This is a genomic window from Phocaeicola intestinalis (assembly GCF_014837065.1).
Classification (GTDB): Bacteria; Bacteroidota; Bacteroidia; order Bacteroidales; family Bacteroidaceae; genus Phocaeicola; species Phocaeicola intestinalis.
The window spans coordinates 1-57,671 of sequence record NZ_JACSPP010000008.1 but is presented as its reverse complement, the minus strand read 5'-3'; the positions used below and the strand labels follow the sequence as shown (position 1 = coordinate 57,671).

The 57,671-nt window shown below is 47.8% G+C and carries 44 protein-coding genes and 2 pseudogenes (1 of these 46 running past the window's edge); 16 read left to right on the top strand and 30 right to left on the bottom strand.

Annotation, left to right across the window (positions count from 1 at the left end):
* The 5 genes from H9625_RS04345 to H9625_RS04330 form a co-directional block, all read right to left on the bottom strand.
* Positions 1-50, bottom strand: the start of a protein-coding gene (locus tag H9625_RS04345) for a porin family protein (RefSeq protein ID WP_022041109.1). It extends 733 nt beyond the left edge of the window; the window shows 50 of its 783 coding nt (coding positions 1-50); the start codon lies at positions 48-50; the stop codon falls past the left edge of the window.
* 19 nt (positions 51-69) lie between these two features.
* Positions 70-1,194, bottom strand: a complete 1,125-nt coding sequence (locus H9625_RS04340; protein ID WP_087210754.1) for a PCMD domain-containing protein — start codon at positions 1,192-1,194, stop codon at positions 70-72.
* Positions 1,195-1,355: 161 nt separating this feature from the next.
* On the bottom strand, positions 1,356-2,690 hold the full coding sequence (locus tag H9625_RS04335) for an NADP-specific glutamate dehydrogenase (RefSeq protein ID WP_013617649.1): 1,335 nt from the start codon (positions 2,688-2,690) through the stop codon (positions 1,356-1,358).
* 152 nt (positions 2,691-2,842) lie between these two features.
* Positions 2,843-3,025, bottom strand: a complete 183-nt coding sequence (locus H9625_RS17590; protein ID WP_087210759.1) for a hypothetical protein — start codon at positions 3,023-3,025, stop codon at positions 2,843-2,845.
* Between the two features lie 118 nt (positions 3,026-3,143).
* Positions 3,144-5,432: an NADP-dependent malic enzyme gene (locus tag H9625_RS04330; protein WP_022041106.1), complete on the bottom strand. Its 2,289-nt coding sequence runs from the start codon at positions 5,430-5,432 to the stop codon at positions 3,144-3,146.
* A 301-nt stretch (positions 5,433-5,733) separates the two neighbouring features.
* Between H9625_RS04330 and H9625_RS04325 the strand changes: the two genes are divergently transcribed.
* From H9625_RS04325 to H9625_RS04295, 7 genes are all read left to right on the top strand, one after another.
* Positions 5,734-6,939: an efflux RND transporter periplasmic adaptor subunit gene (locus H9625_RS04325; RefSeq protein WP_022041105.1), complete on the top strand. Its 1,206-nt coding sequence runs from the start codon at positions 5,734-5,736 to the stop codon at positions 6,937-6,939.
* Between the two features lie 41 nt (positions 6,940-6,980).
* Positions 6,981-10,409, top strand: coding sequence for an efflux RND transporter permease subunit (locus H9625_RS04320; protein WP_087210748.1), 3,429 nt, complete (start codon positions 6,981-6,983; stop codon positions 10,407-10,409).
* A gap of 1 nt (position 10,410) precedes the next feature.
* Positions 10,411-11,802 carry a TolC family protein gene (locus H9625_RS04315; protein WP_174490715.1) on the top strand — a complete coding sequence of 464 codons (1,392 nt, stop codon included), beginning with the start codon at positions 10,411-10,413 and terminating at the stop codon, positions 11,800-11,802.
* A 28-nt stretch (positions 11,803-11,830) separates the two neighbouring features.
* A complete protein-coding gene (gene lpxA / locus H9625_RS04310) occupies positions 11,831-12,598 on the top strand; it encodes an acyl-ACP--UDP-N-acetylglucosamine O-acyltransferase (RefSeq protein WP_013617643.1) in 768 nt (255 codons plus the stop codon).
* Between the two features lie 134 nt (positions 12,599-12,732).
* Complete coding sequence (locus H9625_RS04305) at positions 12,733-14,112, top strand: SGNH/GDSL hydrolase family protein (protein WP_191763144.1); 1,380 nt, start codon at positions 12,733-12,735, stop codon at positions 14,110-14,112.
* Positions 14,099-15,049 (top strand): GDSL-type esterase/lipase family protein, encoded by a 951-nt coding sequence (locus H9625_RS04300; protein ID WP_191763143.1) that lies wholly within the window; start codon positions 14,099-14,101, stop codon positions 15,047-15,049. The genes H9625_RS04305 and H9625_RS04300 overlap by 14 nt, the downstream gene beginning before the upstream one ends.
* Entirely contained in the window at positions 15,027-16,508 is a 1,482-nt protein-coding gene (locus H9625_RS04295; protein WP_191763142.1) for an MBOAT family O-acyltransferase, read from the top strand. The genes H9625_RS04300 and H9625_RS04295 overlap by 23 nt, the downstream gene beginning before the upstream one ends.
* A gap of 409 nt (positions 16,509-16,917) precedes the next feature.
* Here the strand turns inward: H9625_RS04295 and H9625_RS04290 are convergent, their stop codons facing one another.
* The 5 genes from H9625_RS04290 to H9625_RS04270 form a co-directional block, all read right to left on the bottom strand.
* Positions 16,918-17,400 carry a radical SAM-associated putative lipoprotein gene (locus tag H9625_RS04290; protein WP_191763141.1) on the bottom strand — a complete coding sequence of 161 codons (483 nt, stop codon included), beginning with the start codon at positions 17,398-17,400 and terminating at the stop codon, positions 16,918-16,920.
* Between the two features lie 12 nt (positions 17,401-17,412).
* Positions 17,413-18,492: a TIGR04133 family radical SAM/SPASM protein gene (locus H9625_RS04285; RefSeq protein WP_087406962.1), complete on the bottom strand. Its 1,080-nt coding sequence runs from the start codon at positions 18,490-18,492 to the stop codon at positions 17,413-17,415.
* Positions 18,493-18,571: 79 nt separating this feature from the next.
* Complete coding sequence (locus H9625_RS04280) at positions 18,572-19,072, bottom strand: NUDIX hydrolase (RefSeq protein ID WP_191763140.1); 501 nt, start codon at positions 19,070-19,072, stop codon at positions 18,572-18,574.
* Positions 19,073-19,241: 169 nt separating this feature from the next.
* Positions 19,242-19,934, bottom strand: a complete 693-nt coding sequence (locus tag H9625_RS04275; protein ID WP_191763138.1) for a response regulator transcription factor — start codon at positions 19,932-19,934, stop codon at positions 19,242-19,244.
* A complete protein-coding gene (locus H9625_RS04270; RefSeq protein ID WP_191763135.1) occupies positions 19,931-21,319 on the bottom strand; it encodes a sensor histidine kinase in 1,389 nt (462 codons plus the stop codon). The genes H9625_RS04275 and H9625_RS04270 overlap by 4 nt, the downstream gene beginning before the upstream one ends.
* Positions 21,320-21,570: 251 nt before the next feature.
* Here H9625_RS04270 and H9625_RS04265 point away from each other — a divergent pair, with 251 nt between their 5' ends.
* Complete coding sequence (locus H9625_RS04265; protein WP_191763133.1) at positions 21,571-23,877, top strand: TonB-dependent receptor domain-containing protein; 2,307 nt, start codon at positions 21,571-21,573, stop codon at positions 23,875-23,877.
* 107 nt (positions 23,878-23,984) lie between these two features.
* Here the strand turns inward: H9625_RS04265 and H9625_RS04260 are convergent, their stop codons facing one another.
* On the bottom strand, positions 23,985-25,505 hold the full coding sequence (locus H9625_RS04260; RefSeq protein ID WP_022041093.1) for a Gfo/Idh/MocA family protein: 1,521 nt from the start codon (positions 25,503-25,505) through the stop codon (positions 23,985-23,987).
* Between the two features lie 170 nt (positions 25,506-25,675).
* Here H9625_RS04260 and H9625_RS04255 point away from each other — a divergent pair, with 170 nt between their 5' ends.
* Entirely contained in the window at positions 25,676-25,846 is a 171-nt protein-coding gene (locus H9625_RS04255) for a hypothetical protein (protein ID WP_191763131.1), read from the top strand.
* Positions 25,847-25,868: 22 nt separating this feature from the next.
* Here H9625_RS04255 and H9625_RS04250 read toward each other — a convergent pair whose 3' ends face one another.
* The 6 genes and pseudogenes from H9625_RS04250 to H9625_RS04225 all read right to left on the bottom strand — a co-directional run bounded on the left by H9625_RS04250 (position 25,869) and on the right by H9625_RS04225 (position 31,690).
* Positions 25,869-26,972, bottom strand: a complete 1,104-nt coding sequence (locus tag H9625_RS04250) for a phosphotransferase enzyme family protein (protein ID WP_087251361.1) — start codon at positions 26,970-26,972, stop codon at positions 25,869-25,871.
* Positions 26,973-27,067: 95 nt separating this feature from the next.
* Positions 27,068-27,466, bottom strand: coding sequence for a DUF4870 domain-containing protein (locus H9625_RS04245; protein WP_191763130.1), 399 nt, complete (start codon positions 27,464-27,466; stop codon positions 27,068-27,070).
* A gap of 224 nt (positions 27,467-27,690) precedes the next feature.
* Positions 27,691-27,885 carry a hypothetical protein gene (locus tag H9625_RS04240; protein WP_191763128.1) on the bottom strand — a complete coding sequence of 65 codons (195 nt, stop codon included), beginning with the start codon at positions 27,883-27,885 and terminating at the stop codon, positions 27,691-27,693.
* A gap of 153 nt (positions 27,886-28,038) precedes the next feature.
* Positions 28,039-28,665 (bottom strand): annotated as a pseudogene (locus tag H9625_RS04235) (cysteine peptidase family C39 domain-containing protein); the annotation flags it as partial.
* 8 nt (positions 28,666-28,673) lie between these two features.
* Positions 28,674-30,956 (bottom strand): outer membrane beta-barrel protein, encoded by a 2,283-nt coding sequence (locus H9625_RS04230; RefSeq protein WP_191763126.1) that lies wholly within the window; start codon positions 30,954-30,956, stop codon positions 28,674-28,676.
* Between the two features lie 164 nt (positions 30,957-31,120).
* Entirely contained in the window at positions 31,121-31,690 is a 570-nt protein-coding gene (locus H9625_RS04225) for an SPASM domain-containing protein (protein ID WP_191763124.1), read from the bottom strand.
* A 233-nt stretch (positions 31,691-31,923) separates the two neighbouring features.
* Here H9625_RS04225 and H9625_RS04220 point away from each other — a divergent pair, with 233 nt between their 5' ends.
* On the top strand, positions 31,924-33,297 hold the full coding sequence (locus H9625_RS04220; protein ID WP_191763121.1) for a sensor histidine kinase: 1,374 nt from the start codon (positions 31,924-31,926) through the stop codon (positions 33,295-33,297).
* Between the two features lie 47 nt (positions 33,298-33,344).
* Entirely contained in the window at positions 33,345-34,007 is a 663-nt protein-coding gene (locus H9625_RS04215) for a response regulator transcription factor (protein WP_191763119.1), read from the top strand.
* Between the two features lie 17 nt (positions 34,008-34,024).
* On the opposite strand, the gene H9625_RS04210 is transcribed toward H9625_RS04215, so the two are convergent.
* Positions 34,025-34,699, bottom strand: a complete 675-nt coding sequence (locus H9625_RS04210) for a nucleotidyl transferase AbiEii/AbiGii toxin family protein (protein WP_191763117.1) — start codon at positions 34,697-34,699, stop codon at positions 34,025-34,027.
* Complete coding sequence (locus H9625_RS04205) at positions 34,696-35,211, bottom strand: helix-turn-helix transcriptional regulator (RefSeq protein WP_225226264.1); 516 nt, start codon at positions 35,209-35,211, stop codon at positions 34,696-34,698. Before H9625_RS04205 ends, H9625_RS04210 begins: the two co-directional genes overlap by 4 nt.
* A 648-nt stretch (positions 35,212-35,859) precedes the next feature.
* Here H9625_RS04205 and H9625_RS04200 point away from each other — a divergent pair.
* Both H9625_RS04200 and H9625_RS04195 read left to right on the top strand, forming a co-directional pair.
* Positions 35,860-36,969, top strand: coding sequence for an SGNH/GDSL hydrolase family protein (locus H9625_RS04200; protein ID WP_191763115.1), 1,110 nt, complete (start codon positions 35,860-35,862; stop codon positions 36,967-36,969).
* Positions 36,970-36,974: 5 nt separating this feature from the next.
* Entirely contained in the window at positions 36,975-38,396 is a 1,422-nt protein-coding gene (locus H9625_RS04195; protein ID WP_191763113.1) for a sialate O-acetylesterase, read from the top strand.
* Between the two features lie 82 nt (positions 38,397-38,478).
* Here the strand turns inward: H9625_RS04195 and H9625_RS04190 are convergent, their stop codons facing one another.
* The 3 genes from H9625_RS04190 to rsmA form a co-directional block, all read right to left on the bottom strand.
* Positions 38,479-40,290 carry a DUF349 domain-containing protein gene (locus H9625_RS04190; protein WP_022041084.1) on the bottom strand — a complete coding sequence of 604 codons (1,812 nt, stop codon included), beginning with the start codon at positions 40,288-40,290 and terminating at the stop codon, positions 38,479-38,481.
* A gap of 126 nt (positions 40,291-40,416) precedes the next feature.
* Positions 40,417-41,757: a magnesium transporter gene (mgtE, locus tag H9625_RS04185; RefSeq protein ID WP_022041083.1), complete on the bottom strand. Its 1,341-nt coding sequence runs from the start codon at positions 41,755-41,757 to the stop codon at positions 40,417-40,419.
* 101 nt (positions 41,758-41,858) lie between these two features.
* On the bottom strand, positions 41,859-42,674 hold the full coding sequence (rsmA, locus tag H9625_RS04180) for a 16S rRNA (adenine(1518)-N(6)/adenine(1519)-N(6))-dimethyltransferase RsmA (protein ID WP_191763111.1): 816 nt from the start codon (positions 42,672-42,674) through the stop codon (positions 41,859-41,861).
* 89 nt (positions 42,675-42,763) lie between these two features.
* Between rsmA and H9625_RS04175 the strand changes: the two genes are divergently transcribed.
* Both H9625_RS04175 and H9625_RS04170 read left to right on the top strand, forming a co-directional pair.
* A complete protein-coding gene (locus tag H9625_RS04175) occupies positions 42,764-43,774 on the top strand; it encodes a lysylphosphatidylglycerol synthase transmembrane domain-containing protein (protein WP_225226262.1) in 1,011 nt (336 codons plus the stop codon).
* Positions 43,775-43,779: 5 nt separating this feature from the next.
* On the top strand, positions 43,780-45,237 hold the full coding sequence (locus tag H9625_RS04170) for an aminoacyl-histidine dipeptidase (protein WP_087207744.1): 1,458 nt from the start codon (positions 43,780-43,782) through the stop codon (positions 45,235-45,237).
* Between the two features lie 401 nt (positions 45,238-45,638).
* Here H9625_RS04170 and H9625_RS04165 read toward each other — a convergent pair whose 3' ends face one another.
* Together H9625_RS04165 and H9625_RS04160 are read right to left on the bottom strand one after the other, a co-directional pair.
* Positions 45,639-46,640 (bottom strand): DUF4435 domain-containing protein, encoded by a 1,002-nt coding sequence (locus tag H9625_RS04165; RefSeq protein WP_022041078.1) that lies wholly within the window; start codon positions 46,638-46,640, stop codon positions 45,639-45,641.
* Between the two features lie 12 nt (positions 46,641-46,652).
* A complete protein-coding gene (locus tag H9625_RS04160) occupies positions 46,653-47,477 on the bottom strand; it encodes an AAA family ATPase (protein WP_022041077.1) in 825 nt (274 codons plus the stop codon).
* Positions 47,478-47,594: 117 nt separating this feature from the next.
* Between H9625_RS04160 and H9625_RS04155 the strand changes: the two genes are divergently transcribed.
* Positions 47,595-49,487, top strand: coding sequence for an AAA domain-containing protein (locus H9625_RS04155; RefSeq protein ID WP_191763109.1), 1,893 nt, complete (start codon positions 47,595-47,597; stop codon positions 49,485-49,487).
* Positions 49,488-49,494: 7 nt separating this feature from the next.
* Here H9625_RS04155 and H9625_RS04150 read toward each other — a convergent pair.
* The 6 genes and pseudogenes from H9625_RS04150 to H9625_RS04125 form a co-directional block, all read right to left on the bottom strand.
* A pseudogene (locus H9625_RS04150) lies at positions 49,495-50,110 on the bottom strand (ORF6N domain-containing protein).
* Positions 50,111-50,131: 21 nt separating this feature from the next.
* Complete coding sequence (gene recQ, locus H9625_RS04145) at positions 50,132-51,979, bottom strand: DNA helicase RecQ (RefSeq protein WP_225226260.1); 1,848 nt, start codon at positions 51,977-51,979, stop codon at positions 50,132-50,134.
* Positions 51,980-52,286: 307 nt separating this feature from the next.
* Positions 52,287-53,537 (bottom strand): ABC transporter permease, encoded by a 1,251-nt coding sequence (locus H9625_RS04140; RefSeq protein ID WP_191763107.1) that lies wholly within the window; start codon positions 53,535-53,537, stop codon positions 52,287-52,289.
* Positions 53,538-53,549: 12 nt separating this feature from the next.
* Positions 53,550-54,725, bottom strand: a complete 1,176-nt coding sequence (locus tag H9625_RS04135) for an ABC transporter permease (protein WP_087207738.1) — start codon at positions 54,723-54,725, stop codon at positions 53,550-53,552.
* Between the two features lie 116 nt (positions 54,726-54,841).
* Positions 54,842-55,828 (bottom strand): HlyD family secretion protein, encoded by a 987-nt coding sequence (locus H9625_RS04130; protein WP_191763105.1) that lies wholly within the window; start codon positions 55,826-55,828, stop codon positions 54,842-54,844.
* A gap of 10 nt (positions 55,829-55,838) precedes the next feature.
* A complete protein-coding gene (locus H9625_RS04125; protein WP_087396218.1) occupies positions 55,839-57,311 on the bottom strand; it encodes a TolC family protein in 1,473 nt (490 codons plus the stop codon).
* Positions 57,312-57,671 lie beyond the last annotated feature (360 nt).

Genomic DNA, 57,671 nt, shown 5'->3' with positions numbered 1-57,671 from the left:
CCTGTGCCGAATGCCAGGGCTACTGCTAAAGTTAATATGTATTTTTTCATGTTGTTTACGTGTTAAGGGTTATTCGCAGATTATTTCCACTTCGTCTATGTACAGTTCGCTTCCTACCGCTCCTCGGAAATAACCTCCTCCTCTGCTGGAGGCGAAAGCGATTGCAAGTTTGTATTTGCCGTTTGCCAGTCCTTCAGGGTCGACGGTCTTGCCGTTTTGTGCCTCGAATGATAAGTCGAAGTAAGTCCATTCATCGGTTTCTTTCATTTCTTGTTGGCCTTGTTCACCAATACGTGCCATCAGTACAATATTCGGGTTGATGCCTCCGGTCAGTGGGAAGAGGTCGCCATCCAGTGTATAGTCGCTGGTCTCAGCTTCGTAAAGCACTGCATAGATGTCGCCTATATCGGTTTGTCCGCTTAGTACTTCATTGTTTTCATCGGTGAATGTCTCACCTTTTTGGTATTTATACCATCCGGTTATGCGTTGGGGTATTTTGGTAAATGGGAAACCGAAGTGGGTAGCCTGTCGTGGAGCTGTGACGGCATTTTGTACGTCGAACGAGCCAACAAACAAGTTGCCACAAGCTATGGGCATTCCTAACGGGAGTCCGAAAGAGCCGGTGCTACGTGTAGTAAGACGTACGCATTTGCCGCTGTGGCCTATTGGATCCTGTACGGTAGGGTATTGCGTCTCGTCGAGTGCCATGCCGCTCAGTTCGTAGCCTGGGTTTCCGCTTGCCCACTGCATGATGCCCGACTCATTGGTGAGATAGAAAATATGATAGGGCGTAGTGGCGCGCAGGTTTTCGAACGAATAATGAGTGGGAAGTTCCATTTTGTTGATGCGGACTACATACGTGGCGGTTGTGTTTCCGTCTTCCGATGTCACGGTGAACCGGCGCAATGTGCGTTGGCTGAAATCGTAATACGGAGGCTGGTCGCCTGCTTCTGTTTCGTCGGCTTGAATGGTTGCGCCGTCGGCAAGCGTAAAGTTCAGTTCCTGCTGTGATACATCTGTACCGTCGAGCACATAAATTTCTATTTCTTTGTGGGTGGCATCTATGCTTGCCAGTTGGATGTTTTCGCCTGTGCAGTCATCGATGGCTGCTTCCACGTTCAGGGCTTCGTCTTGAATGCACGAAGACACCGCCAGGGTAAGAAGTAACCCTGCAAAGATTTTTCGGATATTCATAACATTATCGGCTTTAGCGTAATAACTCGGCAAAGATAATGAAATAAGTGTAACTATTGATAAAGTGAGTGTTAAAATAGGAATGGCGGGGAAGGGTAAGCGTAAAAAAATCCGGCTTCCTGTGACGGAAGCCGGATTGAAATTTGTCGCACCTGTATAAATTATACGATGCCTTGAGCCATCATGGCATTTGCCACTTTCATGAATCCGGCTACGTTGGCACCCTTTACGTAGTTGATGTAACCGTCGGGTTCTGTTCCGTATTTCACGCAAGCTTCGTGGATGTTCTTCATGATGCTCTTCAGCTTTTCGTCCACTTCTTCCTGGCTCCAGCTCAGCTTGATGGAGTTCTGAGTCATTTCCAGACCTGATACAGATACACCACCGGCATTGGCAGCCTTACCCGGTGCATAGAGAATCTTCGCTTCCTGGAATACACGGATTGCTTCGGGGGTAGAAGGCATGTTGGCACCTTCGGATACAGCGAATACCCCGTTGGCAACCAAAGCTTTGGCATCGTCGCCGTTGATTTCATTCTGTGTGGCAGAAGGCAGGGCAATGTCGCCTTTCTCGTTCCAAGGACGTGCTCCGGCTACGTATTTGCAGCCGTATTTCTCTGCATATTCGCGGATACGTCCACGGTACAGGTTCTTCAGTTCCATGATGTAATCCAGTTTTTCGCGGTCGATTCCGTCCGGATCGTAGATATAACCGTCTGAGTCGGACATCGTAACTACTTTCGCACCCAACTGAATCAGTTTTTCTACTGTATATTGTGCTACGTTTCCTGCACCTGATACCAGACAGGTCTTGCCTTTGATATCAATGTTGCGGGTCTTCAGCATTTCGAGCAGGAAGTAGATATTTCCGTAACCTGTTGCTTCGGGGCGAATCAATGAACCGCCGAATTCGCGTCCTTTACCGGTAAGCACACCGCTGAATTCACGGGTCAGTTTCTTGTACATGCCGAACATGTAGCCTACTTCACGTCCGCCTACACCGATGTCACCGGCAGGTACATCGGTTTCAGGACCAATGTGACGCCACAATTCCAGCATGAAAGCCTGGCAGAAACGCATTACCTCAGCGTTTGATTTGCCACGTGGAGAGAAGTCTGAACCACCTTTGCCTCCACCCATCGGAAGCGTAGTCAATGAGTTCTTGAATGTTTGTTCGAAAGCCAAGAACTTCAGGATACCGAGGTTTACAGAACTGTGGAAACGGATACCGCCTTTATACGGCCCAATGGCGTTGTTATGCTGTACACGGTATCCCATGTTGGTCTGGATGTTGCCTTTATCGTCCATCCAAGTTACGCGGAACTGGTAAACACGGTCTGGAATACACAAGCGTTCAATCAGATTCACTTTGTCGAATTCAGGATGCTTGTTGTATTCTTCTTCGATTGTACCTAATACTTCTTCTACTGCCTGATGGTACTCAGGTTCATTGGGAAATCTTCTTTTCAGATCTTCTAGGACTTTTGCTGCATTCATTCTTCTAATCTTGTTATTGGTTATTAAATATTCTTCTCATTGTTTGATGTGGCAAAAGTATAGATTATTTTTTATTTATGCAACAATTTAGTAAGAAAATCAGAGTAAAAACATCAAAAAGTTGTTTTTGTTTCGTTTTTGTGTGGAAATGACTACTTCTGCTGTTTCTTTTTTAACGCTTTGACAATCGGAATGAACACCAGGGCACCTGAAATGAGTATTGTCAGGATAAGCATGCCGTCAATTTGTGGGCTGGAAGTAAGAACAATGAAACAAAGTGCTGCCCAAGCCAAGGCTAACACGACACATTGTGAAGAGGTGAGTGGTTTTCGCATAAGGTCAGGGTATGAAAAGGTGTATGGTGACAGAAGAAACGCAGATTCACGAAGATTCTCGCAGTTTTTTAATTTGCGAAAATCTGTGTAAATCTGCGTTTCAAACAGAGACATAAATTTATTTTTGGTTATGCAACTTCTTGGCTACGATCGCATCGATGCAGGCGATAGCGGTGATGTTGACGATATCGCGCACCGAGCTTTCAATGTCGGTAAAGTGAATCGGTTTGTTCAGTCCCATCTGAATCGGGCCGATTACTTCTGTTTCGCTCATGCTTTGGATAAGCTGGTAAGTAGCGTTGGCAGAGTTCAGGTTCGGGAATACCAGTGTATTGACTTCTTTACCTTTCAGGCGGGTGAACGGATATTTCTCGTCACGCAACTCGTTGTTGAGGGCAAATCTTGCCTGCATTTCTCCATCGATAGCCAGATCGGGGAATTCTTGCTGCATGTAGGCTAAGGCTTCGTGCACTTTAGCCGGGCTTCCTTCCTGGTCGGAACCGAAGTTGGAGTAAGCAAGCATTGCCATTACCGGTTCTTGGTTGAAGAAACGTACTGCTTTGGCAGACAATTTGGCGATGTCAATCAGGGTTTCCGTGTCGGGATGGTGGTTGATCAGTGTATCGGCAATGAAATAAGTGCCTTTCTTGGAGTTCAGGATATGCATGGTGCCGAAGTGTTTGTATCCCGGCTGGATGCCGATAACTTCTTTTGCCACCTTAATGGTGTTGGTATATTTGGTATACAGACCTGTAACGAAAGCGTCTGCTTCACCGGTTTCTACCATCATCATACCGAAGTAGTTACGTTCGAACATCTTGTCGTTTGCCTCTTGATAGTTTGCTCCTTCACGGGCACGTTTCTCGCTCAAGATGCGTGCATAGCGTTCACGGCGCTCTGCTTCACGGTCATGACGCAAGTTGACGATTTCGATACCTTCCAGGCTTAAATCCAGTTCTTTGGCAAGTTTTTCGATGCGTTCTTCGTTGCCCAATAGAATCGGGTGGCAGATGCCTTCGGCTTTTGCTTCTACCGCAGCTCTCAGCATATTGGGGTGGATACCTTCAGCAAATACGACACGTTGCGGGTCCTGGCGTGCGGTTTCGTATAACTGGCGGGTAAGCTTGTTTTCTTGTCCCATCAGTTCGCGCAAGTGATTCTTGTATCCGTCCCAGTCGGTGATATGCTTGCGTGCTACTCCCGAATCCATAGCAGCCTTGGCTACAGCCATAGACACTTCGGTTATCAGGCGCGGGTCAACCGGTTTCGGAATGAAATAATCAGGTCCGAAGGTCAGGTTGTTGACATGGTAAGCGTTGTTTACTACATCGGGTACCGGTTTCTTTGCCAGTCCGGCAATGGCGCGTACGGCTGCCAGTTTCATTTCTTCGTTGATGGCTGTGGCACGGGTGTCGAGTGCGCCGCGGAAGATGTAGGGGAATCCGATAACGTTGTTGATTTGGTTCGGGTAATCAGAACGTCCGGTCGACATTAATACATCCGGGCGTGATGCCATGGCGTCTTCGTACGAAATTTCGGGTGTCGGGTTTGCCAATGCGAAAACAATCGGGTGAGAAGCCATGCTGCGTACCATGTCTTGTGTCAGGACATTCCCTTTGGAAAGTCCCAGGAATACATCGGCGCCTTTGATGGCTTCGGCTAATGTATGTACATCGGTGCGGTCTGTCGCAAAGAATTTCTTCTGTTCGTTCAGGTCGGTACGCTCTTTGGTTATGACCCCTTTGCTGTCCAGCATCAGGATGTTTTCCAGTCGCGCTCCCAGTGAGATGTAAAGTTTGGTGCATGATACGGCAGAAGCTCCGGCTCCATTTACCACAATCTTTACTTCTTCTATCTTCTTGCCTGCTACCTCCAGCGCATTCAGCAGTCCTGCACTTGAAATAATGGCAGTTCCGTGCTGGTCATCGTGCATGACCGGGATGTCCAGTTCTTCTTTCAGCCGTTGTTCGATTTTGAAGCACTCAGGTGCTTTGATGTCTTCCAGGTTGATGCCTCCGAATGTCGGGGCAATCGCCTTTACAGCTTCGATGAATTTGTCGGGATCTTTTTCGTTGACTTCAATGTCGAATACATCAATGCCTGCGTAAATCTTGAACAGTAATCCTTTTCCTTCCATAACCGGTTTGCCGCTCATGGCACCGATGTCTCCCAATCCCAATACGGCGGTTCCGTTCGAAATAACCGCTACCAAGTTTCCTTTGTCTGTGTAGTCGTATGCAGTGTCGGGGTTCTTTTGGATTTCCAGACACGGTTCCGCTACACCGGGAGAATAAGCTAAAGACAAATCACGTTGGGTTTGATAAGGCTTGGTCGGTACGACCTCAATTTTTCCTGGCTTGCCTTGCGAGTGATAAAGCAGGGCAGCTTCTTTTGTTATTTTCACCATCTTCTTTTAGATTTATCGTTAATGTGTTGTGCAAAAGTAAGAATAAAATAACAAATGGACGATATTTAGGCTTTAAAAACTCTAAATTGCAGGAATCGTCACATTTTTTGTCGATAAGATTTGTCATTTGGTCGGATTATTAGGACTATATGTAATAACTTCTTTGTTTTATGGTTATTCTTAGTTAAACACCTATTTTATATAGACACTTTTTTCCTATCTTTGCAAAGCTCAAGCGAATGCATTTGGGCAAGTTTTCATAGGCAATTAACAAATCAAGGAAACACTAACAGTTATATTTATGAATATGAGCATGAAAAAAAACAGAAGTTTTTCTTCTAGCCGGATAGCCCTTTTGGCATTGGGCATATCGGCGTTGACTGCATGTAGCAGCCAAGGCGGTAAAATGGGTGATGACGAGTTCACAGTACAGGAAGTGACTTCTACTTCCAGTAATCAGGTGACAAAGTATCCGGCAACAATCAAAGGTTTGCAGGATATTGAAATCCGTCCGCAAGTGTCGGGATTTATCGTGAAATTGTGTGTAGACGAAGGTGCTACCGTTCATAAGGGACAAGCGTTGTTCCAAATTGACCCCACACAATATCAGGCGGCGTTTGACCAGGCTAAGGCAGGAGTTGAGTCTGCGAAAGCAAATCTGAAGACTGTTTCGGAAACGGAAGTGAACAAAAAGATGCTTCACGAACAGAAAATCATCAGTGATTTTGAATATCAGACTGCCGTCAACAACCTGTTGACAGCTAAGGCAAGCCTGGCACAGGCTGAAGCTTCGTACACTGCTGCCAAGCAGAATCTGGGATTCTGTACGGTGACCAGCCCTTCGGACGGCGTTATCGGTACGTTCCCCTACCGTATAGGTGCACTGGTAAGCCCGTCGGTAGCTGATCCTTTGACAACGGTTTCTCAAATCGGGGACATGTATGTGTATTTCTCATTGACCGAAAAGGAACTGTTGAACCTGACCAAGGCAGGTGGTACACTGAAAGAGCAATTGGAGAAGATGCCGGAAGTGCAGCTGGAACTTTCTGATGGAAGCGTTTATGCGGAAAAAGGAAAGATTGATGCCGTGAGCGGTGTTATCGACCAGGAAACCGGTTCGGTAAGCATGCGTGCCATTTTCCCCAATAAGCAGAATGTACTGCGGAGCGGAGGTATGGCGAACATTATCTTCCCTTATACAATGGAAAATGTATTGTTGGTTCCGCAGTCGGCTACGGTAGACATCCAGGACAAGAAGTTCGTTTACGTATTGCAACCGGACAGCACAGTGAAGTATACGGAAATCCAAATCTCGAACTTGAACGACGGCAAGAACTACATTGTGCTTGACGGTTTGAAGTCGGGCGACAAGATTGCCGTAGAAGGTGTAACCCGTTTGAGCGACGGTATGAAGATAACTCCGATTACCCCTGCCCAAAGAGAAGCCAAGTATCAGCAGGCTTTGAAAGACCAGAGAGAAGGCAATCTGGCTACAGCTTTTAATTGATTCAATACGTAAATATCGTTATATAATATATAAGGTATAGAATGAAACTAGATAAATTTATTAACCGTCCGGTATTATCAACCGTTATCTCAATTTTGTTGGTAATCTTGGGTTTTATCGGTTTGGCAACTTTGCCAATTACCCAATATCCGGACATCGCGCCGCCTACCGTTTCGGTTAGTGCGACCTATACAGGTGCCAATGCGCAGGCTGTATTGAACTCTGTGATTTCTCCGTTGGAGGACCAGATCAATGGTGTGGAAAACATGATGTACATGCAGTCTACCGCTACCAATAACGGCTCGGCACGTATCACAGTGTATTTTAATCAAGGAACTGACCCCGATATGGCGCAGGTCAATGTGCAGAACCGTGTGACTCAGGCTCAAGGTCTGTTGCCTGCTGAAGTAACACAGGTCGGTGTGACCACCATGAAGCGTCAGACCTCTATGTTGATGATTTTCTCTATCTATGATAAGGAAGACAAATACAACATCGAGTTCCTCGAAAACTACGCAAGTATCAACTTGATTCCGGAAATCAAGCGTGTAAGCGGTGTGGGTGATGCCAATGTGATGGGTACCGACTACTCCATGCGTATCTGGTTGAAACCGGATGTGATGGCGCAGTATAAGTTGGTGCCGAGTGACATTACGGGAGTATTGGCAGAACAGAACGTGGAAGCTGCTCCGGGACAGTTTGGTGAACGCGGTAACCAGTCGTTCCAATATACCATCCGTTATAAAGGACGTTTGTCGAGCGAAACAGAATTCGGCGATATTGTCATCAAGTCTTTGCCGAACGGTGAATTGCTTCGCTTGAAAGATGTAGCCGAAATGGAATTGGGCCGTTTGACTTACAACTTCAACAATACGGTAAACGGTCACAAGGCTGTATCTTGTATCATCTATCAGATGGCAGGAACCAATGCGACGGAAACCATTGCTAACTTGGAAAAAGTGCTTGCCGAATATGAAAAGAATCTTCCCGAAGGCTTGGGTATCAACATTGCACAGAGTGCCAACGACTTCTTGTTCGCTTCTATTCATGAGGTTGTCAAGACGTTGATTGAAGCATTTATCCTGGTGTTTATCGTAGTATATATCTTCTTGCAGGATATGCGTTCTACGTTGATTCCGGCGATTGCCATTCCGGTAGCTTTGATTGCCACCTTCTTTGCCTTGAAGATTATCGGCTTCAGTATCAACTTGCTGACCTTGTCGGCTATGGTGCTTGCGATTGCGATAGTCGTCGATGATGCCATAGTCGTCGTCGAGGGTGTCCACGCCAAGTTGGACCAGGGATATAAGTCAACGCGTGAGGCATCTATCGATGCCATGAGCGAATTGGGCAGCGCCATCGTTTCCATTACGTTGGTGATGATGTCTGTGTTCATTCCGGTAAGTTTCATGAGTGGTACGGCAGGTACCTTCTATCAGCAGTTCGGTCTGACCATGGCGATTTCTATCGGTTTCTCGGCTCTGAACGCCTTGACGCTTTCTCCGGCATTGTGTGCCTTGTTCTTGAAACCGCATAATTCGGAAGCTACGTTGAAAGAACGTATGGGTACGGCTTATAAGGAGTCTCGTAAGATTCTCGTGGCACGGTATACAGACGCTCTCGGTAAGTGGATGAACCCGAAGATTGTCATTCTCTTTACGGTTGTTGCCATTCTGGGTATGATTTTCGGCTTGTTCAGTTTCGAAGAACATCCGGTGCTCTGTATCGTGATGATTATTATCAGTGTCTTGGCTTTTGCCGGTATGACTACCGACAAGTTCAAGAACTCGTTCAACAAGTCGTATAATTCGTTGCTGGCAAAATACAAGAAACGTGTCGTATTTTTTATCCACAAACGTTGGCTGTCAATGGGTATGGTTGCCGGAGCGATTGTGCTTTTGGTCGTATTCATGAGCATTACACCTACCGGTATGGTGCCGAATGAAGATACGGGTACCATTATGGGTTCTGTGACTTTGCCTCCCGGCACTTCTCAGGAACGTGCGCGTGAAGTATTGGCACAGGTAGACAGCCTGATTGCTGCCGAACCTGCCGTTCAGTCACGTACGGTGATTTCCGGTTTCAGCTTTATCGGTAGCGGTCAGGGACCTTCTTACGGTTCTATCATCATCAAGCTGAAAGACTGGGAAGAACGGAGTACGCAGCAGAGTTCAGATATTGTGGTCGCTACGTTGTTCATGCGTTCACAGAAACTCTTCAAGGATGCGCAAGTACTGTTCTTTGCACCTCCGATGATTCCGGGTTATTCTATTTCAACCGATATCGAGTTGAACATGCAGGATAAGACCGGTGGTAGTCTGGACCACTTCTTCCAGGTGGTAAACGACTATATTGCCGCTTTGCAGGAGCGTCCGGAAATCAATTCGGCTTCTACCAACTTTAACCCGAGCTTCCCGCAATATCAGTTGGATATTGATGCGGCAGCTTGTAAGAAAGCAGGTATCAGCCCGAGCGACATCTTGACAACCATGCAAGGTTACTTTGGTGGTATCTATGCTTCTAACTTCAACAGCTTCGGTAAGATGTACCGTGTGATGATTCAAGCAGAACCCGATGCTACAAAGAACTTGGAGTCGTTGAACGGAATCAAGGTGCGTGGCAGTGACGGCGAGATGGCTCCTATTTCGCAGTTCGTATCGCTGAAGAAGATTTACGGTCCGGATGTCATCAGCCGTTTCAACCTGTATACTTCTATTCAGGTGATGGTTTCTCCGGCTGCCGGTTATTCTTCAGGTCAGGCATTGCAAGCGATTGCTGAAGTAGCAAACGATAACTTGCCTGCCGGTTTCGGTTACGAATTGGGAGGTATGGCGCGTGAAGAGGCACAGACCACCAATACGACAGGAATTATCTTTGTGCTCTGTCTGGTATTCGTTTACTTGTTGCTGAGTGCACAGTATGAAAGCTACCTGTTGCCTTTGGCAGTATTGTTGTCAATACCTTGCGGTTTGTTGGGAAGCTTCCTGTTTGTCAACGGTTTCTCGGCATTGGGCAGTATTCCGGCATTGAAGATGGTATTGGGAACGATGTCGAACGATATTTATATGCAGATTGCGTTGATTATGTTGATGGGTCTGTTGGCAAAGAATGCCATCTTGATTGTAGAGTTCGCGCTCGACCGTCGTAAGCAGGGTATGAGTATATCTTGGGCAGCTGTCTTGGGTGCTTCCGCCCGTCTGCGACCGATTCTGATGACTTCTTTGGCAATGATTATCGGTTTGCTCCCGTTGATGTTCGCCTTCGGTGTAGGTGCCCATGGTAACCGTACATTGGGTGCTTCGGCTATCGGCGGTATGTTGATTGGTATGATTTTCCAGATTTTCATCGTTCCGATTTTGTTCGTGACGTTCCAATGGTTGCAAGAAAAAGTTAAACCGATGGAATGGGATAGCTTGGACGAAAGCGAAGTGGAATCTGAAATTGAACAGTATACTCCTACTAAACGATAAGATGATAATGAAGAAACAAATAATAGGAATTGTGTGCGTAGCTGCTATGATGAGCAGCTGCCACATTTATAAATCGTATGACCGTCCGGAAACGATAGATGCTTCGGGCATCTACCGTGACCCGGTTTCGCCTACGGATACGTTGGCAACAACCGATACGACAAATATGGGAAACCTGCCTTGGCAAGAAGTTTTCCGCGATGCCAAGCTGCAGGCGCTTATTGAAGAGGGATTGGCGAACAATGTGGATTTGCAGGCTGCCGCCCTTCGGGTGGAAGAAGCGAAAGTCATGCTGACTGCTGCCAAGTTGTCTTATCTCCCTTCCATCAATCTGGCTCCTCAAGGTACTGCAACCAGCATGGATGGAGGAAATTATGTAAAGGCTTATACGCTGCCGGTTGCAGCCAGTTGGGAACTTGATTTCTTCGGTAAGATTCTGAATACGAAACGCGGGCAGAAGGTGGCTTATCTTCAGAGCCAATATTCTGAACAAGCTACACGTTCGCAAATCATTTGCGGCATTGCGAATACGTATTATTCTTTGTTGATGCTCGACCGTCAGGTAGAGATTACAAGCCAGACTGTAGACATCTATAAGGAAAACGTACGCACGATGGAAGCGATGAAAATTGCCGGAATGACTACCGAGGCTGCTGTAGCCCAGATGCGTGCCGCTTACCATCAGGTACAGGCTTCGTTGCTGGACTTGCAGCGTCAGGTGCGTGAAACTGAGAACTCGCTTTGCGTGCTGTTGGCAAAGACTCCTCAGCCGATTGACCGCAATACTTTGGATGAGCAGGTGATGCCGGAAGATTTGACGGTCGGTGTTCCTTTGCAATTGTTGGAAAACCGTCCCGATGTTAAGATTGCCGAGATGACTTTGGCAAGTGCATATTATACAACCAATCAGGCGCGTGCTGCGTTTTATCCGGGATTGAACATTACGGCTACGGCAGGTTGGACGAACGGGTCGAACATTTCGGTTGCCAATCCGGCTGAGTTCATGTTTCAGGCATTGGCTTCATTGGCACAACCTATCTTTAACAATGGCAAATTAGTGGCTAACTTAAAGGTTTCGAAAGCTGAAGAAGAGATTGCACGTATGAATTACCAGCAGACCATTTTGGAAGCCGGAGAGGAAGTCAGCAATGCCTTGCGTCTCTATGATACACAGGACAAGAAGCTGGAACACGACCGTCAGCAGGTAGACCAGTTGGACAAGGCGGTTACTTATACCAAAGCATTGTTCCAAAGTGGTGATGCCACATATTTGGAAATCCTGACGGCACAGCAGAACCTGCTGAGCGCTCAATTGACCGAAGTTTCGGACAATATGCAGCGCATACAGGCAGTCGTTTCTTTGTATAGTGCACTGGGCGGAGGTAGAGAATGAGATTTATTAACCTTAAAATAAAGCAACTATGATCAGTCCTTTAGCTTATGTTGACCCGTCTGCAAAGATTGGCAACAATGTTACGGTTCATCCGTTTGCCTATATCGATAAGAATGTCGAGATAGGGGATGACAATGAGATTATGCCTTACGCAAGCCTGATGAGTGGTACACGTATGGGGAACGGTAACAAGGTCTGTCAAGGAGCAGTGATTGCAGCTGTTCCGCAAGACTTTGCCTATACAGGAGAAGATACCATTGCACGCATCGGAGACAATAATGTGATTCGTGAGAATGCCGTGATTATCCGTGCTACACATGCCGACCATGAAACATCGGTGGGTAATGGTAATTTTATCATGACCGGTGCACGTTTGTCGCACGACGTGACAGTAGGCAACCGGTGCATTATCGGAAACGGTTCGCAAATTTCGGGAAACTGCATCGTTTTCGATTGCTCTATCCTGACATCGAATGTGCTGATGCAGGGAAATACGCGGCTGGGAAGTTATTCGGTGGTGCAAGGAGGTTGCCGTTTCGTAAAGGATATACCTCCTTATATCGTGGCAGCGCACGAACCGATTGAGTTCTACAGCATCAGTACGCTTGTGCTGGAGCGTGCAGGATTCTCTGAGACCTTAGTCAAGCACATTGCGCAGGCATACCGTATTTTGTACAAGGCAAATACCTCACAGCACGATGCGCTGATCCGTATCAGGGAGCAGATTCCGAATAGTCCTGAAATTGAGAACATCATCAAGTTTGTGGAATCTTCCAAGCTGGGTATCATTCATTGATTTGTATCTCTTGTTGAGATAAGCATAAAAACTTCCAAAGCCCGTAAGGAGCTTTGGAAGTTTTTTTATTTGGTACGTGTGTGGCGTATGTCGAAAATCTGTTATCTTTGTGCCGTTTTTTTAGTGTGAGAACGATGAAAAATAAAGTTACATCCACGTTTTTCTTTGCTTTGCTGGTTGCAGGAGGTTTGTTGGCGATGTATTTCCTGCCTGTCTTGAAGGTTGGGGGATATACGTTGCGCAAAGTTGATTTACTGTCCGACTTGCGCCCCGACTCTGTGGAGGAGGTGTTGGCAGACTCTGATTCTTTGGTGTTGCCTCCGGTGGTGAAGCCTGCCTTTGTCGATACGTGCAAGACCGGAATGACTTGCATCGAAGACTATGCTGATTCTACGATGCGGGGGATGTCGCATTTCTACGAAGCCTTGTCGGCTTGTCCGACGCTTCGCCGTCCCGTGCGTATTGCTTATTTCGGAGATTCGTTTATCGAAGGAGACATTCTCACTGCCGATTTGCGTGCCATGCTTCAGTCGCGTTTCGGCGGTTGTGGTGTCGGTTATGTCCCGGTTACTTCCCGTGTGGCAGGATTCCGCCCCACGGTTAAACATACGTTCAGCGGTTGGAAGACCCATTCGGTTACTGATTCGGTGGGCTTTAACCGCCGTTTGCAGGATTTGTCCAATCATTATTATTATCCTTCGTCGGGTGCCCGTGTTACGTTGAAAGGTTTGGGTACATACGCTGACCATCTGGGAGCGTGCGAGACGTCTTCCTTCTATTTTGTTTCGCTCGACTCCATCCGGCTTTCGGCTGTACTCAATCAGGGAGCGGATACGGTTTCGTATGCTTTTGCCGGCGACAGCCTGTTACAGGCAGCTACGGTGCAGGAGGATATACGTAGTGTCGAATGGAGAGTGGAACATACAGATTCTACTGCTATCTGTTACGGTGTGACCATGGATCCGTCTTCGGGCATTGTGGTTGACAACTTCAGTACCCGGGGCAGCAGCGGGCAGCAGTTGGGCGGTGTGCCGATGCCGATGTTGCGGGCGTATAACCGGCTCCGTACATACGATTTGATTGTCTTGCAATACGGTTTGAATGTGGCATCGGAAGGTATAACGAATTACCGCTATTACACTTCCGAAATGGTGAAGGTAATCAACCGTTTGAAAGAGGCATTCCCGCAAGCTTCCTTCTTGCTGGTCAGCATCGGAGACCGTGAGTCGAAGGATGAGACAGGCAAGTTGCGTACGATGCCGGGTGTCAAGAACCTGGTGCGCTATCAGCAGGCACTGGCTGCCGAGACGCATATCGCTTTTTGGAATCTTTACGAAGCGATGGGGGGAGAAGGCAGCATCGTGAAAATGGTGGAAAGCAAGCCTCAGATGGCAAACTACGATTATACCCATATTAATTTCAGAGGAGGGAAACACTTGGCTGAATTGTTATTTGAGACATTGATGTACGGCAAGGAACAGCATGAGAAACGGAAAGCTTATGAAAATGAATAGGTTACGATACGCTTTAGCATTGCTCTTTCTGGTGGGACAATGGGTATACGCGCAAGACACCATACCCGTCCAGCCCAAGCCGGACAGGCATTCGGAGCCGATATATTCCAGTGAAGAGATGACCCGGCTCATGGAATTCATTGCCGTAGACAGTCCGATGCCGGATAAGTTCTTGCAGACTGAGGATAATGTTCTGACAGACCCGACGGCTTCTTTAGTGCCTTTCTTTGCAAAGTTAAAGCGGTTGGACCGTCCGGTACGCATTGTGCATATCGGCGATTCGCATGTACGTGGGTACGTTTTTCCGTATGTGATGCGCCGTTGTCTGGAAGATGATTTCGGAATGAGGGCGGTAGAAGACCTTCCGGTGTCTTATCAGACTTCGGGCTTGGCGGTGGAAACAGGCAGGGAAGGAGTGGTGTATCATATCTTGGGGGTAAATGGAGCTACTTGCGCTTCGTATTCCACGCCCGAACGTTTGCAAAAGGTGGCAGACTTGCATCCCGATTTGGTAATCGTGTCATTTGGAACAAACGAGGCGCACGGGAGGCGTTATTCTGCTTCCGAACATACAGAAGCCATGAGCACCATGCTGGCTGTATTGAAACAGCAATGTCCCGATGCGGCTTTTCTATGGACTACTCCGCCCGGCGCTTACGTTAGGAACGGACGGCGCGGACCGCGTGTCATCAATCCGCGGACACCTTCGGTGGTAAGTACCGAATTGCGTTTCGCACGCGAGAACGGGCTTGCCGTTTGGGACTTATACGATATTGTGGGAGGAAAGGAGCGTGCCTGCCTGAACTGGAATGCGGCACATTTCTATCAGCGTGACAAGATTCATTTTACGAGAGAAGGATATATAGTACAAGGTTTATTGCTTCACGAAGCATTCATAAAGGCTTACAACGATTATGTGGCAACTGGATTGGAGTAAACTGGCAGAGGTCCTGACTTATGACCCCAGCCAGCCGATGATATTCAACAGCGGACTGTTTCTGTTTCTTTTTTTAGGGTTCAGCCTGGTTTATGCGCTGTTGCAGAAAAAGACGACGGCACGCCTGCTGTTCGTCACGGCATTTTCGTATTATTTCTATTACAAAAGCAGCGGCATTTATTTCTTCCTGTTGGGAATTGTGACGGTGAGCGACTTCCTGCTTGCCCGGCAGATGGCGCATACGGTCGCTCATTGGAAAAGGAAGTTGCTGGTAGTTGTCAGCCTGTGCATTAACCTGGGCTTGTTGTGTTACTTCAAATACACCAACTTCTTTTACGAAATGCTCTGCCCTTTGTGGAACGGAAGTTTTGAACCGCTCGACATCTTCCTGCCGGTAGGCATTTCCTTCTTTACCTTCCAGTCGCTCAGCTACACCCTCGATGTGTATAGGGGCGACCTGAAACCACTTTCCAGCCTGCTCGATTATGCTTTTTATGTATCGTTCTTTCCCCAGCTGGTGGCGGGTCCCATTGTGCGTGCCCGCGATTTCGTGCCTCAGATACGCCAGCCGCTTAGGGTTACCAACGAGATGTTCGGGCAGGGTATCTTCTTTATCGTGAGCGGTCTGTTCAAGAAGGCGGTCATATCCGATTACATCAGCATCAATTTCGTGGAGCGCATCTTCGATAATCCCGGTTTGTATTCGGGATTGGAAAACCTGTTCGGGGTATATGGCTATGCGCTGCAGATTTATTGCGACTTTTCGGGGTACAGCGATATGGCAATCGGGCTTGCCCTGCTGTTGGGCTTCCGTTTCCCCATCAACTTCAATTCGCCATACAAGTCGGACAGCGTGACCGATTTCTGGCATCGCTGGCACATATCCCTTTCTACGTGGCTCCGCGATTATCTGTACATTTCGATGGGAGGGAACCGCAAGGGGAAGGTCCGCACGTACATCAACTTGATTGTAACGATGCTTTTGGGAGGCTTGTGGCACGGAGCTTCTTGGAATTTCATCGTGTGGGGAGGGCTTCATGGAGCAGCGTTGGCGGTGCATAAGTTCTTGCGCAGCCTGTTGCACCGTCCCAAGACCTATCGCAGTACGGGGATTCGGCGTTTCTTTGCGGTGGTGATTACCTTCCATTTCGTCTGCTTCTGCTGGATATTCTTCCGCAACACCACGTTCGAAGGTTCGCAGACGATGATCCGCCAAATCTTTACTTCGTTCCATCCCGAATTGTTCGTGCAGTTGATTACGGGTTATTGGAAAGTTTTTGCGCTGATGGCGTTGGGTTACGTGCTTCATTGGTTGCCCGATAGCTGGCAGGATGCGTGCAGCCGGGGCGTGGTCCGCCTTCCGCTGGTAGGGCAGGCGTTGCTGGTCATTGTGTTGATATTTATCGTGATTCAGGTAAAGAGCAGCGACATCCAGCCTTTCATTTACTTCCAGTTCTAAGGGAAACGTCTTTCACCGTAGAGGCTTTATGGTCAAACAGAAATGAAATGCGAAAAGTCCGGTGATTCCTTATATTGAACGCAAAGGCGCAAAGGCGCGAAAGGATAATTTGGAGAAGGTAAAAGGTTGCGAAGCCCAATGCCGGCCTTTGTACTCTTGGCTCTCTCAAAGATAAAAACTCAGCGCTTCTGCGTCTTTGCGTTCCATTCCTTTTAATAGGTTGATATTGTGAAGGGATATTGCTGCATGGCCCGATGCATATAGCTTCTTCCCTCAGTCCTTGTAGCCAGGACTGCAGTCCTGATAGGCTAGGACTGGAGTACTGACCGCAGAGGATAGCAGTCCTGACAGGACAGGACTGGCAGGATAATAGGGCGTGTTGGGCTTCGCAGCCGAATGCGTTTGCCATTTATTCCGTATCTTTCTTCAGCTTCTTTTCGACGGTAAACTCGTATTGTCCTTGATACCAGTTGCCCGACCCTTCTTTCACTTGCGTGCTTTCCATATCGGCAAGATCCGTGCTGTCCGATTGGAAAGTGCCTCCGTTGGCTTCTCCGTCGATGTCATCGAAGTAAACTTTCTGCTTGCCGATACCTCCGGTAGTGTTCATTTCGTTGGCAAATGCCCCTTGCTTGTCGGTGTAGACCGTATCGTCCATATACGGATTGGGCGTGTTGTCCCACGCATTTCGGATAATGACCCGAATGTTCTCAATCGGGTTTCCGGCTTCATCGGTCACGGTGCCTTTTACCCGATATTCTACAGAAGGGCTTCCGTATTCTAATGGATAATCATCAGGGTAATCACCATTGTTTTCATCGTCGCAGGCGGTAAATCCTAATGCGACCAGTGCGCCCGATAGGAGGCGCGTTATCCATTTGTTTGTTTTCATATACGTTTTGATTTATGATTTGGTGAATAATTTGTGCAAATGACATACTAACAGTTCACCTTTCTCGTTGCGCAGGTGCATGCCGTTACCCCGGCAATAGCGGAAATAGTCGCACGAGGCACATTCGCCGGTGCGCATCCATTCGCGGTCGCGATAGGGGAGGAAGCGGTTTTCCCATACTTCCATGAACTCGTCCTGATAGATGTTGCCTTGGTGATAATCGGCGCGGATGCTGGGGCACGAGGAGATAGACCCGTCTATCAGTACCGAACCGACAGTGATGCCTGCCTGACAACTGAACAGGTGGTCGCGCACGTCTCCTTCGTAGTTGCCCAAGAAGCCTTCGCATCCGTAACTGATGCGGATGTCTCCGGATTGGCGCGTGCGTTTGATGAAGTCCAGCATCCCCCGGAACTCTTCGGGAGAGAGTTGCAGTTCGGCATCGTGCGCCGCCCTTCCTATGGGGAACACGGTGAAGAGCCGCCAGCGTTTCAGTCCGATGCCGATGAGGTATTGTTTCAGTTCTTCCAGGTAAGGGTAATTGTGCTTGTTCACGCAGGTCACTACATCGAACACGAAGCCGGGTAAGGCTGCCAGCATACGGATGGCTTTGATGGCACGGTCGAAGCTTTCCGGATGTCCGCGCATCCAGTTGTGCTCTTCCTTGAATCCGTCCAGACTGACGGTAGCCGAGTGCATGCCGGCACGGATGAGGCTTTCCAACCGTTCGGGAGTAAGGAACAATCCGTTTGTCACCATGCCCCAAGGGAATCCTTTTTCGTAAATGGCTCGTCCGCATTCTTCCAAATCTTCGCGCACCAGCGGTTCGCCTCCGGTCAGGATGACGAATACCTTGTGCGGGTCGGTGTGTGCGGCTACATTGTCCAGCACCCGCAGGAAATCTTCTTTCGGCATGTCCTGGTAGCCGGCTATCTTTTTGCAATCGCTTCCGCAATGGCGGCAATGCAGGTTACAGCGCAGCGTGCATTCCCAGAACAATTGCCGCAACGGATGTTCCTTGATAAGGTTGTCGGTAAGCTTCCGGTTGATTTCCAACCCCAGGCGTTTGCGTAGTGTAAGTGATTCTTTCATAAACAATGTTTTTCACATTTTTATTAAGTAAATGAAAGAAAACTTCGAATACTGCATGTCATGTCCTGTTTTTTTACGTTCAGAAGCCCAACCGTTTGAATTCGTTTTCGAAGTTAGGCGTGAAGATGCCTGTGCCTAATGCTTTCCGGATGTCCTCTAAAGTCCAGAAGCGTCCGCCGTCCAGTTCGTCGCTGGGGGTGATAGTGCCGTCGTAGGTAGTACGGTGGCTGAATACCAGTTCTTTTTCACGGTCGGACTCGAATACATAATGTGTCAGGAGTTGGGGCGTGAAGCCGGTAATGCCTAATTCTTCGCGTGCCTCCCGTATCAGAGCCATTTCTACACTCTCGCCCAGGTCGATGTGTCCGCCTACCGATGTGTCCCATTTGCCGGGCTGGATGTCTTTCCACGCCGGACGGCGTTGCAGGAAGAGTTCGCCCCGGCTGTTGAACACGTGCAAGTGTACTACCGGATGCAGCAGTTTGCTCCCGTTGTGGCATTCGCCCCGCGTGGCTGCTCCCGTTATGTTTCCCTCTTCATCTACGAGGAGGAACATTTCTTTTTCGTTGTCGCTTGTCATATCTTGATTCGTTTATCGGATGAAAAAAATCACCACAGGGGACACAGAGTATCACAGAGGAAAATTTAAAGACTCTGTGTGCCTCTGTGGCCTCTGTGGTGAAATATTGCTTGTTTTATCGTCACAAAAATAAGCATTTCATCGGATTTATCCTGCATCGCCAGCCGATTTATTCGGGAGAAACCGTCCGCAGCACGTAGCCTTTTTTCTTGATGGACTCGATGCGTATGCCCGAATCGTCTTTCAGGTAGTGGCGCAGGTAGGAAATCTGCACGTTCAGCGCAAGCGAGTTGGCGTACGAGTCGTTTCCCCATACGTGGGTCAGGATGTCTTCGCGGTAGACGGTCTGGTTGATGTTTTGGAACAGCAGGGTCAGTATTTCCGCCTGACGCGAGGTGACGGTGTGCGCCGTGCCGCATACGGTCAGCTCGTTGGTTTCGGGCGAGAAGAGGGTATGGTTGGCTTGGTAGTGCGGGTTGTCTTCGCTGGTGCTGCCCGCGAAACGTTCTTCTATCTTTGCCAATAGTTCTTCGGGATAGAAGGGCTTGGGGATGTAGTCGTTCCCTTTCAGGCTGAATCCTTTCAGACGGTCGGAGATTTCGGTGCGGTCGGACAGGAAGAACAGCAGCACTTTCTTGTCCCAGCTGCGGATTTGCCGTGCCACCTCGAAGCCGTTTATCTCCGGCATATTGATGTCCAGCAATACCAGGTCGGGGCGGCAGAGGCGGAACTGCTCCAGCGCCTGCTTCCCGTCGGGCACGTGTACGACTTCGTAGCCTGCTCTTTCGAGGAAGCGTTTCAAGAACAACGAATATGTGGCGTCGTCGTCGGCAAACAGGATTTTTAAGGGTGAATCGTTCATTGCGGTATAGATATATAAAAGGTGGTACCTCGGTTTGGTTCGCTCTCTACGCGGATGTGCCCGCGGTGGGCTTCCACCAAGCTTTTTACGTAGCTCAGCCCCAGTCCCAGTCCCGGAATGTTCTCGCGGCGCACTGCCGGGCTGCGGTAGAATTTCTCGAAGATGTGTTTCAGCTCGTCGGCTGGGATGCCCCTGCCGTTGTCGCTCACCTTGATGTCTGTCCGGTTGCCCGTCTGGCGGAGGGTAATTGTAATGACGGCTTCGCCCCGCGCATACTTCACGGCGTTTTCCAGCAGGTTGCTGAAGATGTTGCTGATGTGCATCCGGTCGGCTTTCACGAGGATGTCTTGCGGCTCGGAGTCGATGCGGATGCTCACGCCCTGCCTTTCGGCCTTTTCCGCCAGCGGACGGAGGAGGGCGTTCAGGCTGAACACGGTGCGGTTGAGCGGGATTTCCTTGAAGTCGCCGTAGGTCATGTCGCGCAGCTTCGAGAAGTAAGCGGAGAGGTTGTCCAGCTCTGCTTGTGCATCGGCAACCGCTTCCCGGCGCAATGTTTCATCGCGGCTCATTTCTTTGTCCTTAAGTACCGACATCAGGATTTTTAGCGACTGTACGGGGCGTTTCAGTTCGTGAATCATCGCGTGCAGGAAGTCGTTGCGCAGGCGGTTCAGCTTCCGTTCGCCGTGAATGGTGCGTGCCTGGTAGATGAGGCAGAGCATCAGGAGGATTGCCCATACGGCAGATGCCGCCAGCATCCAGTATATCTCTTTCAGCAGCGTGCCGGTCTTGAGGCTGCCTCCGATGAAGACGCTTTCCCGGTTCAGGGGGTTGATGCCGAACTGCAGTCGGTACGTGGGGCGGAAGAAACTGCCTGCCGACACGGTCTCGATGTCCGCCAACAGCTGCCGTCCGGCAGAGGCGGTGACCGTGAGTGCCGGTTCGTCCAGCCGTTCGCGCAAGAAGGCTTCCAGTGCTTGTGGGGAGGCAAGCCCGCGTTCGCTTGCTACGTAGCGTGTCGCCAAGGTACTCCAGTTGTTGTAGGAGACGGAAGCAGGCAGGTAGAACGTGTCGGTCTGTAGCGTCAGGCGAGGGTTCAGCCGCACGATGCCGTTTTCAACGTACGAGCCGGGCACCGAAGTGTAGGTGTCCAGCAGCTCATGGGTTTCGGCGGTAAAGAGGTAGACCACGAAGCCTTTGTCGGACGGCACCTCCATTTGCTGGCGGAAGAAGTCGCCGCAGCATTGTCCTACCAGCCGTTTCTGTTCGTTGACCGCCTGCTCCAGCGCGTGCCGGCACTGCAGGCGGAAGCCGATTGCCTGCGCTATCAGAATGGACAGCGAGGCGACTATGGTGACGAGGTTTATCCAAGGGACTGATTTCTTCATAAGCGTATGTTTGATTGTGCACGACAAAGATAGCGGAAAAACCCGGAACTGTGGCGCGGAGTAATAAAATAGTAATATAGGCGTAACCCACGGGTAAGGATTATTTTTCGCCGCCGGGAAGTTTTGCCGTTACTTTGCAGCGAGTTCCAGCCGGATAAGCATTGTCGGAGGCTCGGACGATGCCAATCCTGTAGGATAAGTGTTGCCGACTGCGGACGGAATGATAAATCTTAACGAAAACAAAACATACGATGATGAAAAGAATGATTTTTACAGCGATGTTGCTGCACTGCGTCTGTGCAGGCATCGGGGCGGACAGCCTGACGGGAAAAGTGACGGATGAGGCGCATCGGGGAGTGGCGTACGCCAATGTGGTGCTGCTCGCGCTGCCCGATTCGGTTTTTGTGGCTGGCACGGTGAGCGATGCCGACGGATGTTTCATGCTGGAGGCTTCGGCTCTGGGCGAAGGCTTGCTGCGGTTCTCGTGCTTGGGCTACCACTCGTGCACGGTTCCGGCAAGCGGCTTTACGGGTGAAGTGACGCTGCGCGAAGAGAGCGTTCGGCTGCAGGGCGTGGAGGTGGTGGCGGAACGTCCCGTTCATCAGCAGAAAGACGGTGCGCTGCTGACCCGCGTGGAGGGCACGACGTTGAGCCAATACCACCGCATCAACGATATGCTGGCGGTGTTGCCGGGGATGACGTTCACCGTGTCGGGCGGGGTGGAAGTGTTCGGCTTGGGCACTCCGGTGATTTACATCAACAACCGCAAGGCGCGTGCCGATGAGCTGCAGCAGCTCACGCCGCAAGACATCCGTTCGGTGGAGCTGATTACCAATCCGGGCGCACGCTACGACGCCGAGGGGAAAGCGGTGCTGAAGGTCTATACCTTGCGCCGTGACGACGGGCATGCCTTGCTGGCGGAGCACGTGTCGGAGCAGGGCAGGCGGTATTCCGACTACGAGACGCTGCGCTACGACTACTGGAACCGGAAGCTCCACGTGTCGGCGTATTACCAGTATGCCGATTACCGTTCGGTGGTGAACCAGCCGCAATCGCACGAGCTGGCGTTGGGCGACAGCCTGTATCTGTACCGGAATCCCGACCAGGGCGACCGCCGCGACACGAAGCAACATACGTGGTACGCTAATGCAGATTATGAGCTTACCGCCCGTCACGTGATAGGGGCGAAGGTGGAAGGCACACATACACGTGACTATACGTTCCGTACCGGGAACCTGGCATACGGGTGGAGCCATGCACCCTTGGCGGAAAAAGACATCGACAACGATTACCTGAACCGCACCGACGTGTATCACGCCAACCTGTTCCATAACGCCGACTGGAGCGACCGGCTTTCGTCCGCCCTCAACCTCGACTTTGTGTACAACCGGAACCGCTACCGGCAGGCGACGGCGGAAACAAGTTCGGGCGAATGGCTGGAAACAGAAAGCCGTGGGAAGGGGAATTTGTCGATTGCCTCGGGCCAGTTGGCGTTCGATTACCGCCCTGCCTCCGGTGTGCAGGTGGGCTTTGGAAGCGACGTGAGCCGGGTGCATACGCACAACGAACTGCAGAGCAGGGCAGACAATGTGGCGGCTTCGCTTTACGATGAAGACGAAGTGCGTGCGGCGGCGTTTGCAGACGTGTCGGCAGAGGCGGGCGACTTTTCTTTCCGGGCAGGCGTGCGTTACGAATATATGCAGATGAAGTTCCGCGACCGGCTGGACGCTTCGGGTAACCTGACCCACCGCTTTCACAACGTCTATCCTTCGGCAAGCGTCAGCTACAAGCGTAACGGCTGGAGCCAGACGTTGTCTTTCTCGTCGCGCACCACGCGCCCTTCGTTCCGCCAGCTGAGCAACGCCGTCTATTACAGCAACGAGTTCATGTACCAGCGGGGCAATCCGCTGCTGCTGCCTGCCACGGCGTACAAGCTGGAGTGGAGCATCAGCCACAAACCCTTTTATTTCAGCGCGAGCTATACGTACGAGAAGAACCACCTGTCCACCTGCCATGAGGAAGAAGCGGGAAACCGAATCATCAGCACCTTTTGCAATTACCGCCGCATTCAGTACCTGAAGGCGACGCTGAACATTCAGAAGACGTTCGGCATCTGGCATCCTTCCCTTACGCTGGGCATCAGCCAGCCCTTTTTCGAAGTGATGTACCGGGGCGAGCCGCTTGCGTATAATTCGCCCAACTGTACCGCCGCGCTCAACCAGCAGTTCACGTTCCGGAAAGACTACCTGCTGAGCGTGTATTACGCCTTCTATTCCGGCGGTGATTTGGGGAGCGTGTCCATTCGTCCTTACCAAATGCTGAATCTGGAATTGCAGAAAGATTTCTTCGAGAAGCGTTTCAGCGTCAGTCTGAAGGCTTACGACCTGCTGCACACCATGAAGTTCCGTGAAGAGCAGCGTGAGGGAAACCTCCGTTTCACCCAGACCGAAGACTACCAGCTATGGAATTTCTCCGTCAGCCTGGTCTTCCGTTTCAATCAGTTGAAGAACACGTACCGCGGCAAGAACTCATCGGCAAGCGATATGGAGCGGATGTGACGAAAGGTATTAGGTGACAAGGTACTAGGTACTAGGCACTAGGTTCTGAATAGCTTGGTTTACATCAGCAGGACTATTTGAAACCTAGTCGCCTAGTCCCTGGTTACCTAGTTACCTGATTTCAGTTTTGCCGTGAATGCCTTGGCTTTTTCCAGTGTGGCAGCTTCCTCTTCGGGAGAGGCATAGGCATGCTTGTATCCTTTTATCACGTTCCATTCACCGCGGGTGAAGTCGGGGAAAGCTACCGGTGCGCAGCCATTGTCCATCGACAGTTCGCCCAGTTCGGCAAGGCAGCACCATTCGGCAAGGTCGTACACGTCCATGTCCAGCGGCAATCCGTTCTGCAGGCAATATACTAAACGGCTGTCCATAATGAAGTCCATACCTCCATGTCCGCCTACTTCTTTTGCCATCTCGCCATATTTCTTCAGGATCGGGTGCTGGTATTTGGCTACCAAGGCTTCTTGCTCAGCTTTCGGAAGGAAGCCGTGTGCGCTGAGGTCGTCCACTTTCGGCTGTACGCCCGAAGCCGAAAGCTGTTCGCTGTCGAGCGCATAGCCTTCTACCGGATATTTGTTGGCGAATCCTTTCGTGCCGGTCAGCTGGTACAGGCGGCTGTAAGGCTGGGGTGTCATTACATCGTGCTGGATTTCAATCACCTTGCCGTTTGCTGTGCGGATAAGGGTGGTGGTATGGTCGCCGTTGCGGAAATTCGTGCAGGCGGAATCGGTGCGTGCTTCTACCAGTGCCTTGCCTACTACCGACTTGGTGTCCATCGCTACCAGCGTCTCCATGCGGTCGCCCCGGTGGATGTTCAAGGCTTGTGCCACGGGACCTAAGCCATGGGTAGCATATACGTCACCGCGGTGTCGCATGTTGTAGTCCAGCCGCCAGCCCAGCTTGTCGTCCTCGCCGTTCTTCCAGTAGTGGTCCCAAAATTCGTTCAAGTTGTGGATGTAAGCTCCTTGTGCACGGATAATTTCGCCGAACACGCCTTGTTGCGCCATGTTCAACGTGTTCATCTCGAACCAGTCGTAGCAGCAGTTCTCCAGAATCATGCAGTGCTTGCGGTTCTTTTCGCTCAGGTCAATCAGTTCCCAGCATTCTTTCAGGTTCATAGCCGAAGGTACTTCGATAGCTACGTTCTTGCCGTTCTCCAGTGCGCATTTGGCGATGGGGAAGTGGTGTAGCCAGTCGGCGGCGATGTACACTAAGTCGATGTCATCGCGTTTGCACAACTCTTCGTATCCTTTCTCGCCGGAGTAGATGGCGGCTTTGGGCAGCGAAGCTTTCTGCAACAATTTCTGGCAGGCTTCGGCACGCTCCTGTTCATAGTCGCACAAGGCTACAATCTGTGTACCCGGAATGTAGGTGAAGCGTTCCACGGCTCCCGGACCTCGCATGCCTAACCCTACGAATCCTACACGTACCACTTCCATTTTGGGAAGGGCAAGCCCCAATACACTTTTCTGTCCCGCTGGGCGTTCGGGCGTTTTTACTACGATGGTTCCTTGTTTCCATTCCCACTGTGTGCCTTTATCGTTTGTCTGCACTGTCGAGTCGGGTTGTGTAGTACAAGCTCCAAGGGCTAAACACAGCCCTAAAGCCAATGTTTGGATGGTTTTCATACTTCTTTTGTTTATGGTTTTTATAATGGATGTTTTTGTTTGAAACGCAGATTTTCGCGGATTGACGCAGATTTGAATGCTTTGCAATCAGTCGATTTGAGAAATGCGGCTGAAATCAAATCGTAAGAAGCTGTTTTGAATTTATCGTGCGATGATTTTGGGATGAGTTTTTGAGGCATTTTCGCTTCTGTGATGAGGAAGATAGCGGGCTATCTGACGAAGAACAGGAGCGGAAAGGACCAAAAAATCGCCCAAAGCACACACGAAAACGGATACATCAAGCCAAGAAAAACTTTTTGGAGAAATTCAAAACAGCTTCTAAGTCTGATAATAGTCTGTAAAAATAATCTGCGAAAATCCGTGTTAATCTGCGTTTTCTCTTAAAGGGTTTTTCATTTGCTGTGAGATGTATTGTTGCATATCGGGAACAGCCTTGCATGTTTCTTGGTACAGCTTGTATTGCGCCCGTGTGCGGACGTAATTGTGTTCAGGACAGGCAGTTTGGTAATACGTGTCCCCGTTGAGGTAATCGGTCAGGAACCGTACCGCCTGCATATAGGGGAAGAGGCGGACGGCATAGGGCAGCATTTCTATTTCGAGCGGTGTGAGGAATGCGCTTGCCGATTCAAGATATCCGCGGGTGAAAGTCCGGAAAATATTCATGTTGAAATGTATTTTCTCCGTGTCTGGTTCATCTTCGGCAGCCGTGCTGGCGGCAGTGCGCAGGAAGTCGCCGAAGTCGGAAAACACGAATGAGGGCATCACCGTGTCCAGGTCGATGATGCAGAGCACCTTGCCTTCCGCATCGAACAGCATATTGCTTACCTTCGTATCGCAATGGCAAATCCGTTTAGGCAATTTGCCGGCACGGTACAGCCGTTCGGCGGCACACATGTCATCGGCATCCCGTTCCAGTGCGTCTATCAAATCCTGCACTTTTCCCTTCCGTCCTGCCTGGTCCGTTCTTATGGCTTCTCTTAACTGCTGCATCCGGAATTCCATATTGTGGAAGTCGGGGATGGTTTCTTCCAGCTTCTCTGGCAGGTCGGCAAGCATCGCTTCGAACTCTCCGAATTTCAACCCTACCAGATAGGCAGTATCCGGTGTCACCTTGGTTTGTGTGTACGAATCGCGGATATACACACAGGTTCGCCAGTAGTGCGTCCCGTCGAAGTGATAGGTCTTTCCTTCCGTGGTAGGCAGGAAATGCAATACTTTCCGTTCGATGTCCGGTTCTCCGCGTGCTATCAGTTTGGCTCGGATATGCCGGGTCACACATTCGATGTTGTGTTGCAGCAATTCCACATTGGTGAATACGTGGTGGTTGATTTGCTGAAGGATATAGTTGTCCGGACCATTTGTCTCGACAAGGTAAGTCCGGTTAATCAGTCCGGATTGTAAAGCCTGGATGCCCTTTATCTCTTTTATCTGAGGAAATCGGGAGGTAACATTTTGCAGTTCGGTCATGTTCATTGTCGCACGTTTTTTTGCAAAGATAGACATTCCCGTGGATTTGTAGCAGGCTCTAGTCAGAAATCTTTCATTATCTGGTCATCAGCCGGTTATTTGAACAAATAGATTGTTTTCGGATAAAACTGTCTGCTTTTTCTAGTGATGTTCATATAAACCAGAATGAAGAAAGGATACAACACGCTTGCAGCGGTGTAGAAACATACGATGGGTGCCAGCCAGGCATAATCGGGCTTATTCCCGCTTGCCATCATATTGATGAAGCTCGTCCAGGCAATGATGGCATAAACGAAAACGAGACATCCGCACAGGAATTGGAAATTCAATGCCCTGCATGCTTGTTCTGATATTTCTCTGTTCTTTCTGCCGCCTTTATACAGCCAGTAGAACCAGGGAAGTAAGATGTTGCCGAACGGGATAGGCAATAGGGCACCTATCAGTATGCACAGATGAAAGCAGAATAAAATGTTATGAATGTTATGATTTTCCATAATAGATAAGTTTTATTGGTGATTGATACCGCAAATATATAACAAATACGTAAATACACTGAAGGAAACCAAGTACATTTAGTACACAAGGAAGCATAATGTATGCATTTGTTACATGGGGTTTATTGGATGTAACATAGAGAAAAAGAATTGAAACATCATGCTTGGGTTATTCTATAAAAGCAAGTATTTCTGTTGATATTTCCTTTCCTTCCTGAAATGGCTTATAAGCAACCGAGTATATGCCGCAGGATGCTTTCTCCTTCCCCGTAGGGATAAGGTATGCAGCATACTACCGCAATCAGAACGAACAGAATGACAATCAATACAGTGATGTTCCAGCGTACCAATGCCGGAGGAATGGTACCCACAATGCGGCGTACCTTTTCCGAGCGGAGTTCAATGCGTTTGTCGGTCATGTTTTGAGTTTTTAAGTTTTTGAGTTTTTAAGTTTTTTAGGTGACTAGGGACTAGGGGACTAGTTGACTAGGTTTCAAATACTAAGGTTTCCGCTGACAAAGCTATTTAAAACCTAGTCCCTAGTCCCTAGTCAACTAGTACCTAGTCCCTAAAATTAACTTGATATCTTGGTGCTTGATGCCCAAGTCCACGATCGCTTGCGTAAGGAAAGGCAGGATGAGCTGCAGCAGGCTCCCAACCAGCAGCCCCAAGGCAATCTGCACGAAGCACCGGCGGTATTGCTTCAGGTAGCCCATCAGGAAGCGGAATGAGTGTATGCCTTCCGCCTCTTCCCCTTTTAGTCTGCCGAACTCCGGGGTAGGCTCCAAAAACATGGCTACCCCTTTTTCCTCCCCTTGCGAGGTGGTGCTTATCCAATGGCTCTTGAATTCTTCCTTGGTATATCTGATTTTCCCTTTGCCCGGGTCGGCGATGTAGAAGGTTTTTCCTCTCCTTATTTTATATAATACCACGAAATGGTTCTGGTTCCAGTGGAGGATGCATGGGAGTGATGAAGCATTCAACTGATTAACTGTAATACGTCCACAAACAGTTCGTAACCCTAATTTCTTGGCAGCATCACTGATACCCAATAAAGATACGCCTTCATTGGTTGCAAAACAATATTGATGCAATGTATCAGTGGAATATATCTTTTTATAATACCTACAAATCATTTGGAGGCATGCTACTCCACATTGCATGGCATCGTGTTGTTTTATAAAGTGAAACCGAACCATTACCCTATCTATCTAGTAACGTCCTTTATTTCCTTAAAGTTCTGCGAACCGCTTTCTATCGCATTTATATTCACCTGCTTGCCTCCTGAAAATCTCCATATAAGCGAAAAGCCTACATACTGCACAGGTGTAGTAAAATCGTAGGTCACCTTATTGCCGTTGGCATAGCGGTCATATTTGCGGCGGTCGCCAAGAGCATTGAACATGAAAGTCAATTGCAGCTTATCCTTACACATCGTTTTATAAACCTGCCCGCCGATATTATAGATAGTATGGTAAGTACGGTCGTAGGTCTTGAAAGTCGGCTCGCATATCAGGTTCAACATGCCGCCCCAGCCGTGATTGAAGGCAAAGGTGTTGTATATGGCATAATACTGGCGAAGTCTTGTTTTCCCATAGTAGATGCCGTCTAATGTAACATCTTCCGGATGGATTTCCAGACGACCGGAGGCTTTCATCCTCCACGGCTTGACCGGATTCAGATTCAGTTCCACTCCTATGCCATAGAAATCTGCCGATGGAAGATTCACCGGAATGGTGTAAAACACATCGGAAGCACCCGTACTTTGCCTGGTTTCCCAATAAATGTTGCCCTTCGTATGCGAATACACCGCTGTCAGGTTCAGCAAATTGCGGAACAAAGAGGCACCGGCGATAAGCATATCCGCCGTAGGGGCTTTCAAGTCGGGATTGCCAACCGTATAATTGTATGGGTCACTCCAACGGACCGTAGATGAAATCGCCGCATACGGGATGTCATCAAGGGTACGCTTATAATTCAGCATCAGCATATACTCGCCTTTCTTATCCAACGGCATCATCAGTTGTACGGTCGGATTAATCCCCCATTGTGTATCCGATGACTCTATTCCATCATCCGACGTTTTATATTTGATTTCATTCAATTGCCAGTTTACGCCTATGCTGTAATTGATTTTCCAGATTTGCCCCATGGCAGACACATACGCCAACGGAGTCAGCCCTTTTGTCGTTGTTGCGGTTTGGCTTGTCTGGAAACGGTCTGTTTGATTAGAAACACCGATAGCAGGATGATAATCAGAGACAATATAGTGCACGGACGCACCATATTTCCATACCAGCTTCTGGCTGCGAGGGTCGGTCACGTCAACCGAAAGTTTATACATATCCAGTGAAGATTCATCCTCCGACACATCTGATGTGTTGTCGCCATACGAATAGCCTGTACGGTTATCCGACTGGCGGTTAAAATAGTCGCCTGTTATATCCAGTGTTGTTCCTCTCCGGCTAAGTTTGGCAGTATGTTTTAAGGTCGCTTCCTGATCAAGGTAATTGTCTTTACTTTCGATAGCCGGGCGGATGGCGTTTTCCTGGCTGCCAATGGTAAGTGAAGATGCCTTAAGCCGGTTTGTCGCCACATAGTAGCTGGCGCCAAGAGAGTGGTTCCCGTTTATCTGTTGGGTAAGGCTTAAACGGTTGTTGATGTTGTGTCCCCGGTATTTTGTTTCCTCATTGATTTGCGTACGCAAACCGGTTGACTGGTTCCATACAGCTTGGTCGGCAGTCTCTTCCGGCTGGTTGAAATTCAAGGAAAGGTTATCATAAACATTCAGATTCTTATAACGGTAACGGATGACACCGCCTACGTTCTCATTACTGAATCCGTAGTCGGGATAAAATGTCGCTCTTCCGCTCAGAGAGCCGTAATATCCTCCTTGTGGCGGCTGGCGGAGGGAAATATCAATCGTTCCTCCTGTCAAAGCCGCATTCTGATTGCTCCCTGCCAGATAGTTCACTTTCACCCGCTCAATCATATCCGCCGGGAGATTTTTCAGTTCATCCATATTGGCAAGTTTTATACCGTCCACATAAATCTCACTTACAGGAAGCCCGTTGATTTTATAACTGTTATCTTCTTTGGTTATCCCTGGAAGAAATGCCAAAGCATCGGCAGACTGCTTGCCTTTCACTATATCCGAAGAACGGAGATTGACGGTATAGCCATTCGCATTGTGGCGGATTCTTGAAGCGATGACATTCACTTCCTCCAGCATCGTAACGTCTTTTTTCATAACGATTGTCCCGACATTACCCGCCCTGCAAGCCTTACGGACGGTAACATAACCGATATAAGATACCAATAACGCATATTCCCTATCCGACTGAACCGGTAAACGGAACAACCCTTCCGCATCCGAGGTGACTCCACAGACATACGACGAATCTTGTACATGTTGAAGGACAACGCTCACATAAGGCAACGGATTTCTATTTTCATCTACCACCTTCCCTGAAATTATATCCTGCGCCATTATCCGGCATATCGAATAAACACATAATAAAATTAGTAATAAATACCGCTTCATGAACAAATTATTTTCAGGTGTTTTTTATCTGCAAATTTAATCTTTTTCTTAATTTTACGCGTTCTTTTGTTAGAGAAAAACGACTATATACTTCCGTTTTGTAAAAATGGTTATGTTGCTGCTTGATGCTTCAATGCAATCACGTCATAAAAGTATTTACGGATATTGATTGTAGCATTTTTATAAACAGGAGGAATAGGGCAAGAACCGTCCACCGATTCACTTCGTTGTTGAAAGCATATCGTACAAATAGGCAGCATCCGACAACTCAAGCACTGTTTCGTCAATCTTGCCTTAAACCTCTTTTGAGCCATGTCATTATAAATGATTTCACCGTCATCATTCAAATACCCCAATCTGTTTTCAGGCTTAAAATCCCTTGCCGTACATTTATAAATATCACCATTATAGTTAACGACTATATGGTTATCAAAATCAGCATAACACGGTGTAAGGCTATCGCCATAATAAGAATCGATATTTGATTTGATTCCTAAGTTTAAAATATCACGTTTCAAAGCTTCTCTTTTTGCAAACAATTCTGTAGATTCAAGCTCTTGCCATACTTTGTGAAAAGAAAATCTTACATTGGAACAATTCCAGTATTCTTTAAAATCCTCAATCAAATTCCTAAACGAATCAAAATTTTCCAATGTATAATTACATCTGATTGTCACCATTATATCATTATGAATGGAAATCTTTCTATTTAATTGTTTTGTTTTACACTTGCAAAGTTACAGAGCTTTTTTCGAACTGTTTATAATCGGAACATAATCTTTACATAATCATTTTGGCAATTTTAATTATGCTTGTATATAAAAAGTACATATATCTTAATTGCTATTTTATAGCAGAAAAGATAGCAGTTTGCCGGAAAATATCTATTTTTGCATAGCAAACGGGAACAAGGATGAAAAGATACTATTATATAACGGTGGTTGCGATTGTAGCATTGCTTTGCTTGCAAATAAGCTATGTCGAAAATCAGTATCGTGATTATATCGGGCAAAAGGTTTCTTTGGCTCAAGACGCATTGGAGCTTGCCATAACCAAAGAGTTGCATCTGCGTAACCGGGAGCAGAACCGGGAATCTTCCCAGTTCCGCCTATATATCAAAGCCGCATCGGATATGACCCCGCAGGAGCGTGACAGCCTGTGGCGGCACTCTACCTCACCGGGAGATACCTTGAACCTTGATAGCGAGTGGGAAAAAAATATCGGAAAAACAAGGGGAGAAATTTTGCAGCAGTGGCTGCAAGACAAGAAGATAGAGGAAGGAAATATGCTTCAGCTTGCCGTTTTGGACAGTTTATATTCTTTAGAAGCTGCCGGTGGAAATTACCGCCACGTTTTGTTGCTTTATGATGCCGACAAGCAACTGATAGCCTCAGCAGGCAACTTACAGCCGAGCGAAAAGGGACATTACTCGAAGATGCTCGACATCGGGACAAAAGGGCTGTATGCGGTGCAAGTCAAATCGGAGATTCCGATGTCTGCCTTTCTGAAACATCTGTGGTACACGCTGATACTTTCGGCAGCGATTGTGGTGATTGTATTGCTTTGTCTGGTATTCCAACTAACCGAAATACGGCGGAAAGACGCTTTGCTGCGGAAAAGGGAGAATAGCGTAAACGGCACGATACACGACCTGAAAGCTCCGCTCAACGGCGTATTGGCAATGCTGGGCTGGTTTAAACTGGGAGAGAAAGACCCGATGAGGCGCAAGGTAATCCTGATGAACGAGACAGGAGTGAAACACTTGGTGGCAAATATCGAGTCGCTCTTGATTGTAGCACGGAAAGACCGCCGTAAATTGGTGTTGCGTAAGACACAGGTAGATGTAGCTGCTCTGGCGTATCGGATAAAGGAAGAAATGGACGTAACCTACGGGAATAAACCGCATACGTTGACCGTCCGCAACGAATTGCCGGAAGGATGCACCGTCAGGGCGGATGCGATGTATCTGGAAAATGTGTTGCGCAATCTGGTAGAGAATGCCTTGAAATATGCCGATGAGGGTGTAAAGGTGGGAATTGCCTTGACACAGGAGGCAGACAGGCTTAGCATGGCGGTGAGCGATAACGGTTGGGGGATTCCTGCCCGTTACCAAAAGAAGATATTCCGCCAGTTCTACCAGGTGCCTCGCGAAGCGGACCGCTTGCAGAAAGGCTACGGTATCGGGCTGACGCAGACAAAATACATCATTGAAGAGCATGGAGGGACAATCGGTGTACAGAGTGCCGAAAGCAAAGGCAGCGTGTTTACGGTGACTCTTCCGTTATAGGTTGAAGCGTCATCTGAGACATTGTCAACTTGTTACTTAAAAAGAACATGGAAAAGAAACGGATATTATTTATAGACGATGATATGACGTTGGGCACCATTGTGGCTTTGGCGTTGAACGAAGCCGGTTATGAGACGCATTACCAGACCTCGTTGACAGCTATTACTTCTGTTATCAACGAACTGAACCCTCACCTGCTTCTGCTGGACGTAGAAATAGGAAAAGACGATGGCATCGATAAGGCTTTACGGCTGAAAGCTTTGGCACCCGATATACCTATACTGTTCGTGTCATCGCATATAGAGAGTTCAGAAGTAGCAAGGGCATTACGGGCAGGAGCGGTGGCATACCTGAAGAAACCTTTCGAACTGGAGGAACTGCTTGCCTACGTGCAACGCTATACATCGGATACATTTGCCGAAATCCGTATCGGGCATTTTACGTTAAACCCTAAAGAACGTTTGCTGACATCTGAAACCGGCGAGGCAAGAACTTTAAGCCTGTTTGAATGTAAACTGCTTAACCTGTTGGCATCCAACCGGAACAAAGTGGTTACCCGTGCAGAAATAGAAGAAGTGTTATGGCAGGGGGAAGCAGCAAATGAACAAAGCCTGAACAATTTCATTGCCCACTTGCGCAAATATCTGCAAGAAGATAAAGAAATTGACCTGCATACGGTAAAGGGTGTAGGCTATAAGTTAGTATGGTAAAACGAATATGCCACTTTTTAATCATTTGTTTTATGGGAAAAATATTCATCTGCCATAGCTTTCAAATCTATCCTGATTAATTCCCATTCGTAACCTCTATAGCAATCTATGCCTTCATTTGACTCTTCGACATGGAAAATGTTTTGGAATCCTTTTTCAATGTCCTTCTCTGTCACGCTCCATGGGTCACGCTGAATAGCCCACTCTATCATGTCTTGAAGCGAGAAACGGTTGCTTAGTTCATAAATGTCCCAAAAATCTTTTTGGCGCGGCTCTTCTTCTGTGATTGCTTTGATTTTCATAGCTGCAATTTCCCGTATGTCTGCAAGCCGGATGCCATTGACCTTGAAGGTGGGGAAAATAAACTTTTCGGTATAAAAGAAATCTGCCTTTACACTTTCTATAGGAGATTTTCCAATGCGGACAGAATAGCCTAATGCCCGTTGATTCATGCTATCTAAATTTTCTGTATATGAAAAATGAGTGCAAAGAAAATCCTTCATTGCTTGGGTATCCATTTTCCCATACTCCATGTCTGTAAAAAGGTCGATATCAATCGACCTCCTATGCCCTAACTGAAGGCTCAGGCAAGTTCCTCCTACGAGATGGAAATCTTGAAACACAGGACTTCCGGATAGGGTCTTTAACGCTTCCAGCAAGAGGGGAGATACTGTATCCTCATGCAGTTTCATTGCATATATTTTTTATAGTTCGCATCTCTGTCTTCCTTTTTCCATGCATTCTTTATTTGCGGGAAAACCTTGTTTATGACGTCTTTGCCATAAAAGCGGATGATTTCCTTTATTTCCTGCTCATTTCCGTATTCAAACACGCGCTTGATGACCCATTTCTTATTCCGTATCCAGTTTATTTTGTCCACTTTTGTGTCCCAAAACAAAGCGTTACTGAACTGGGACAAGTCCGGATGCTGCTTAAGCTCTTCATTGGTGATGAATTGGTAAATTTCATAATTAGCCTGTATTTTATAGAAATATCCTTCTATCCCTATGTTCAGTGCTTTTTCAATATTCAAAGAATAAGGAATGGTAAACCTCCGTATTCCCTTAATCAGGTCGTGTATGCGTTGGGGGTAAATACCCGAACGGAGAGCCAGTTCTTTTTGCGAGACATTGGCTCTTCGCAAGATATGCTCCAATACTTTCCCGGCTGGAGTGCTTTGGGCGGCAATATATTCTTCGTACATGGCTGCTTCGTTTGGTTATACGCAAAAATAAGCATATTCTCCGAAATAACCAAATGTGGTTGTACGATTTAAGAAACCTGAAATAACTTCTTATTGGTGAAATGCGGACATTCATATTTGATTATACCATGCACGGCATAAGTTTGTGCATTTTTCCCGGAACAATTGTTTCCGCATTTGGATTACATTATCGTTTCAGGCGGCTTCCTTTTATGGTTTTCATATGAAAACCGTACGGTTTCCATATCAAGAACGTACGGTTTCCATATCAAGAACGTACGGTTTCCATATCGAGAACGTACGGTTTCCATATCGAGAACGTAAAAGTATGCCACCTGAAACAAAGATATAGGCTACATGCAAAGCCAAATGTTCCTTACCGATATGCCATCAAATGCAAGGATGATGTGCGCACCGTCTCTATGGAAATGGCATGGTACGAGGAGCAGGCAAATCCTGCCCCTACATGGCAATTGGGTAAAATGCGGATATTCGTTTATTTTAATCTGTGTGGTGAGAAAATGCACAAATGAAGGACCGGAAGCTTTTTCCCACCGGAAGCTTTTTGATACGATTTGAGCAGATTTGGATAAGATTCTATTAGCGTGTGTGGATAATCTTCGCTATCTTTGCAAAAATACATGAAAGATGAAAACACACAGACGAATGATTTATGCTTTAGGCTGGATGATTCCGGCTTTCTTTTCCGGCTTTTCCGCTTTTGCCGGTATACCCAAGGGGGATGAAACTTTTGTGTCTGCCGATGACGCACGCATTGTCTATATGGGACGTGTCAGCCACCGCATTCCGCAGGCGGTCACGTTCACATATCCGGGTGTAAGCATCTATGCTGATTTCGAGGGCACTTCGTTGCAGATGAAGGCAAAGCCGGGCAGTGGGGACTTTATGGTGGAGATAGACGACGGGTTGCCTTACCGCATCGGTTTTACGAAGAATGATTCTATTGTGACCCTTGTCGAGGGTTTGCCCGAAGGGACGCACCGGGCACGCATCATGTATGTTTTGGAAGGGTACGAGCTGAAGCCGGTCTTCAAGGGCTTTTACCTGGACAAGGGATGTACGCTGGCTGAGGCTCCCGCCTTGCCCGAACGGCGCATTGAGTTTATCGGCAATTCCATTACGTGCGGCTATGGCGTAGAGTCGGACGACCGGAACGACCCTTTCACTTACGAGACGGAAAACCATTTCTATACGTATGCGGCACGCACGGCGCGTGCATTGAATGCACAGCACTTGGTAGTGGCACGTTCGGGCATCGGCATTTACCGTAATTTCGGAGCACCTGTGTCGGGAAGCAAGGATTGCCTGCCGGCGATGTACGAACAGGTGATGTTTACCGACCCGACAGAGTTATGGGACCATAGCCTGTACACGCCCGATGTGGTCTGCATCAATTTGGGAACCAATGATGCCGGTGACGGGAAGTATGATTTCGCATTGCTGACCGATGGATACCGGAAGTTCGTAGCACATCTGCGAGATATCTATCCGGAGGCGAAGCTCGTCCTGCTGAGTGGCTCGATGCTGAGCGGAAAACCGTTAGCAGACGTGAAGCGGGCGATGGACAAGGTTGTGGCAGAGCGCAAAGAAGCTGGCGATACGGAGGTGTACCGTTTCGACATGTCGCCGCAGACCGGTTCGTTGGGATATGGAGCCAACTGGCATCCGTCGATGCGCCAGCAACAGAAAATGGCGAACGAGCTTACGGCTTACCTGAAGGAACTAATGAATTGGTAATAAATATGAGAAAAAGTATTGTAATGGCTTGTCTGCTGGCAGCTATGCAGACAAGCACGTGGGCAAAAGTTACGTTGCCCGACATAATGAGTGACAACATGGTGCTTCAGCAACAGACTGAAGTGAAGTTATGGGGAAAGGCGAATCCGAATACGGAGGTAAGCGTGCGGGTATCGTGGAGTGACCGGGTATATAAGGTAAAGAGCGATGCAGTCGGCAAATGGCTTGCCAAGGTGCAGACGCCTGCCGCTACGTATGAGGCGCAGACCATTACTTTTTCGGATGGCGAAGAAACGAAGCTGGACAATGTGCTGATAGGTGAGGTGTGGTTCTGTTCGGGGCAATCGAATATGGAGATGCCGTTGAACGGCTTCTGGAACTGCCCTATAGAAGGTGCGAACGAGACTATTGCCACTGCGGCACAATGGAAGGGCATACGGGTGGCAACCGTTGAAAAGAACGGACAACTGGAACCTGTAGAGACCTGTCCGGGCAAATGGAAGGTGAGCAACCCGGAGAATGCGCCTTTTTTCAGTGCTACGGCATTCCACTTTGCAATGATGATGAACAGGGTACTTGACGTACCTGTCGGTATCATCAATTGCAGTTGGGGAGGCTCGACGGTGGAGGGGTGGCTTCCGGCAAGTATCGTGAAGAATTATTCCGACATAGACCTGAAGCGGGACATCCGCAAGGAGGAGCCGCACGACTGGTGGCATTATATGAGTCCGACTATTATGTATAACGGGATGTTGAAGCCCTTGCAGAACTATACCATCAAGGGATTCTTATGGTACCAAGGCGAATCGAACGTCGGTCATCCCGACTATGCCGAACGCCTGAAGACAATGGTGGACTTGTGGCGTAGTGAATGGGGACTGGGCGAATTGCCTTTCTATTTTGTAGAGATTGCTCCGTTTGGCTCGTATGAAGGTACAGGCAGTGCGCTCCTGCGTGAACAGCAGTTTAAGGCGCAATCCATTATCCCGAACAGTGCATTGATTTCGACCAATGACCTGGTGGAACCTTATGAGGCAAAAAATATTCATCCGAAAAACAAGACCGATGTGGGAAAACGTCTTGCCTATATGGCTTTGGCAAAGACGTATGGTGTAAAAGGTATTGTGTCGGCAGGTCCTTCGTATAAGTCGATGGAGGTGAAGGACGGCAGTGTGATTCTTTCGTTCAATGATGCGCCCGACGGGTTCAGCCGGCTGAGTGATATGGAAGGTTTTGAAGTGGCAGGCAGCGACAAGGTGTTTTATCCTGCCAAGGCGGAAGTATACAACAACCTTCAGATAAAAGTAACTTGCGACAAGGTGGCTAATCCGGTAGCCGTACGTTATTGTTTCCGTGATTTCCAACCGGGAAATGTGGCAGGTACCCGTGAATTGCCTTTGTTCCCGTTCCGTACGGATAACTGGTGATAACAATAATTCACCACAGATTACACGGATTGATAAAATAATTTTTTTTAATCTGTGTAATCTGTGGTGAACTACAAATATATTACGCTTCTTTCAGCTTTTCGTCAATGGCTTCGATTTTCTTCAGCACCAGTTCCATGTCTCCTTTGAGGCGTTCAATCTTTCGGGTTACCTCGGCTACCAGTGTATTGCCCTTCTTTGATGCAGAAGAGAGGAAGCCCAGGTTGTTCTCGTAGGTTTGAATGTCGCTTTTCAATCCTTCGTAGGTACGTACCAGCTTTTCACGGTCGCGGTAGAGGTTATCCCCTTTGCCTAATCCCGACTTGAAGTCGCTCAGTTTCCGTTCGGATGCCGAGATGTTCAGCTTGTCAAACAATTTATCAGCCAGCTTGTGGAATTCGTTGTACAGGCGGTCTTTTTCCTTGAAAGGTACATGACCGATGGAGTTCCATTCTTTCACCAGGCTGCGTGTCTGTTCAGCCGTATTGTCATCGGTAGTACCCGAAGCATCAAGAGCAGCCAGCTGCTTGATGATTTCTTCTTTCTTTGCCATGTTTTCTATCTCTACCGAGCGTTGCGAAGAAGTTGCTTTGTTCTTCTGTGCAAAGAAATAGTCGCAGGCACCGATGAAGCGTTTCCATACTGCATCCGAATGTTTTTTTGCCACCGGACCGATGGTTTTCCATTCCTTTTGCAATTGAGTGAGGATTTCGGCGGTCTGTTTCCAGTCGGTACTGTCTTTCAAGGCTTCCGCCTTTTCGCACAGTGCTTTTTTCTTTTCCAGATTTTCTGCCATGTTTTCCTTAATCTGTTTGAAGAAGGCGGCTTTCCGTTTGAAGAACTCATCGCATGCAGCGCGGAAACGTTCGAATATTTTGACGTTCATTTTCTGCGGTGCATAGCCGATGGTTTTCCATTTTGCCTGCAAGGCAAGAATCTCCTGTGTTTTGTTCTCCCAGTCGGCAAAAGTCTTCAACTTGTCGTATTCCATCGCTTCAGCGATTTCGCAGATGACCGTCTTCTGGTCGAGGTTGTTCTGCTCCTTTTCTTTCAGCATTTCGAAGTGTTGCTGATGACGGCGGTTTACGGCAGTAGAAGCAGCTTTGAAGCGTGCCCAGATGCTTTCGCGCAAGTCTTTTGCCACGGGACCGATGTTGCGGAACTCCTGATGCAACTTCTGAAGCTGATGGAAAGCAGATACTACATCGGGCTCTTCTGCCAGTTTCTCAGCAGCTTCGCACAAGTGGGTTTTCTGTTCCAGGTTTTTCTTGAAGTCGTATTCACGGAATTCGTTATTCAGCTTCACCATGTCGTAGAACTTTTCGGTATAGAGTTGGTATGATTTCCATAGTTCGTTCACCTTGCCGACGGGTACTTGCTTGATGTCATTCCATTCCTGCTGAAGCTGCTTGAACTCGTTGTATATCTTGCTGGTGTCTTCTGTTGTTTCAATCAGTGCTTTCATCTTATCGAGGATGGCAAGCTTTTTCTGCAAGTTTTCTTCTTTTTCCTGTTCCAGTTCGGCTGCCATAACACTTCGCTTTTCTTTGATGGAGCTCATGATTTCCTTGAACCTTGTTTCCCACGGGTCGGGGGCAGGGACAAAGTCATCCGCATTACCGCCTTCATCAATAAAGGCTTTACGCGCTGCGTCTTGTTCAGCTTTGTGCAGTTTGTAAAAAGTTTGTTTTAAAAAATCGATTTCTTGTTTGTCTGCATTGCAGGCGTCTTTGTTGATTTCTGTCAGACGTTCTACCACTTCTTCCTGTGTTTGCTTAGGTGCATACACCGGTTTGTCGGTTGATTCAACAGATTCAACAGTGGGAACCGAAGTTTCAGGTACGTTGTTTTCCTGAACTTCAGTTAGTGGGCGGTTTGTTTCGTTTACTTCCATCGTATGTAGATTTTAGAGAATATCTGGTTTTAATTCTTCACCAATTACAAATTAAAAGAATAAAATCTGATTTTCATATTTTTTTGATAATTATTTTTAAGTGTACCCTCACTTTTTTCTTTTTTCTTATGCCAGAAGCACGGTGATACCCATATACATCAGCATTCCGATGATGTCGTTGGTAATGGAAATAAACGGTCCGGTAGCAATGGCAGGGTCGATTTTCAGCTTTTCCAGAGTCATGGGAACCAGAGTGCCGAAGATGGAAGCAAACATCACAACGGCAAACAGGCTGATGGATACCGAATAGCTGACCGTGGCACTGGCACCGAAACGGATGAAGTTGTAGATATATACCAGCATGGAGATGATGGTGGCGTTGATGAGTGCCACTACCGATTCTTTAAGTACTTGCTTGAAGGTATTGCCTGCATCTAAAGAGCTGTTTGCCAGTCCTTGCACGACCAGTGCGGACGATTGGGTACCGACATTTCCGCCTGTACCACCTATCAATGGAATGTAGAGTGCCATTTCGGGATGGGCGGCAAAGGTCGTGTCGAAGTTGCCGAGAATCATTGAGTTTCCGATTCCTCCCAACATTCCAATCAGCAGCCAGGGCAGGCGTGCTGTGGTTTGGCGAAATACATTGTCGTGTGACTCGACATCTTGTGACAGACCGGAAGCCAACTGGTAGTCACGTTCGGCTTGTTCGCGTACCTCGTCCATTACGTCATCGACCGTGATGCGTCCTACCAGTCTGCCGATGCTGTCGACTACCGGAAGAGCCACCAGGTCGTATTTTTCAATGACTTGTACCACTTCTTCCAAGGGGGTGTCTACATGTACCGAAATGGGATCTTTTTTCATCACATGTTTTACTTTCGACACCGAAGGGCTGGTAATCATTTTCTTCAGCGGGAATACGCCGCGCAGGCGCTCATCGTCGTCTACTACATATACATAATAGATTTCGTCCATGTCTTCTGCCTGAATGCGCATTTCGCGCAGGCATTCGGGCATACTCAGGTTTTCGTTTACGATGACCATTTCGGTACCCATCAGACCACCGGCAGTATCTTCATCGTATTTCAGCAAATCGACAATGTCGCCTGCCTGTTCGATGTCTTCGATATGCGAAAGGACTTCTTCCTGTTTGTCTTCGTCCATATCACGGATGATGTCTACTGCATCATCCGAGTCCATATAGTCGACAAACCTTTTGGCAATGGTTTCTGAAGGCAGGATTTCGAGGAAACGTTTACGGGCGTCCTCGTCCATTTCAATCAATACGTCGGCTGCCTTTTCATTGTCTAATAACAAGTATATGGAACGTGCCTCTTCTGCATCCAGTTCGTCACACAATTCGGCAATATCGGCAGGGTGCAAATCGTTCAGGAGCTCTTTCAGCTTGTCTGATTCTTTGTTTTCAATCAGTTCGGATACTTTTTTTATTTCTTCGTTTTCCATACCTTATATATATTAGAGGTGGTTCTTAAGTTTTTGAGTTCTTAAGTTTTTTGAGTTCTTAAGTTTTTGGGGTTACCACAGATTCTTTCAATTGCCAATTATTAATTGTTAATTATTAATTGTTGATTGTCAATTGAAACCAGTGCTTCTTCCACCCGGTTGGTCAGACTGATAAAATCTTGTACCGAAAGTTGTTCGGGACGTTTGTTGAATATTGTATCGGCACTGAGCGGATGACTTTTGTCTAAAATGGTAGAGATGGAATTGCGCAATGTCTTTCTCCGCTGATTGAATGTCGTCTTAACGATTTGTTTGAACAGCTTTTCATTGCATCCCAGGTGTGTCGTGTCATTACGTGTCATGCGTATGACGGCGCTTTTCACTTTGGGGGGCGGATTGAACACATGTTCGTGGACCGTGAACAGGTATTCTACCTTGTACCATGCCTGAATCAGGACACTCAAGATGCCATATGTCTTGTTGCCTGGTGATGCAGCGATGCGTTCTGCCACTTCTTTTTGTATCATTCCGGTGCAGCAGGGGATGAGGTCTTTGTTGTCCAGCATCTTAAAGAATATCTGGCTGGATATGTTGTAAGGGTAATTGCCCGTCAGGACAAAGGGGTTCCCGTCGAACAGTTTAGACAAGTCCATCTGTAAAAAATCCTGTTCGATGATATTGTCGCCCAACTCTGCGAAGTTGTTGTGTAAATAGGCGACCGATTCGAAATCAAGTTCTACTACTTTCAGCGGTCTGCCTTTCCTGACAAGGAACTGGGTTAATACGCCCATGCCGGGTCCTACCTCCAGGATTGGCAATTTTGGACAGGTGTCCACCGTGTCGGCAATATCGCTGGCAATCTGTAAATCTTTTAAAAAATGCTGCCCTAAAAATTTTTTTGGCCTGACTGACTTCATTCTGTATGTATTTTCTTTATAAATAACGATTTTATTCGAGCAAGATATTATCTTTGCATATTGCAAAGTTAAGCATTAATCTTAAATACATGAGTAAAATTGAACAGAGTGGTATAAAAAAACTTATAAATAAGGTCTTGCAAATTGTTTTGCCTTTGGTTCTGGGTGCGGCTATCTTGGTATGGACGTATCATGGGTTCGACTTCCGGAAGGTGTCTTATGTGTTGGGGCATGGTATGAATTATGGTTGGATGTTGTTTTCGCTGGTGTTTGGAGTGCTGTCGCATGTGTTTCGCGGATGGAGATGGAACTTGGCTTTGGCACCTTTGGGCGAATATCCGAAAGCATCAAACAGTGTGTATGCCATATTCGTGTCGTATGCTGCCAATCTGGTGATTCCCCGTGTGGGAGAAGTGTCCCGTTGTGGTATCTTGTCGAAATTCGACCAGGTGTCTTTCTCTAAATCTTTGGGTACAGTCGTATCCGAACGTCTTATCGACTCGGTGTGTGTGGTGTTGATAACGGTGGTGACTTTGATTTTGCAGTCAGGTATCTTTGCCCGTTTTTTCCGGATAACTGGGACCGATGGGGCTTTTTTTCTCCATCTGTTTACTTCGACCAACTTTTATATTACCTTGCTCTGCATAGCGGCTGCTCTTGTGTTGGCATATTGGTTGGTGCGTAACTTGGCTGTGTTTGCCCGGATGAAAGGATTGATACAGAATGTATGGGTGGGATGTCTTTCTATCCGCAACGTACATCGTCCGTGGCTTTATATTCTGTATACAGTTGCCATTTGGGCGTGTTATTTCCTGCATTTTTACTTGACTTTTTATTGTTTCGGCTTTTCGGCACATTTGGGTTGGATGGCAGGACTGGTATTGTTTGTAGTGGGGAGTATTGCCGTGATTGTCCCTACGCCCAACGGTGCCGGTCCGTGGCATTTTGCTGTGATAACAATGATGATGATGTATGGCGTCAGTAAGGAAGATGCCGGAATATTTGCTTTGCTGGTACACGGAATTCAAACCTTTTTATTAATTTTGTTAGGTATTTACGGATTGGTGGCTTTGCCGCTTACAAATAAACATAAAACTTAAAATCTATGAGTGACATTCTTTCGCTTGCTCCACAGAATGTGTGGAAGCACTTCTATTCGTTGACACAAGTTCCTCGTCCGTCAGGACATTTGGAGAAAATTCAGGCATTCTTGTTGGAATTTGGCAAGAGTGTGGGTGTGGAATCTTTTCAGGATGAGGCTGGAAATATCATATATCGCAAGCCTGCCACTCCAGGTATGGAAAACCGGAAGACCGTAATTTTGCAGGCACACATGGATATGGTTCCTCAAAAGAACAAGGACACCGAACACGATTTCGAGAAAGACCCGATTCAGGCATACGTGGAAGACGGTTGGGTGCGTGCCAAAGGTACGACACTGGGTGCTGATGACGGTATGGGGGTGGCTGCTATCATGGCGGTTATGGAAGACAAAACCTTGAAGCACGGTCCGCTGGTTGCCTTGATTACGGCAGATGAAGAAACGGGCATGTATGGTGCTTTCGGCTTGAAGCCGGGAACTATTGAAGGGGATATCTTGCTGAATCTGGACTCGGAAGAAGAAGGTGAATTGTATATCGGATGTGCCGGAGGGGAGGACCTGACCGCAACCTTGGAATATAAGGAAGAAAAGACCGATCCTGCAGATGTGGCTCTGAAAGTGACATTGAAAGGATTGCGCGGAGGACATTCGGGCATTCAGATAGGTTGGGGACATGCCAATGCCAATAAACTGATGGCTCGTTTCCTGAATCAGGTCATAGCCTATGATGAGGCTTGCCTTGTGTCGTGGGAAGGTGGAAATATGCGTAATGCCATTCCGCGTGAGTGTGAGGTGGTGATTACGGTGCCTGAAGAGGAGGTAGATGATGTGATGGCATATGTGGGCGAGTGTGAACAGGTGTGGCGTGATGAATATGCCACCATCGAGGATGGCTTGTCGTTTAAGGCAGAACGTGTGGATTTGCCCGAATACATGGTTCCCGAAGAAATCCGCGATAATCTGGTTGATGCTATTTATGCTTGCCCTAACGGTGTGGAACGATATATCCCGACCATTCCCGATACGGTAGAGACTTCATCCAATCTGGCTATCGTAGACGTTAAAGGCGGGAAGGCTTCTGTCAAGATATTGACCCGCAGTGCACGTGAGTCGATGAAAGATTACCGCAATACGGCACTCGAAAGCTGCTTCTCGATGGCAGGTATGCGGGTGGAACGTTCTGGCGGCTATTCGGGTTGGGAACCGAATGTCAATTCACCCATTCTTCACGCGATGAAAGAGGCTTATCAGGCTCAGTTTGGTACAGCTCCCGAAGTGAAGGTCATCCATGCAGGGCTGGAATGTGGCATTATAGGTGCGGTGATCCCAGGTTTGGACATGATTTCTTTCGGTCCCACACTGGTAGGTCCGCATACGCCCGATGAGAAGTGTGAAATTGCATCCGTATCTAAATTCTACGACTTCCTGACGGCTACGCTTGCCAATACACCGGAGAAGTGACGTGTACGATAAGCATAGAAAAAAGAGGTGTGCCGTAATTGGCACATTTCTTTTTAATACTTCCTGCGGCATTAAATTGTGTATTTTGTATATGTCACATGATAAAGACGATGTGCACATCATCTCTACGGAAATGGTGCAAAAGGTTCAGAAAAATGCACAAATCCATATCGTGGTATGGTATAATATGAGAAAAGAATTCTGTATGCTTTTTTAATGTTTTATGGATATTCGCATTCGGGCATATTGCATATACCCGAATGTAGCAACTTATCCACACGGACATTTTCAAGGCGTATGCGATACGCCCTTACGAACAATTGGGCAAAATGCGGATATTCCTATTTTTATATTTGATTTAAGGGGCATGTGATACCGACCCTCGTAGGTGATAGTACGGCTTATGCCTTGATTATCCGCAGGAATTTTTCTACGTCCCGCCGTATCATCTGGTAAGTGGGCGACTCTTTATAGTTGGTGTTTTTATGTATGACTAATGCCACATCGACCTGGCTGCGCTGGTAGGCGGTCAGTTCGTTGCGCCGTTGGGTTTCATGCAGGGCGAGGTCGTTGATTTGTTGCTCGCGTTCGCGCCGCAGATAAGTGCATACCGGTGTCAGGAGGCGCATCACTACATTGTCGAGGATGTGATGTCCTTGGATAAACATGTAGGTGTTTTCGGGATATACTCCTAAGTGCTTAAACTCTTCCTTCATCGCTTCCACTTCGGGAATGCCTTCGGGATGGCGGTGCTCCAAGTCACGTAGTTTGCGGTTAACCTTTTTGGCCATAACTGCAAGGCTGTATTCGGGATGATGTATGCCTACTTGGTCTATTTTGACATACGAACAGAAATCCATCAGAGAGAACTCTGATAAATTGTGCCGGCGGTAGAACCATACCGACCATACGAAAAGCGGATAGGCTATCTGTGAGTAGAGTTTCAGGTATGCCGGAAAGTCTATCAGGACATGGTCGTTCAGTGTTGCCGTGACGCATACTTCGTGCAGCCCTTCGGCATAGCAATGGTAGTTTTCGATGGCGTAGGCATAGGTTTGCAGCACGTAGGGGTTTTCTATCATATAACGTGAGGTCTGGGTGCGTCCTTGCAGCAGGTAGTCGTAATCGCTGTCTACACAGGCTATCATATTTTCTCCTAATTGTTTTCCCAACTGGTTCATCAATACGCTTTTCTTTCCTTTTGCCAGCGAAGTTCGTGAAGGAAGCATCACTTCGAAATAACGGTTTTCGTTTTCGTACTCAGCCAATAGGGAGCGCCAAAAAGACACATCGTCATAGCTCTCTACATAAGCTACGATTTTTCTCCGCGCGTGTTTAGGCTTCAGGCTGTTGGCTGCGCCCAGATACATCGAGGACAAGTTGTCGGTCAGTCTTTTTCCCATGGTGTTTGTTTTTTAATGAGTGGTAATGTCGCTCACTTCGGTTACGGCATCTATCCAGCCGTTCATGATGACAGCTGGCGAGTGGGTGGTCAGGATGATTTGTGCGTTCGGGTTCAGTTGACGGATGAGGGTGATGAGGCGTTGTTGCCATTCTACATGCAGTGATATTTCAGGTTCGTCCATAAACAAGGCATAGGGCTGTTTGTCCTGTACTAATACGGTGAGTAGGATAACCAGCATCTGCTTTTCGCCTGATGAGAGCTGATAAGGGGTGAGCTCATCGCCGTCTTGTTCGAACAGGATTTCGTTGCTTTTGCGGTTGATTTTCTTGCCCGTGTCGCTGAACAGGTCATCTATCAGGTCCTGGAACAGTGTTTTTGCTTTCGACATTTCAGGTGCTTGGGCTTGTTGGGCGGGGTCGCCACTGGTCAGCATTTCGATGATGCGGTTGCCGATGTTTACCTGATAGTCCAAGTAGCGGCGTTGTAATTGGTAGAGTTGCCAGTCGAGTTCGGTTTTTACGTTTTGGTTGCCTATTTTTTCAAGTAAGCCCGAGCTGATGAGTGGGCGGTCGAAGCTGCGGATGACATCGAAATTGATGTATGTGGCATCTTCGGGCGAGAAACTGAATGATACCCCTTCTTGAAATCCGTTAGTCAAGGCTCCTCCTTCCAGTGCGGTCAGACTTCGGACGGAGTTGTTCAGAATAGTACTCTTGCCGATGCCGTTCACACCGCTTAGGATATTGACATCGGGGCGCAGGTTCCATGAAATGTCTTTGCGTCCCCACATCCTTTTAATATCAATGCGTTTGATGTAATCTGCCTGCTTTTTCATAACTTCTATGTTTTTTGGTTGGCAGGTAAAAATACAGATAATAATGGAATTTATCAACAATTCAGCCTTTCTTTTTCAGAGAACTCGTACCTTTGTATCTTGAAATCATTTACGGATATGAAAGAACAATCTACGATACACTCTCCAGTATTGTATCTGCAGCATCAATACGACTTGTTGCGGATGGAGTACGAATACGAGAAAGAACAGTTTCGCCAACAGACTGAATTGATGGGCGTAGGCAGGAAGGTGAAACGCGGGATGTGTTGGTATCCCGTCAGCATCGGACGAAATTATTACAATGCCTTGAATCAGTTGGTAGTGGAAGTGGAACGGAAGGAAGATAAGGAGATAGAACACTTGTTCGAGTATGGGCGTCCAGTGTGCTTTTTTACGCAGGACATGACGGGGAAACTTGCGTACCTCAACTTTGTGGCGACGGTGAGTTATGTTGACGAGGACCGAATGGTAGTGGCACTTCCTAATGCCGATGCTTGGGCTGCATTGCAGGGCAAAGATGTGCTGGGTGTACAGCTTTATTTCGATGAAACCAGTTACCGCCTGATGTTCGAAACTTTGAAGCAAGTGATAGGTGCGAAGAACAACCGTTTGGCGGAGTTGCGCGACATCTTCCACGGTTCTGTTCCTGTTTCTGCTTTTACCTTCCAGCCTGTGCGCTTCCCGTGGCTGAATCGTACGCAGGAAGAAGCCGTCAATAAGGTGCTTCATGCCAAGGATGTTGCTATCGTGCACGGCCCTCCAGGGACGGGAAAGACCACTACGCTGGTTGAGGCAATTTACGAAACTCTGCACCGCGAAAATCAGGTGCTGGTGTGTGCACAGAGCAATATGGCGGTGGATTGGATTAGCGAAAAGCTGGTAGACCGGGGCGTGAACGTGTTGCGTATCGGAAATCCTAGTCGGGTGAACGACAAAATGCTTTCATTCACTTATGAACGCCGTTTTGAGTCACATCCTGACTATCCGCAACTGTGGGGTATCCGTCGTGCTATTCGCGATCTCTATGCCCGGATACGTAAGACAAGCAATCGTGAAGATGTCCGTACGAAAATTAATTCGTTGAAAGACCGTGCTACTGAACTGGAGGTGCGTATCAATACCGCTCTTTTTTCTGAGGCACGGGTGATAGCTTGTACGCTTGTAGGTAGTGCTAATCGTTTGCTGATGGGGCAGAAATTTGGTACTTTGTTCATTGATGAGGCAGCGCAGGCACTGGAGGCTGCCTGTTGGATAGCTATCCGTAAGGCAAACCGCGTCATTCTGGCAGGCGACCATTGTCAGCTTCCGCCTACAGTGAAATGTTTGGACGCTTTGCGTGGAGGTTTGGGTGACACGCTGATGCAATGTATCGTGCGTCAAAAACCTGAAACGGTTTCGCTCCTGAAAGTGCAGTACCGGATGAATGACGAGATTATGCGTTTCTCGTCCGAATGGTTCTACGGAGGTATGCTCCAGTCGGCTCCCGAAGTGAAATACCGCAGCATACTCGATTTCGATACACCCATCGAATGGATAAACACAGAAGGAATGGATGCCGGCGAAGAGTTTGTAGGCGAAAGCTACGGGCGCATCAACAAAGCCGAAGCCGAACTCTCCATCGGCCAGCTGAAATCTTACATCACCCGCATCGGCAGGGAACGGTTCCTCGAAGAACGCATCGATGTCGGGTTGATTTCCCCTTACAAGGCACAAGTGCAATACCTCCGCCAGCTGCTCCGGCGCGACGCGTTCTTCAAGCCCTTCCGTTCCTCGATAACGGTCAATACGGTCGACGGTTTCCAGGGACAGGAGCGTGATGTAATCCTCATCAGCCTGGTGCGTGCCAACGAGGACGGCCAGATCGGGTTTCTCAACGACTTGCGCCGGATGAACGTAGCTATCACCCGTGCCCGCATGAAGCTCATCATCTTGGGCGATGCCTCCACCCTAACGCGCCACGCCTTCTATCGGAAGCTGTATGAGTATATCGAGGGGCTGCATGAAGCATGACAAGTGGTCATTCCACTTCGGTATGGTCTGTATCATTTTGCCTTTTCACCCGTTTTACCGTATGCTTGATTTTGCCTATCAGGAAATTGAGTTCAAGGCTTGATTCTGTTTCGGATGTTTCCAGGTCAGGCATGACTATGCTTGAAAGCATTTCTCCAATGTGTTGCATCTTGGATTGCTGCGACTTGCCATCCGTTTCACCGTGTAAGGCGTGCAATTCACGCTTGAGCTGGCGCACAGAGGCAAATGTCTCTATGATAGCAAGGGTGGCTTGCGTAGCTTGCGGACTTTTCAGGATAGTGGCAAGCATATACAATCCTTTCTCCGTGAACGCTTTGGGGAGAACACGGGTCTTGGGTGATAGATTTGCGGTCAAAATATTTGACCGCAAATCTGTAAATTCCTGTTTGTCAAGCTCAAGTACGTATCCACTCGGAAACTTCTCCGGATTGTTACGCACAGCTTGATTGACTTCTTTTGTCCTCACCCCCATATAATTCTGCAACATCCACATCTAATATCACCTGACAATCTCTAATCAGGATGATTTTTTGCCGTACCTGTTCAAATAGATTCATAGCACCTTGTCCTACCTTTTTGCTTAAATTTTTAGCTTCACACATAATTGATATTTATACCATTGGTTAATTCTTACAAGAAACATTCAATGCATCTTCATGCTCCTTAATAACAGCAATAAATTGCTCGCCGTAATTGTCGCGCTTATGCAAGCCTATTCCGTGAATATCCCCAAAAGCCTGAAGCGTTGTCGGACGTTCCGCCGCAAGGATATGAAGGGATTTATCGGACATTACAATGTATGCGGACCAATTATGAGCCTCCGCTATCTTCCGGCGCAATTCGCGCAAACGCTCGAACAAAACCTTATCTTCGGTCTTTCCGCCTTGTTTTTCCACTTGTGAATCCTCTACCTTATGACGCTCCTTACGGCTTTTCACCCGGAAATCTTCCCGATTGATTATCGCCAACTTCACCTGTTTCCTGCCATATAGAACCTCCTTCCCCAATTCCGTTACTTTCAAATGCCGGTCCTCATTATAAGCAATCTCCAAGAATCCCATTTGCAACATCTGCAACAGATAATCCCGCCAATCATGGAAAGAGACATCCTTACCTACACCAAAGGTTTTCAACATCTGAAAGCCATTATCCGTTATCTCATGGGAAAAAGAGCCACGCAAAATATCAATCGTCAACGTAAATCCGATTTTCTCTTTTGCGCGTATTATAGCCGACAACGCTTTTTGCACGAGTACCGTCCCGTCGAAATGCCGGGGAGGAGTGGTACAGACATCACAATTTCCACAATCGTGCCCTGTCATTTCACTAAAATAATTCAACAGAATGCGCCGACGGCATACCTGCGCTTCCGCATATTCCTGCATACGCCTCAGCTTATCCTGACTAATTTCTTTCTGCCCGCTCTCTTCTGCAAAATCCCGCAACGTAATTATATCCTGTATGTTATAAAAGAGAAAAGTCTCGGCGGGCAACCCGTCACGTCCCGCACGGCCTATTTCCTGATAGTAACTCTCTATGTTTTTGGGCAGATTGTAATGAATGACAAACCGGATATTGCTTTTGTCTATCCCCATGCCGAAAGCCACAGTCGCCACCATCACGTCTATGCGTTCTTTGACAAACTCTTCTTGAACCCGATTACGCTCTTCCATTGACAAACCGGCATGATAAACACCTGTAGAAACACCTTTTTCACGAAGCTTCTTTGCCAATTGCTCCGTTGTTTTACGCGCAAGGCAATAAATAATCCCACTCTCATGCGGATGTCGCCCTATCACACCCATTATCGTACGGAATTTTTCGCTTGCAGAATAGCCCCTCCTTACATCCAAGCTAAGATTGGGACGGTCAAACGAAGCGACAAAGATTTGCGGATTGCGCAAGCGCAAACGTTCTACAATGTCTGCCTTTGTTATCTTGTCGGCTGTAGCGGTTAAGGCTATAACCGGAACCTCAGGGAAATATTCGTGCAACATCGTCCCTAACTGGACATATTCCGGCCGGAAATCATGTCCCCATTGCGAAATGCAGTGTGCTTCGTCAATGGCAAAGAGCGACACGTTCAGGCATTGCCGCATCCATGAAAGCTCCGTAATAAGACGTTCCGGTGAAATGTACAATAACTTCACCTCTCCACGTTGGCATTTCTCAAGGATAGCCCGATTGCTTGATCCGTAATTACCGCTATTGACGGTTGCCGCCGGAATCCCATTGGCATACAATGCATCTACTTGGTCTTTCATCAAAGAAATAAGCGGAGACACTACAATGGCGGTCCCTTCCAGCATTAACGCCGGAATCTGAAAGCAAATAGATTTTCCACCGCCTGTGGGCATTAATACAAGAGAATCCTTACGCTGAAGCACATTGTTTATAATTTCTTCCTGCATAGGCCGGAAGTTGTCGTAACCATAATACGATTTAAGAATTTGTCGGGGAGTTTCCATCATTTACCATTCTTTTTATAGACAATAACGCACGTTGCAGCATAAGTATATCATAGAATCATCAAAAAATTCTTAAATGGATGTCCGCAATTTGCCAATGTCTTTAAGCGGTATCAAAATGTGCATTTCGGCCTCTATGATTTGAAAAGATACAGGTGCGGTGGCAAAGGCAGGAACGCGGATTTCCGCGGATGCTTTTAATTTACTATTTTTCGATTGACGAAGTACGATTTAATGCCCGAATAGCAGGATAGTAAATTGTCAAATCGTAAATTAAAATAACCTGCGTTTCTAATAATATCATTTAATTTTACCGCAACACCGCCTGCCGCTTCTTCCGGAACTCATGCAAGCGTTTTAAGGCATGTTTCCGGCTCAACAGGATTTCCCTCCGGTAGAGGAAGAATGTAAGAAGGAAATAAATGCCTGCCTGCATCCATAATGCCCGGTATTCGGGCAAGACATCGTTCAGTGTGGCTCCCATCGTCTGTATGCGGATATATCCGTTGATGCCGAAAGTAGAAGGGAATATCCACGACACCGCTTTCCAGAAATCCGGGATTGCCGCTCCAGGCCATGAAATGCCTGAGATGAACAACAAAGGCAACGATGTGAACACGAATATCATCATGCAGTCTTCACGCCTCCGGATGAGACATGAACATGCCATGGCAAAGAAAATGCATGCCAGCAGGTAGGGCAGGACAAAGGCTGCCAATGTATCCGGCGAAGCAAGAAAGACCAGCCGGAACATCTTGGGCACCGCACAAAGGATATATGCCGCCACGGCAAGATAGACCAAAAGATAAGCCAAGGACTTCCCGAAAATAATGCGGATGGCACCCTGATAATGGCGTACCATGGGCACCAAATCCCGGAAACGGTTGTTCTCGCGCGCCGTACCCGCCGACAGACCTATCCCGAGCAATAAGGTCTGCTGGATAATCAGGATAAGCACGGCAGGGATAAGAAAGCTGGCGAATCCGTCCTGCGGATTATAGAGCGATACCGCTTCGTAATCTATCGGGCGGACCGTAATCTCATCCTGCCGCCCGGTGGTATTGCCCGCACGTCGGATTTGGATATCCTTGTTCATCTCCAGCGAAGCCTCGGTATTGGCAAGCAAAAGCGCCTTATAATAAAGCATGCCGCTCATGTCGGCAAAGATGGAAACATGCGCCTGCTCTCCCGAAGCCAAGTCGCGGCTAAAACCTTCGGGAACATAAACCACGCCGTATATTTTTTGCTTTTTCAGCAAAAGCCGGGCTTCTTCCATATCGGAACAATAAGACACGATACGGACATCCGGACCTCCGTCTACCCGGCGGAGGTATTCGCGGCTCACGGAAGAACGGTCGGCATCGACCACAGCCACGGGCACTTCACGCACCACTTCATTGGTATAGATGAATGCATAGACCAGCGGATACGCCAAAGGCACAAGGAGGAAAAAAATCACTACGCCCTGGTCTTTGACGGTCATCTTCAGCTCTTCCTTACAGATATGGAACAATCCGGCGATGCCCTGCTTTATAGTATGTCTGAACGAATATTTTTTCATAATCCATCGGTTTTAGGGGATATATACATAGTGCAACATTTCCGTGCGCAACTTCTTCAGCACAAAGAACGGAAGAAGCAAGAAAAGCAAAAGCGCCACTATGGGTTGCCATACGTAGACGAGCGGATAACCGTTTAAGGCAAGGTTTACATAAATCAGGAAATAATGCCGTAAGGGGAATAAAACCGCCAGCCCTTGCAAGACGGGATGCATCGCCATGACCGGAAAGGTAAAGCCGGAGATGGAAAATGAAATGACTCCCCATAACGAAGCCGCACTCAAGGCAAGGCGGAGGGTGCCGAACATGCCAAAGAAGAAGATGCCGACCGCCTGCGAAGCCAGCACCAGCAACAATCCCGCAAGAAGCATCGGGAAAATGCCGCTATTGCAAGGATAATGCAAGAACCCGTACAGATAGACATTATAGAATACGGTCACGATAAAGAAGATAACCGTATGCGGCAAGAGTTTCCCCACCAATGCCGTGCTGATAGAATTGTCTGCCAGACGCATCAGGACGTGTGCCGTATTTTCCTTCAGCTCCATGCCTAACGCATACGAGGTGGTCAGGAAAATGAGCAACATCAGGATGCCCGGCAATAAGGTATTGCACAAATACACCGAATAATTCAGCCACGGATTGTTCAACGCATGGGTGTCAATAACGACGGGCTGGAGAAACGCCATTGCCTGCTCTTCGGTAGCCCCCTTGGCTAAAAGCGTGCTCTGCCCGATGGCACCCGAAGCAAGTTCCGACATCGTGCGCTGGTCGCGGTACAGCAACGACCCTGCGATGAGGTACGCGTAATTGATGTAAAACGACACGCGGGGCTGCCTTCCGGAGATAGCTTCCTCGGTGGTGCCTTCGGGTATGTAATAAAAAGCATAAATCTCGCCACGCTGGACCGCCTTGCGTGCTTCGTGGAAATTTGCATAACGAGCCGTGACATGCGTTTGCTGGAATGCATCCAAATTGCGGATGATGCTTCGCGTAGTCGCCGTATTGTCCATATCCACAACACCTGCGGGCATGTTTGTAGGCAAGCCGTTTGCCATCAGCGTGGTAAAGAACACGTAGCAGAATACCGGTGCTATTACCATGCAGAAGAGGTAAATCGGCCGGGTCGCGATGTGCCGCAGTTCGCGTACGGCTATACGGTACAGGCGTTTATGAATGGTTGTGTGCATAAGTTTTTGAGTTCTTAAGTTTTTAAGTTTTTGAGTTTTTGGGTTCTTAAGTTTGTTGGTTTGTAAGTTTTTTCTATTATCAACTCAAAAACTTAAGAACTCAAAAACTTAAAAACTCACTTTTTAACTATCGCCGACATGCCCGGCCGCAGGTTCTCCACCGGCTGTAAGGGCTTGGCTTTAATTTCGAATGTCTTCAGGTCGAAACCGCCGGTGGTCTTGGTCGCCTTCCATGCGGCATAAGTGCCTAAGTCTTTCATATAGGTCACTTTAAATGTGGCGTCTTTTTCCAATGCCGGGATAAACGCCGAAATCTCGCCCCCTACATGGAAATCTTTCAGATAGTCTTCACGCACGTTAAACGTCACCCACATGTCATCCAGTTGGGCTACATTCATGATGGGTGCTCCGGTGCCGACCAGTTCGCCTACCTTAGGGAATATCTCCGTCACTTCTCCATCGGCAGATGCCGTGAGATACGTTTCGCTGACATATGAATTTACTTCAGCCACAGCACCTTCCGCTTGGCGCACCTTGGCGGCAGTCATCAACTTGTCTTCCCGTTGTGCTCCGTTTTTTGCCATTGTATATTGAGCTTTGGCAGCACGTTCGGTGGCCACCATTGCGTCATATTGTGCTTTGGTTTCATCGCGCTTTTGTGCCGACATCACTCCTTCTTCGTACAGGCGGTTTACCCGTTGGTATGATTTTTCGGCGATTTCCAGGCCTGCTTTGGCTTTTTGCCACATTTCGTAGGCGGCTTGCAATTGTTCGGCACGGGTGCCACGTTCGGCTTTTTCATTCAGCGCTTGGGCAGCCTGTTCCAAGGCTTCCGCTTGCGAGAGTTTCGCCATTACATCGGGCGCTTCGAGGATAGCAAGGGTATCACCGGCTTTCACTGCATCTCCCTCGTCTACGAAAATTTTCAGGATACGTCCGGGCACTTTGCTCGATACACGATATTCGTTGGCTTCGGCTTGTCCTTGTATGATTTCAGTACCTTTCCGGAAAGTGATGAAGCCGATAATGCTTACAATCAATACCACTGCTACGAGTGTAATGAATGCCAGCATGATGTTGTTGCGTTGCGTTCTTTCTGCCATATTGTTTGTCTTATTTTAGTGTTCCCATTGATTTGTTCAAATAGATTTCGCTCATTTTCAGGTCGATTTGTGCGTCAATCTTTCCCGATTGTGCCGAGAGCCAGGCGGTCTGTGCTTCCAGTACGTTGCTGGTGGGGATGACTCCTTCACGGAAACCCAAATTGGCGTAGCGCAGGTTCTCTTCTGCCTTTTCCATATTCTTTTCTGCCATAACCAGTTTCTTGGTGGCTTCGTTTACCTTGTATGAACTTTGAGTGACCTGTAATTCGATTTTTTCTTTTGCATCGTCCAGCCGGTAGCGGGCAATGTTGGCTTCAGCTTTGGCGGCACGTACTTTGTAAATACCTTCTCCCCAATGGAATACCGGTATACTGACCACTACACCTATGCCCCACATGCCGCGAAAGCGGTTCTCGAATCCATTTACTAATGAAGGGTTGGTAAACAGGTAGTTGGCGGTTAGTCCTATGGAGGGTAGAAATTCGGCTCGTGCCACGTTTACCTTTTGCCGGTAGATTTTCTCGGCAAGTTCCAGACTTTTCAATTCTTCGCGGTTGGCAAGTGCTGTACCCACGTTGCTTTCGGTATAGGTGGTTGGTAAGGCAAGGTCTTTCATATCCTCGTCCGCCAGACGGATATCGGTGTCGAGCGGAACTCCGCACAATTGGCAAAGTACCATTTTTGCCAGGGCAAGTCCGTCTTCTACTTGAGTCAGTGTCATTTCCGCTTCGTTCACTTTTACTCTGACGCTTAAAGCATCAGCAGTAGTGGCAACGCCTTGCTCTACCATTTTTGTTACATCCGAGTCGAGCCTTTGAACCAGTTTCACAAAACTTTCAGCGAGATGCTTTTTATTTGCCAGCGAGACTACTTGCCAGTAAGCCTGGTCAGTATTCAGGATGACGTCTTGCATTCCTGTTGCGTGTTGCGAGGCGGCAAGCTGTTCGGCATAGCGGGTGATTTTGTTGTATGCAATGATTTTTCCGCCCATGAAGAGGGGTTGGGTCAGGGTGGCAGCACCAGCATAGAGGTTACGTGTGTCTGTGCGGAACGCGTCTACGATGCTTCCACCTACGCCATTCAGTGCATCGGGTATCTGCCCCATTACGCCCGAAAGGGGGGTGAGCAAGGGGAGCAGTTCGGGATGTGTGGCTGCTATCTGTTGCATCTGTGCACCCAGTTGTTGGAGTTGAGGGACAAGAGCTGTTCCCATGTTTCCGATGGCTTGCTGTTGTTCATTGCTGAGCAGGGAGATTTCCTTTTGCGTGCGCATATAAGTGCCCGTCACGTTTATTTTGGGCAGGAAATTGGTGAAAGCGGCTTTTTGTTGATAATGTGCCGCGTTTATTTTTTCCTGTGCGATGCGCAGCTCCTTGTTGTTTGCTAGGGCAAGGTTTCTGCAGCTGTCCAGTGTGAGTATGCGTTGGGCTTGTGCCACTGTGACAAGTGTGCCCAGCAGGATGATGGTCAGAATTTTTTTCATTGCCAATTTGTTTAGGTTTTCTGCTTACTTGTGCAAGCAGAACAAATGTACTGACAATAAAACAAACAGGCAAACGATTTGGTTTAAAAAAGCCTTAGTTTTTTTTGTTTGGTCTTGTAAAATGTTCTCATTTGGTCAGGAGGCTTATTCTCAAAACGAAGGTATATTCACCGGCCGTTGCATATATTTGCAATGACCGATGAATATATGATATGCAGGCAAAGGAAGTGCCTTTCATTTTGATTCTGCTCGGGCAGACAAATGGTGGACATTGTATTTTGTAATAAGTAGATGTTCATAATTAGTTTATATCATATAGATTTGCTACCTTTGCCTCATAATCCTCAAAGCTACCTCTAT

What these genes read in the sequence shown, in the direction of transcription:
- H9625_RS04340 (WP_087210754.1), bottom strand. Translation starts at nt 1,194, where the DNA reads ATGAATATCCGAAAAATCTTTGCAGGGTTACTTCTTACCCTGGCGGTG.
- H9625_RS04335 (WP_013617649.1), bottom strand. Translation starts at nt 2,690, where the DNA reads ATGAATGCAGCAAAAGTCCTAGAAGATCTGAAAAGAAGATTTCCCAAT.
- H9625_RS17590 (WP_087210759.1), bottom strand. Translation starts at nt 3,025, where the DNA reads ATGCGAAAACCACTCACCTCTTCACAATGTGTCGTGTTAGCCTTGGCT.
- H9625_RS04330 (WP_022041106.1), bottom strand. Translation starts at nt 5,432, where the DNA reads ATGGTGAAAATAACAAAAGAAGCTGCCCTGCTTTATCACTCGCAAGGC.
- H9625_RS04325 (WP_022041105.1), top strand. Translation starts at nt 5,734, where the DNA reads ATGAATATGAGCATGAAAAAAAACAGAAGTTTTTCTTCTAGCCGGATA.
- H9625_RS04320 (WP_087210748.1), top strand. Translation starts at nt 6,981, where the DNA reads ATGAAACTAGATAAATTTATTAACCGTCCGGTATTATCAACCGTTATC.
- H9625_RS04315 (WP_174490715.1), top strand. Translation starts at nt 10,411, where the DNA reads ATGATAATGAAGAAACAAATAATAGGAATTGTGTGCGTAGCTGCTATG.
- lpxA (WP_013617643.1), top strand. Translation starts at nt 11,831, where the DNA reads ATGATCAGTCCTTTAGCTTATGTTGACCCGTCTGCAAAGATTGGCAAC.
- H9625_RS04305 (WP_191763144.1), top strand. Translation starts at nt 12,733, where the DNA reads ATGAAAAATAAAGTTACATCCACGTTTTTCTTTGCTTTGCTGGTTGCA.
- H9625_RS04300 (WP_191763143.1), top strand. Translation starts at nt 14,099, where the DNA reads ATGAAAATGAATAGGTTACGATACGCTTTAGCATTGCTCTTTCTGGTG.
- H9625_RS04295 (WP_191763142.1), top strand. Translation starts at nt 15,027, where the DNA reads ATGTGGCAACTGGATTGGAGTAAACTGGCAGAGGTCCTGACTTATGAC.
- H9625_RS04290 (WP_191763141.1), bottom strand. Translation starts at nt 17,400, where the DNA reads ATGAAAACAAACAAATGGATAACGCGCCTCCTATCGGGCGCACTGGTC.
- H9625_RS04285 (WP_087406962.1), bottom strand. Translation starts at nt 18,492, where the DNA reads ATGAAAGAATCACTTACACTACGCAAACGCCTGGGGTTGGAAATCAAC.
- H9625_RS04280 (WP_191763140.1), bottom strand. Translation starts at nt 19,072, where the DNA reads ATGACAAGCGACAACGAAAAAGAAATGTTCCTCCTCGTAGATGAAGAG.
- H9625_RS04275 (WP_191763138.1), bottom strand. Translation starts at nt 19,934, where the DNA reads ATGAACGATTCACCCTTAAAAATCCTGTTTGCCGACGACGACGCCACA.
- H9625_RS04270 (WP_191763135.1), bottom strand. Translation starts at nt 21,319, where the DNA reads ATGAAGAAATCAGTCCCTTGGATAAACCTCGTCACCATAGTCGCCTCG.
- H9625_RS04265 (WP_191763133.1), top strand. Translation starts at nt 21,571, where the DNA reads ATGATGAAAAGAATGATTTTTACAGCGATGTTGCTGCACTGCGTCTGT.
- H9625_RS04260 (WP_022041093.1), bottom strand. Translation starts at nt 25,505, where the DNA reads ATGAAAACCATCCAAACATTGGCTTTAGGGCTGTGTTTAGCCCTTGGA.
- H9625_RS04250 (WP_087251361.1), bottom strand. Translation starts at nt 26,972, where the DNA reads ATGACCGAACTGCAAAATGTTACCTCCCGATTTCCTCAGATAAAAGAG.
- H9625_RS04245 (WP_191763130.1), bottom strand. Translation starts at nt 27,466, where the DNA reads ATGGAAAATCATAACATTCATAACATTTTATTCTGCTTTCATCTGTGC.
- H9625_RS04240 (WP_191763128.1), bottom strand. Translation starts at nt 27,885, where the DNA reads ATGACCGACAAACGCATTGAACTCCGCTCGGAAAAGGTACGCCGCATT.
- H9625_RS04230 (WP_191763126.1), bottom strand. Translation starts at nt 30,956, where the DNA reads ATGGCGCAGGATATAATTTCAGGGAAGGTGGTAGATGAAAATAGAAAT.
- H9625_RS04225 (WP_191763124.1), bottom strand. Translation starts at nt 31,690, where the DNA reads ATGGTGACAATCAGATGTAATTATACATTGGAAAATTTTGATTCGTTT.
- H9625_RS04220 (WP_191763121.1), top strand. Translation starts at nt 31,924, where the DNA reads ATGAAAAGATACTATTATATAACGGTGGTTGCGATTGTAGCATTGCTT.
- H9625_RS04215 (WP_191763119.1), top strand. Translation starts at nt 33,345, where the DNA reads ATGGAAAAGAAACGGATATTATTTATAGACGATGATATGACGTTGGGC.
- H9625_RS04210 (WP_191763117.1), bottom strand. Translation starts at nt 34,699, where the DNA reads ATGAAACTGCATGAGGATACAGTATCTCCCCTCTTGCTGGAAGCGTTA.
- H9625_RS04205 (WP_225226264.1), bottom strand. Translation starts at nt 35,211, where the DNA reads ATGTACGAAGAATATATTGCCGCCCAAAGCACTCCAGCCGGGAAAGTA.
- H9625_RS04200 (WP_191763115.1), top strand. Translation starts at nt 35,860, where the DNA reads ATGAAAACACACAGACGAATGATTTATGCTTTAGGCTGGATGATTCCG.
- H9625_RS04195 (WP_191763113.1), top strand. Translation starts at nt 36,975, where the DNA reads ATGAGAAAAAGTATTGTAATGGCTTGTCTGCTGGCAGCTATGCAGACA.
- H9625_RS04190 (WP_022041084.1), bottom strand. Translation starts at nt 40,290, where the DNA reads ATGGAAGTAAACGAAACAAACCGCCCACTAACTGAAGTTCAGGAAAAC.
- mgtE (WP_022041083.1), bottom strand. Translation starts at nt 41,757, where the DNA reads ATGGAAAACGAAGAAATAAAAAAAGTATCCGAACTGATTGAAAACAAA.
- rsmA (WP_191763111.1), bottom strand. Translation starts at nt 42,674, where the DNA reads ATGAAGTCAGTCAGGCCAAAAAAATTTTTAGGGCAGCATTTTTTAAAA.
- H9625_RS04175 (WP_225226262.1), top strand. Translation starts at nt 42,764, where the DNA reads ATGAGTAAAATTGAACAGAGTGGTATAAAAAAACTTATAAATAAGGTC.
- H9625_RS04170 (WP_087207744.1), top strand. Translation starts at nt 43,780, where the DNA reads ATGAGTGACATTCTTTCGCTTGCTCCACAGAATGTGTGGAAGCACTTC.
- H9625_RS04165 (WP_022041078.1), bottom strand. Translation starts at nt 46,640, where the DNA reads ATGGGAAAAAGACTGACCGACAACTTGTCCTCGATGTATCTGGGCGCA.
- H9625_RS04160 (WP_022041077.1), bottom strand. Translation starts at nt 47,477, where the DNA reads ATGAAAAAGCAGGCAGATTACATCAAACGCATTGATATTAAAAGGATG.
- H9625_RS04155 (WP_191763109.1), top strand. Translation starts at nt 47,595, where the DNA reads ATGAAAGAACAATCTACGATACACTCTCCAGTATTGTATCTGCAGCAT.
- recQ (WP_225226260.1), bottom strand. Translation starts at nt 51,979, where the DNA reads ATGATGGAAACTCCCCGACAAATTCTTAAATCGTATTATGGTTACGAC.
- H9625_RS04140 (WP_191763107.1), bottom strand. Translation starts at nt 53,537, where the DNA reads ATGAAAAAATATTCGTTCAGACATACTATAAAGCAGGGCATCGCCGGA.
- H9625_RS04135 (WP_087207738.1), bottom strand. Translation starts at nt 54,725, where the DNA reads ATGCACACAACCATTCATAAACGCCTGTACCGTATAGCCGTACGCGAA.
- H9625_RS04130 (WP_191763105.1), bottom strand. Translation starts at nt 55,828, where the DNA reads ATGGCAGAAAGAACGCAACGCAACAACATCATGCTGGCATTCATTACA.
- H9625_RS04125 (WP_087396218.1), bottom strand. Translation starts at nt 57,311, where the DNA reads ATGAAAAAAATTCTGACCATCATCCTGCTGGGCACACTTGTCACAGTG.